Source organism: Psychrosphaera sp. F3M07 (assembly GCF_018860345.1).
Classification (GTDB): Bacteria; Pseudomonadota; Gammaproteobacteria; order Enterobacterales; family Alteromonadaceae; genus Psychrosphaera; species Psychrosphaera aquimarina.
Genome location: NZ_JAHKPJ010000001.1, coordinates 3,112 through 60,782, shown reverse-complemented (window position 1 = coordinate 60,782; position 57,671 = coordinate 3,112). Strand labels below are relative to the sequence as shown.

Sequence of the window (57,671 nt, the reverse complement as noted above, 5' to 3'; positions counted from 1 at the left end):
AAAAACCAGCAGCTAATGTAGAGTTTTCAGTGAGCTGTCCATCAACAACACCATATAGATAGGTTCTGTCGTCAGTTAACCCATCAAGATACGACTCTTTATCTTCTATAACAGCAACCACACGAGCTGCCCAACTGCCATTGTCAGTTAATAGTGCAGAATAGTCTGCTTGCAGTCTTTTTAAGTCAAACGAACCAAGCGTAATGCCAACTTCGCCTTGGTTTTCATTGGTTGGACGTTTACGTACATAATTTATAGTACCAGCTGCATTACCAACCCCCGTTAATAAACCATTGGCACCACGTATTACTTCAATTTCGTCATATCCATAGGATTCCATTGCACCTGTCACTATGCCCCAGTTATTTGGCATACCAACACCATCGACTTGGGTGCTTTTAATATCAAAACCACGAGAAGTATAGTTTGTACGGTTGGTTTCATATTCTTCTACAGTCACTCCTGTAGCTAACTTTAACGCGTCATTTAAACTATTTGCACCATAGTTTTTAAGAAGTTCAGATGTGATTACACTGATGGATTGTGGTGTTTCATTCAGCTCCATTGTCAGACCCGTAGCACCTTTACTTGCTTGTTCTGTTCGAGTGCCAACAACAATCACTTTTTCAACGGTGTCTTGATCAATCTTAGTTTCTGAGTTTGCTTCTTGTGCTTGAGCATGGAAGCCCATCGCTAAAACTACCGCAGAAAGTGCAAAATTATGACTCATTTTCATTTTTAGATATTACCTTTGTATATTTTAGGAAGAGTGACGATTTGGCGCAGTATACGTAAAGTTAAATGCTATGTAAATGATAATGATTATCATTTAGGTCTAATTTATTCCATCTTTACTCTAAATGGAAATGATTGTCATTTAGATTTATCTTGAAGTCTTAGCTATCGACAGGATAAGATAGCGCCCCTCATATTTTCTAACTCAATTAAATTAGGTAACAAATGGCAAAGGTAAGTAATCGTTTTTGGTTTCAACTTCATGGTTGGTTTTCATTGCCTATATGGTTAATTTTCTGTTTCATTTGTTTAACGGGCACTATTTCAGTTGTCAGTCATGAATTAACTTGGCTAACAAACCCAGCCGCACGAGCTTTAAATCCTGACGATTTACCAGAAAAACCAATGCCGGAATTAATTTCAATAGTTGAGCAGGCTTACCCAACGGCAAAAGTCAGTACCGCAATGAATTTTGAAGATTACTTAGTTAATGCGGTAATTTTTACTGACAGCGATAAACCCTTCGCAATTGCTTATGTCAATCAGTACACAGGTGAAATTCAAGAGATAAATCAAGGCATGACGTTTATTAATTTTATGCGCTCATTACATGGTTGGTTGTTATTCCCTTGGGAAAGTAATTACAGCATTGGTTATTACCTAGTGTGTTTAATGTCTTTTGTTATGTTGGGGGCGTTGATCACAGGTTTACTTATTTATAAGAAATTCTGGCGCTCGTTCACACAACCCAAAATTAGAACAAACCAAGGTAAAAAAACAGTACTTGCAGATATGCATAGGTTGGCCGGTGTTTGGTCTATTTGGTTTTTACTTGTTATGAGCGTGACTGGATTATGGTACTTAATTCAAGCTGTATTATGGCATGCAGATTACTCTCTGGAAGATCATCCACCATTGGTTTCGGTCGCCCAGTTACCTGCAGTAAAAGACACTCCGGTTCGCCCGCTAACCTTTATGGATGCGTTAGAGATAACTAAGAAAAAATTTCCTGAGTTCAAAAGTACGTATCTTATGCCACCAGAACATTTTAGAGATACTTATAAACTATATGGCGAAGGTGATTTCATCTTCCATGATAAATATGCGTATGGTGTAAGTGTTAATCCATGGAATGGTGATATAGAAAGTGTACGTGAACCTGATCAAATGACTAGTTTACAAACCTTGTCACATATTGCAGATCCTCTGCATTATGGGACGATTGGCGGTATTTGGACCAAGCTTATTTGGTTTCTATTTGGCATATTATTAACTGGTATGTCAATAACAGGCTTTCTAATGTGGGGTACTAGAACGGTGAAAGCCGCTAGAAAAGAAGATACACCTAAAGAACAGGAAACAATGTAATGAACAGTTCAATAACCCGTTTTTTATCTCGCCATAAATACAAACTTAACGGTTTAGTTTTAATCTTACCTTTTTACTTTTTGTATCAGTCGTTATATCCGGTATTTCCGCCAGTGTGGGAAAAACATAAGGTGGGGTCATTCGAAATTGCACCTATGCCTTACAACCTAGATCCGCCATATTTACATGATGGTCATTATACTAAAGATTTTTTTATCATCTTTAGTCAAGGTAGCGTTGAAGATATTCGGCAGGCTTACTTAAATATTGGCACACATGCTTTGTCTTTAGCAGAACTTCAGCAGCATGATGAAGGAATTTTACATGGCAGCCAACATGGTCAAGAAGTACATGGAATTGCCCCAAAAACATTAACTACAGAGCATAAAGTGTGGGTAACCATTGAAGATTGGCAAGGTGATGTGTGGGTAACAAACTGGGAATTACCAAAAGCTCTGATCACAGATTAACTTGAGTTTGTATTATTGAAACAGAAAAAGGCTTGGTGTTGACCAAGCCTTTTTGTTATCTGACTATATGAAATATAGGTAATAGTTTAACCTGTATTACGCATCCCAGTTGCAATACCCGTCATGCTTACCATAAGTAACTGCTCACAAACTGGGTGTTCAGGTTGTTTACGTAAACGTTTTAATGCTTCAATTTGCATTAAATGTAATGGCAGTAAATACGGTTTACGTAAGTTAAAGGACGTTAGGTTCCATTGATCCGTTTCCAACGTTTCAGTTTGTCCTAGTAATTGTAAGCTGAACGCTTTATCTTTTGTGAGCTGGGCTCTTAATGAGTCACCCATAGGTTGAAGCTCAGGATCAACTAAGGTTTGATCGTACAGTTTAGAGATGTCGGTATCTGATTTTAGATACACCATTTCTGTTAGCGAGATACGCGCTCTGAAATAAGCCCAATTATCCAACATGTCTTTAATTACATCCCCTTGAGTTTGGTTAAACTCAGAGATGGTTTGCCCAGATCCTAACCAACTTGGAACCACTAAACGGTTTTGACTCCAAGAAAATATCCATGGAATAGCACGTAATGATTCAATACCACCGTCTGACTTACGTTTACTCGGACGAGAACCTAACGGCAAAGACGAAAGCTCTTGTTCTGGAGTAGCTTGACGGAAATACTTAACAAAATCTTCTTGTTCACACACATAATCACGGTAAACCTCACAGCTACGTTTGGCCATTTTATCCATCAACTGACGCCACGAATCTTTTGGTGCTGGTTGTGGTTTAACTAAGTTAGCTAAAATTGCACTGGCGTATAAATGTAAACTACGAACGGCTAAATTTGGTAAGCCAAATTTAAAACGTATGGTCTCGCCTTGCTCTGTAACGCGTAAGCCACCTTCAAGTGTGCCTGGAGGTTGAGATGCAATCGCCGCATGTGCTGGGCCGCCTCCACGTCCAATTGTGCCACCACGGCCATGGAATAGTTTCAACGTGATCTTATGTTTGGTCGCAACCGCAACTAAGGCTTCTTGCGCTTGGTATTGCGCCCATGCAGCGGCTAATACACCAGCATCTTTGGCCGAGTCGCTATAACCTATCATCACGTGTTGAGCACCTTCAGTGCGTTTTACGTAATCTTTATTGTTTAATAATAAGTCCATTACTTTAGAGGCGTTGTTTAAATCGTCTAACGTTTCAAACAATGGCGCAATAGGCATATCCCAAGTGATGCCGGTGGCTTTCATTAATAAATTAACCGCCAATACATCACTTTGCTGACTGGCCATTGAAATAATATAAATGCCTAACACTTCTTTTGGTTGCTCGGCGATAAAACGATATGTATCTAAGACTTCTTGGGTTTGCGCTGTCCACTCCACCTTTGGTAATAAAGGTCTTGGGTTGTTAATTTCTTGTTGTAAAAACTGACAACGTTTTTCTTCATTCCAAGATAAGTAATCACCTAAACCAAGAGATTCAACGATTTCAGCAATGGTTTGATCGTGAAATTCGCTGTGCTGGCGTACATCCAGTTTAACTAATGAAATGCCAAAACAATGCACTTTACGAATAACATCTAACAACATTGAATTAGCAGCTCGGGTTAAACCAACTTCTAATAAACTTTCTCTACAAGCATACAAAGGTTGTAACAGTTCTTGAGGACTGGCAATAACTCCATCGGTTTGATCATTTTTTAGAAGCTCAATGCTGTGTTCTAGTTTACCAATGGTTTGTTTAATTAGATTTCTATAAGGACCAATACTGTTACTGTCAGCAGCAATAAGCGCATCATTGGCTTTATGCATTGATAGTTCTAGATATAAGTTCTGGAAATCAATTAAATACAACTCAGCAGCTAGTAAACGGGCGGTTAAAATCGCTTTTTTACTTAATTCTGCAGTTACAAATGGATTACCATCACGGTCTCCGGCCATCCAACTAGCCATTGTTATTGGCGTTGCATCAAGTGGCAGCGGTTGTCCGGTCACTTGTTGGCATAATTCATCTAATTCTCTGACGAACTTAGGTACGGCAAACCATAAACTGTCACGGATAGCGTTTAAGCCCCAACGTGATTCATCTAATGGAGTAGGGCGTTGTGGACGAATTTCATTGGTATTCCAAGCTTGCTCTATTAACTCTTCAATACGACCATTTAATTCTGGGCCCGATTGTTCCAACTGTTCTGCGATTTCATGATATTTATGAATGAATGTACGACGGTTCACTTCAGTTGGGTGTGCGGTTAATACTAATTCAATATGTAATTTTTTAATGGCAGCTAAAAACGCTTCTGGTTTTGTGTCACTTAGCTGTTCCTGCAGTGACTCTAGTGGGTGTGGCAAATCCAATTCGGCCAAACCTTGTTCGCTGGTGGTGTGTTGCTGCTCAGCGATATTTGCCAAATTTAAGAATTGGCTGAATGCACGGGCATAAATAAGCAAATCTTGTTCGTCACAAGATTGGAATAAGGTCTTTAATTCTTCAATGGCATACTCTTCTTGAGCTACGCCATCTTTTGCTAAAAGACGAACACGTTCAATGTTGTCTAACCAACGCTGGTCCTTGTCGTTAGCAATAGTTTTACCTAACACTGAACCGAGCGAACGTATATTTTGTGAAATTGTTTCTAACATACTTTTGTTCTCAATAAGATAAGTAACATCATCCTAGAATTAGTTTTAAATAGAGTCTAATATATAAAATTAATTTAATTCATAGATAAAAGTCTATATGCCGTTGAGTGGACAATCCAACAGACAGCCTACGATAAGGCAATTACAATTGGTTCAAGCGTTAGCTCGATACCAAAGCTTGTCTGTGGTGGCCGAAAAGTTACATATCTCGCAACCTTCCGTATCTATACAATTAAAGAACTTAAGTGACTTATTAGGTTTACCGGTTTATCAAATGTTAGGTAGGCAATTAACGTTAACCGACGCAGGTAAAGCGGTGTTAAATAGCGCTAATCAAATTTTTCAAACATTAGATAACTTAAAGACCGATATCGATAATTTACAAGGTGTTGTGACCGGCACTTTATCTATTTCCGTGGTAACCACAGCACAATATTTTCTGCCTTTATTATTGGCTGCCTTTGCCAAACATTACCCACATGTTGATGTTAAGTTAGAGATAGCAAATCGAGATAAAGTCCATGCACGCTTGGCAGACAAACTCGATGACTTTTATTTATTTGGGCAAATGCCACAAAATGTTGAGGTGGTGGAAACGCCGTTTTTGGACAATGAATTAGTCGTGGTAGCGCCAGAACGCCATGAGTTAACTTTGGTACCCAATATTTCATTGGCTCGTTTGAGCCATTACCCTTTTTTGTTAAGGGAAGAGGGCTCTGGAACTCGGGAAGCAACACTCGAACTGTTTAATAAACATGGTTTTGAGTTGCATGAAAAAATGACCATTGCCAGTGGTGAGGCTATAAAACAAGCGGTTGCGGCTGGATTAGGATTGTCTATTTTGAGTAAACATAGTTTGGATTTTGGTATTATGCCGGGTCTTAAAATATTAAAGGTTGAGCATTTTCCAATTCGTAGTAAGTGGCGTTTAGTGCAAAATGCATCCCGTCAACCAACATTGCTAGCCAAAGCGTTTCAGCAATTTATGTTAGACAACGGTGTGCATATTTTAGCCAGTGCCGTGCAAAATAACCCAGAATAATTATTCGTTAATCTGTTGGTTTATCTTGCGGTTTAACTTTAAACACTTTCCTTAAACGAAATGGCGTGGGTTGTTGTTTCCAATTGGTATATTTAGTGTGTACCCCTTTGGATAATGTTTGAAATGTGTTTTCCAAAAAGTCGACACCGACTAAAATAAATACCACGACCAAAGATAATAAAATTGAAGTAGAGTAGTTATTACTCGCAATTGAAACGCCGATGGCGGCTAACACCCAAATTGTTGCTGCCGACGTTACCCCAACCACAGCACCATCTTTGGCTAACATCACCCCAGCGCCTAAAAAACCAACTCCCGTGATGACCTGACCTATGATCCTAGAGGGATCGACGGTAGCAGAGTCAACCACAACATAATTGGCCGTAGCAACAAATACATAAGTACCTAACACGATTAGTGAAGAGGTTCTAATACCAACGGGTTTACCTCTAAATTGCCTCTCAAGGCCGATAATCGTGCCACATAACATTGAGGTGAAAATGCCCATCCAACTATAAGGCGTGATAGTTAATATCTGTTCCATATTGTCCTTGGTGTAATTGATCTAAATACAAATATACTTTGCTGAATATATGTAATGTGGGTTGATAAGTTAAGAGAATATTTTACATAAACCTATTTTATAGTAGTTTAATGACGTTATGAGTCATTACTTAGATATGTGGGTAAATTTATTGATTATATCCCCTGTACAGCTTGTCTCTATTTAAACTGAAATATAAAAAAGAGCGAAATATTAAATGCGGCTATCTCCATCAGTAAAATTACTATTGATAACTTTTATTATTTTTCACCCGTTAGCTTTATCAAATATTGCTGAACCAACATCGTTGTTCCCTTTTAGGCTAATTGGAAAGTGGTATCAAGTAGCACCACTTTTAGAATACGATGATAAGTCTAAACCTTATGAGTTATTTAAGCTTTTATGGACGTTTGGTCATTCAGAAGCTGATATTATTAACCGACTTGGCAAACCAACTGAGCGTTATGTGAGCAATAGAGATAATCGCCATGAACCAAACCAAAAACTACAGTATATAACTTTGCAGTACCCTAATTTAGTGATAGAAATATTAAAAACTCATCACCCAAAAACGTTTATAAATCGCCTATATATTAAAAACTGTGACCTAGACTCAGGCTTTAAGCTGTTTTTATGTCAACCACGCATAAAAATTGAGGAACAGCTTGGTAAACCGTCATATAAAGAATTTGATGAGTTAGTTTATGTAATAAAAATCGGTGATGTAGGGGAAGTGCCGCTTAGGCTAATTCTGAAAAATGATCACATTTCAGAGATTTATATTCGTAATCTTATCGACTGACAATATCGAGATATTAAGAGCGTCACTCGTTTGACCGAAGACGCTCCTTTATTGTGGCATTTAGTGTGATAAATGCGCGAGATTTATAATAAAACGTTTAAACTTTAGGTAGGATTTATTAGTTACCACTCGTCGTAGTAGTTGACCTCTTTATTCATACGTCGCATTTCTTTTAAATCTTCAATTCGCTTTTGCGTTTCATAACGTCTACGGCGATCGCCTCTGTCTGGTTTATCAGACATGTCTTCAAATTCATCAATTTCATAGATTTCGTCAAAGTAATCCATAAAAAAACCTCAATAAAGTAAAATTAGAGTTCCAAGTAATATTCACCGGACTCAAAGTTGTTTTGTGGTCGTCCCATACCGTATACATTTTCGTATTTTCTTGGTGAAGCTAACGAAATGTATTTCATCCACGTTTTTTCTGCGAATGACTGCGCCAGTTCTCTACCAGTACATACATCTGCAAATCTGACTTCTTCAGCATTTTCTGGCATCAGTGAGCCATTTGAAAGCTGTTGTAAGGAATACCCATAATCATTTAGAAAATTGGATTCCTGTATAGTAAATTCTCCACTGCGGCTAAAGCCTCTAGGGAAGTTAATATCATCGAAAAACGATTTAGCACCTTTTCTAATTTGTGTGTTCATTTTGATATCCTCAGCAATTTTGCTAAAAATAGTCTTAGTTTGACGATTTTAAAAACAAATAATTTTTATCGAACATCAAAAAAAGTTTGTTAAATAAATTTTTTTATTTATTCTTCCCTAATGGACGTAAAAGTATTTAAAACCTTCCTAGAGGTAGCAAACACTAGGCACTTCGGCAAAGCCGCAGAAACCCTTTATATAACTCAGGCCGCAGTGAGTGCCCGAATTAAACAATTAGAGGAATTTGTGGATGCCCCTTTATTTGAACGTATTAGAAATAATATTTGTTTAACGCCTGCAGGTGAGCGATTAATTCCTTATGCAACCACTATGGTTCGTGCGATGCAGCAGGTGAAAACAGATATCTCTCTGGCGGAATCTCAACTCATACAATTGTCAATTGGCGCAACCCCCAATGTTTGGGATGCTTATTTTCAAAACTATTTAACAGTGATAACCAAAGGTTTACCTGAACTGGCTTTTAAAACCGAGATGTTAGGCATTAGGCAATTACATTCCTCAATCTTAGATAACACCTTAAACCTAGCTCTGACGTTTGATCCTTTTTTATCTAATGAAGTTATAAGTGAACAAATCGCGAATGTTGCTTTGGTTATGGTAACGACTAAAGGCAACATAACGGCTGAACAAGCCATGGCAGAAAACTATGTTTATGTTGACTGGGGAACGCAATTTTCATCAGAGCATGACGCTAAATATGGCAAGAGTTATATACCTAAGTTAGTCACCTCTACCGGTCGCATTGCGTTGGACTTTATTTTGTCTGAAGGTGGTACCGCTTATCTACCTAATGCATTAGCAGAGCCGTTTATTGAAAGTGGTGAGTTGTTTAAAGTGAAAGGCAAACACGCGTTAACTCGTTCGATATATGCGGTTTATCAAAAACATAATCGATTAGTCGATACCATTGAAAAGGTGATTAACGTGATTGATCAATCATCACCTAAACGCTCAGCGGTAATCGACATGGCATCAACTAACGACTAAAAAATATTGTTAATTCGATAAAAAATATTAGTTTTCCAAATTGCTAAAACGCAACTAACTTAGCGACAGTTTTTTTGGAGAACGAAATGATGAAAAAAGTAATCGTATTGGCATTGTTATTTAGCAACCTTGTTTTTAGTAATTTAGCTTTTGGCAATGATGAAACTGAACAACCTGATGCTGAGTTTGTTAGAGATACATATGAATATTGTAAAAATGTTCAAGATCCTACCGCTCTAGACAACAAAGTATTGTTAGATTGTGTTAACAGTGAAATGGATTATTACGAATACACTAAATTTACCAGTGTAGAAAAGATAATTGAGTTCATTGCATCGGTCGTCGATGACTTAGGTTAAATGTAATACCTAAAATATTTATAAAAAAGTTAAGTTGTACATAAAACCAATAACATTTGTTATTGGTTTTTTATTTGTATAAAAAATAATACGTTAACGGTTTCAGTTATCTACTACGCTTAGTTAACAACACCTTTGTTAATCCATAAAAGGATTAAAGAAAACAAGTGTTTGAGTGAAAGTTACGATAAAACTTGCAGTTATATTAATGAACACACAAATCGTCCAACATTGATTGGCGTTATTAACAGGTATTAACAATGAAATGTATTAAATCAGTTATGTTATTGCTCACTTTACCCATTTTATTCATGGGTAAAGTGTATGCTGAAACAGTTGATGCTGTGGCAGATAAGCTATTTAAAAAAGTAGAGCTAGAGCTTATTTCTTTAAAACAAGCGAATAATTTAACGATTCAAGCCATCCAACAATTGGTAGAAAACGAAGTGTTAACTAGTGTTGATGAAAAGTTTTTTGCATATAAAGTGTTAGGCAAAAATTTAGCTAAGTTATCAGCGGAACAAAAAGCGGAGTTTGTTAAGGTATTAAAAGACACCTTGGTATTAAATTACGCTAATAGCTTAGTAAATTATAACAATGAAAAGATAGTTGTGGTGTCATCTTCATTGGCTAACTCGAATAAAAATGCCAGTGTATCGATGAAGTTGGTGGGAAAAAACAAAACCACGCAGTTGATCACGAAGTGGCGTTTTTCTGAAGACCAAGATAAATGGTTAATGTACGATTTTGTTATTGAAGGCATCAGTTTATTGCAGTCAAAACAAAAAGAATTGGCGCAAGTTTTAGCAAACTCAGGCCCTGAAGCCACGCTTGAATTACTCAAAAGTAAAAATAACAAATAGGTACATACTTGATCACTTTTATGCAAAGCCAATTGGCCATCACCATTATATTGATACTGACATCATGGTGTTTAAAATACTTTATATTTCAGATAATTAAAAAAAGAGCGGTCGAGAAGGGTAACGACAAACGTTATTTGATTAATTATTTGAAAAACTTAATCAACTTGTTAGTGGTTATTTTACTGTTTGCAATTTGGCATCAAGAGATCCAGCGTTTTGCTTTTTCTATTGCGGCTTTTGTTGTGGCCATTATTTTAGTGACTCGTGAGATCATTCAATGTTTCATAGGCTTTCTCTATATCTCGAGTTCGACACCATTTAGGGTTGGAGACTGGATTGTGGTTGGTGGACATGCTGGGGAAGTGACTTCAACGGATATGGCAAAAACAACCTTGTTGGAAGTCGATTTATCAACATACAGCTATACCGGTAAAAGTTTATTTATACCTAATTTGCAACTGATTACCTTGCCTATTACTAATTTGAATTACATGAAACGTTATGTAAATCACTCGTTTTTTTACATACGTGAAAGCCTGACTATCAATCCGTTTGTGATCAAGACGGCATTATTAAAACAAGCCAAAAAACATTGTGCTGAATTTAAAGATGTTGCTGAGCGTTACAATTCAATGATTGAAAATCGGTTGGATATTAAAATATCAGGGCCAGAGCCGAGTGTTTCGTTTGAATCCACAGAGCTAGGAAAAACCAAAGTGGTATTTAGTCTTTTTTGTCCAACGGAACAAGCTCAAGCTATTGAGCAAAAAATGTTAGAACAATGTATTAAGTTGTTCATATCGGAAGAGAAAAAACAGTTACAGTTAAATACTATTACACCAAGTAGCTAAAACGCAGTTAAACAATCACCTCATTGTTTTAAGGTAGTCACATGGAAAACCAAGCAACACCTACACTCGACTTTGTCAGTATTTTAGCTGCCGATATCATTGAACTTCCGGATGAAGTTGAAAATTACACACCGAGTAAATGGGCTTTGATATTAGAAGGGTTAACCAATGCGCAACGGCTAAAGCTGTGGCCTCTTATCGACCATTCATTGGAAGGGGCCATTTTAACAGCGATGCGTGAGGATGCGCGTCAACAACTGTTATCCGTATTAACGTCGAAAGAGCTGGAAAAAGCGGTTAAATCTGGCTCCAACAATGAAGTGGTTGAGATTTTAACGGCGCTACCGCAAAAGTTGGTGGCAAAGTTAATTAACAAATTGTCACCGCAGTCACAGTCAAATATAGAGTCTTCTCTTAGCTATGATGAAGAGCAAGTTGGTCGTTATGCGAATTCTGATGTGTATACCGTCAGTCATAAAACATCCGTTGAAGATGCATTAGACGAGATACGTCAAAGCGACTTAACGGATTATTCGGGTAATTATATTGTTCTGGATGACGCTTCAAATTATGTTGGTGAAGTATCGATAAATGATTTGTTAAACGCGGAAGAAGAAAGTTTAGTTGAAGCGATTGCAGAACAAAGTGACGACAATATTTTAGATACGCTTTCCTTAATGGAAGCGTCGAATATTATTAAAAACAGCAATCGTCACACTTTACCTATTTTAACTGAGAGCGGTAAATTTGTTGGTGAGTTCTCAATGGGTGATGCGTTATCTATTTTCCAGCACCATTATGAAGCGCAAGTCGCTCATATGGGTAAAGTAAGTGATGAGGATTTATTCTCTCCCATTTTTACCAGTGCCAGACGCAGAGCGTTGTGGTTGGGTATTAATTTACTCACAGCATTTTTAGCATCGGCGGTGATTGGTATTTTTGACAAAGTACTTATTGAAGTAGTGGCGCTTGCGGTGTTGATGCCTATTGTGGCAAGCATGGGGGGCATTACAGGGAGTCAAACCTTAACGCTTACTATCAGGGGGCTTGCAACTGGCCAGTTGAATACAGCGAACTTCAAGGCGTTACGGGATAAAGAATTAAGTGTGGCAGCGGTTAATGCCGTGGTGTGGGCCGCGATTGTGGCGGCGATGACTATTTTCTGGTTCGACAATTACTTATTGTCATTGATTTTAAGCGTCGCCTTAGTGGTTAACATGTTAGTGGCATCTTTGTCGGGGATTTTGATCCCTATTGTTTTGGATAAAAATGGCATTGACCCGGCGCTTGCAGGATCAGTCATATTAACAACCGTAACGGATGTGGTTGGATTTTTTGTCTTTTTAGGCAGTGCCACTATTATCTTTATGAACTAATAATCCGGCACCTTTAGAGGGGCCGTTTTCAGTGGTACGTGTTCATACTTAGCAAGTATGCACACGTACTAAATTTAATTATTTTAACCCCAAAACTCGTTGAGTCCTCGACAAAACGATAGACGATTCTAATGAAGGACAGTCTTAAACATGCTAAGTAACGAATTTATAGATCTATTAAAAATCCTGATACGCCATCCTAGTGTCGTTGGGGCAGAACATTCATTTTTTAGGGTATTACAACGTGAACTCGAAGAACGTGGTGCAAAGGTTACTTGGTATGAAGGATTATTGGTCGCACAGGGTAACAAACCACATAGTGCAATGTTTTCTGCCCACATAGACAGACATGGCCTTATTTGTACTGGACCAAATGAATTTCAGTATGCGGCTTTTATCTCAGCGAACAAAACTGATCTGTTAAATAATTCGGTATCAGAAGAGTTAATGTCCAAAGTAACAGAACGTTTTAAATCTGAAGCGGTATATGCTTACGAACCTTGGTCTGGCATTTACCGTGGTAGTGGTGTGATAAAAAATACCTACGTGTGTGAATACAGAAATAACCTTATTTTTGAAATTGAAGGCCTAGAAGATGTTGTTGCGGGGACGCCAATTGCCTTTAAAGATAAATTAACGATCAGCGATGGCCGATTATCAGGGCAATTGGATAATGTGTTATCTGCGGCAGCCTTAGTCGACTTGTTTAGTAATGGCTTTGAAGGCACTGCCTTTTTCACAGCCCAAGAAGAAGCAGGTAAAAGCTGGCGATATTTACTGGAGTGGTTCCGTCGATTCGGTGGCAATACCAATAAATTATTTGTTGTTGATACAAGTCCATTTCCAGATGTGGAGGCGGCCAACAAACAGTTATTAGTATTACGTGAGAAAGACGCTAATGCGGTTTTTAATAAAGAGTCGACCAAATTAATTGAAGCTCTATGTCAAAAAAATAATATTAGTTATTTGTTCAAAGACCGTTACGTTGAAGCGGACAATGAATGGTTAATCAGTCGTGGTGAAAAGCCTAGATCGTTAGGCAGTACTGAATTAGGTCGTATTATTGCAGCATCTAATGGGTTAGTTGATGGCACGACCATACAGGTACCAACCATTGGTTATCACACGATGGAAGAGTCGGCTTCAGTGGAATCTATTGAAGCGTTTTTACGTGCGTTAAGATTATTATCAAAAGAAGTGAGTCATTAAACACATTGGTTCATGAGTAAAACAAACTATTAGAAACCAGCCTTAGTGCTGGTTTCTCTGTAATAAAGAGGATAAGTTGGTAATTGATTGCTTTTTGTACGTATCACATCAATACTGGGGTGGCAAAAAGATAAAAACTCAAACGAATGTCAAAAGGAATGATAATGAAATACGTACTACTACTGTCTATTTTAGTGTTGTCAGCTTGCAGCTCAACCACAGAAGTTGCAAACGTTGAAACCGAAGCAACTCCAACCGATTTAAATCAACTTGTGGAAAAAGCGATTGTACGATATCCAGCAAGTGTAAATGGAACCTTTCAATTTTCAATCAAATCGACACATAGTAAAGATGGTGTCGTTTATTTAAACACTCACGTCAACGAGAAAGACCCTAAAAATATCGCGGTAGTACTTGCTCAATCAACAATTGATGATTTTGTTCAGGTTTATGGCTCTTCGCTTGAGTCATACTTCAAAGGGAAAACAATTGAAGTAGATGGTCACGTTAAACTTAAACAGTTGATCCCAGTTAAAGATGGTAAACATTATTACAAAACTGAAATTCAAGTCAGAAATACTGACAATTTAAAAGTTATGGACCAAGTATAAATCTATTTAATATTTAGAACCTTTTTTAAAGGTTCTAAATAAGATTCAAAATGCTGCCACTGTTCAGTGGCAGATTTATAAATAGGTTGACGTACTTGCTCAGAGCTTGGGGTTTTGATGTTTCGTTTGGTTTTATGAAAATCAATGCATGACTGCTCAAACTCTAACCCGCAAAAATCTAACATTCTGTGAACTTGTTTATCCAAATCTTCTACCACCTCTTCGTGTTTCACGGTTAAAACAAAATTTGGCAATACTTTTTCCCAATGTGCCATGAGTTTCAAATAGGCTTGATAATAACGACCAATATCTTCAAGGCTATAACTAAAATCTTGTCCTTCAGCAAATAACTGTTTAAATCCACTAAAACAGCAAGCCATAGGTGAACGTCGAGCATCTATGATTTTAGCGTTTGGCAGGATAAGTTTTATCAAGCCTATATGTAGAAAGTTATTTGGCATTTTATCGATAAATAAAGGTGCATCTTCTCGATAAACTCGGGTTTCATCAATAAACTGTTGACCAAAACGTCTAAAGTAATCTGAGTTAATTTCACTTAAGTTTTTTGGGTATTGATGGGATGCTGTGTTTGGGGTGCGCCCACGTAAACGCGATGCTAACCCCAAAATGTTGTGCAGTTCCATGGTGCCATCAATTTGGCTGTGAGAGGCCAGAATTTGTTCTAATAGAGTGGAGCCCGCTCTAGGCAATCCAACAATAAAGATAGGGTCGGGGGCTTCATAACCTAAGTGTCCGCGTTGCTCAAATAATTCAGCGGTGCAATATTTTATTTGCTCGTCGACTTGCTGCTCAAGTTTATTAATATCAAAGCCATTGTTCGCTTGTTGCAGTTGATTCCCTTGTTGATAAGCGTGGAAAGCTTGCGGGTAATCTTCTTTGTCTTCAAACGCTTTACCTGTGGCAAAATATAATTGTATTTTATCCGTTAATGCTAAGTCTACATTATCTTGTTGTGCTTGCATTTGCGCTATTTCGGCATCCGTAAAACGATAGGTTTTTGTGTTAGCTAAGCTCCAAAACGCATCACCGTAACTTGGATTTAATTGATATGCTTTTTGATAAACGTTGACGGCATTGTCAATATCACCTTTGGTTTTAAGTGCATGGCCTAATTGTAAATAAAAGCCGGGAATTGAATCTTCTTGCTGTATAGCTTGTTGGAATAAGGTGATGGCTTCATCAGTCTTTCCTAATCCATTGAGTACATTTGCTTTGGCGACCTTAAAGCTAAGATTTTCAGGTTGGCTATTAATTAACGTATCTACCTGATATTGAGCGGCTTTATATTTACCTAATCTGATGAGTAAGTTCAGATATTGTGCTCGGGCGTGAATGTGCTTAGGCTCTAACTCAAGCGCGCTGGCTAAAAGAAATTCAGCGTCATCATATATTTTCAGTTCAATGCCTATTTCAGCCAATAAACACATGCCATCAATGTGGCGTTTATTGTTTTGTAAAAAATGACGACAAATTTGTTCTGCCTTTAACCATTTACCTTCATGCATTAATTCTGTTACGGCCAGTAAGGCTGGAGGTAAGGTTTTGAGTTTAGCTAACTGATTGGCTGCTAGTTGAATTTTATCTTGTAGTTCACTCTTTTGAGTCGGGTTTGGTGTGATATTTGAACTTTGTGATAAACGATAAATTTCTATTAACTCTTGCCAGCTTCCCACTAAACAAGGGTTTAGTTTTACTGCATGTTCAAACGCTAACTTGGCCTTGTTTATTTCGTTTAATGCTAAATTTATATGGCCTAATTCCTGATGAGCTCGACTGTGTTTGTTATTTAATCTTAGTAATTGGTTGATGCTAGATAATGCCGTTAACGGACTTTTGTTATAACGCTGTGCTACCGCAAGCAGATACCATAACTCAATGAGATGAGGTTCATCTGTTGTTATTTTTATTAGGGTTTCGGTATGACTAATGGCGTCATTAAACTTTGCCTTTTGAATCAATTGTTGAATGGTTTTTAATTGTTCTTCAATAGCAGGAAGAGATGTGCTTTCCAATGACTTGGCTCCAATAAAATGAACGAATAGCATTTATATAAAAGCCGCTTGATACAAACATCAAGCGGCTTCTTTAATTAATAGCGATTAAGCTTATTAATTAGCGACTTAATAAAAATCGTATGAAAATCTAAAGCCAATAGAACGCGGTCTATTTGAAACGACTTTAGGGGTGAATTGTTGAGTATCAATATACAATATTGCACTTTCATTGGTTAAATTATCAATGAATATCTCAGCTTTCCACTCATCATTAGTCACACCAAAACTTAAATTAGCTAAGAAGTAGCTGTCTTGTATGTAACGTCCACCAGCAAATGTTTGACCATTCCTATCTTGGTAATTAACACCTGAGTATACATCGGCTTCTTTTTGAATGCTTAAACCCGAACCTGTGCCATAAACTAACTGGGTCGCATCTTCTAGGACATAAGCATCCATTGTCATGCTACCAAGTCTGTCGCCAGTGTAACTGACAGAGCCATTTACAAAACCTGTTAAGCCGTCAGACAGTTGGTAATAATATTGCGCTTGTAAATTACCAGAGAATTCAGCCGAGTATGGTAATTGGCTACCAACCGGTGGTGCAATCCCCATTAATTCATCATTAACCGATGTGAGTTCACTACTAATCACACTGAACGCACCAGAGATAATTAAATCTTCTGTTGCCACCCAGCTAAAATCACCATCAACGCCTGTTATTTCAGCATCACCAACATTATCAGTAAATACTAAGAAACTGATATTGGTTGGGTCAAATCGTGATGTTTGTAAATCTGTGATCTTAGAAAAATAAGCCGTTGCATTTAAACGTAGTTTTTGGTCTAACAATGTTGACTTAAAGCCCACTTCAACATTATCTAAACTGTCCGTTGTTGAATAAACAGGTATGCGGAAACCATCAAATGCGCCAGCTTGATTTTTCGCTAAACCCCCACCAACACGATTGGTAACCGGTGGTCTGAAACCTTCTGAATAAGAAGTGAATAACAATATTTCTTTAGATACTTTCCAGTCCAAAGACGCTTTAATAATGGTATCGCTTACCGTTAAGGTTCCATTATCATCCAATAAACTTGTATCTAACTGGCCACTGGCAATGGCCGCTTGAATGGCTGCGGCTTCACCGGCGCCAAAGAATTCAGTCAAAGCTGCATCGCTGCCATCACCAAATGCTTGTAGCCTGCCACTTACATCAACCGTTGATGTCGAACCTTTAAATGAGTCTTCTATCTCATACCAACGAGCCCCAAATGTAGCAGTAACCGTATCGGTAAGATCATACTCAAACTGACCAAATAGAGCGATTTGATCTATGACGTGGGTAATGTCGTTAATAAAGCTAATTTCTGAAGGGAAAGGGCCACCGTCAGTATTGATGCCATCCCTACCCACTAATGTCCGTTCTAAGTTAGTAAAGTCATACGCACCATCAAGTGTGGTATTAGCTATGTTAAATTGACCAACTGTTGCTAACTCTTGAGAGTCATAAAAAACACCTGCTGTTACACGCCAGCGATTTTCAGCCGAGGTATTAGCACGTAATTCGTGAGTGATACGTGAAGTGTTAGTATTTTCTTTATAAAATTTTGTTGGATCGGCACAAGATTGTTCAGCTTCAGGCACGCCAGCGTAATTACAAACATAATACGCAGAAAACGCGCCGCCATTGGTATAACCGGTATAATCAATGGTTGAGCTTATATCGCGGGCAAGATAACCACCGGTATAGACAACATCAAGTTGATTAAGACGACCTTCTAAAGTCCAAGTAGTTAATCCAAAATCATCATTATTGTTTTCAGGCATGAAACGGTTGGTTGATGTTTCACCTTCAAGATTAGGGTCATAGGCAAACACACCTTCGGTATCAAGAGATTGTTGAGTATGTTGTACTAACAATTCCCATTCATCATTGATCAAATAAGACAAACCAAAACGCGCACCTGCATAACTAGCAGTATTAAAATTATCTTCTACTAGTTCAGCATTATTTGGACTAGTAATCGCCGTGGTTGATGGATTGGCTAACGCACCACCAGACACTCGGCTGATCACTTCTGCGCTACCTATGTAACCACCATTTCCTGGATCATTTAAAATATTATCTATCCAACCACCTTGATGATCGTTGTAAGTGGCAACTCGGATAGCAACAGAGTCAGATACCGGCATATTAAAATAAGCTTGGACAGAATTACTTAAATCTCCACCTAGAGTGGAACTCGTACTCGTGTCAAAACCCGCTGTAAAGCCATCGTGGCTGGGTTTTTTAGTGATCAGACGTACTGTTCCAGACTGAGAGCTTGCACCAAATAGAGTGCCTTGAGGACCTGGTAAAACTTCTACGCGTTCCACGTCTGTGGCGTAAACATCTAAGTTACGTCCTTGCATAGAAACTGGTTGTTCATCTAAATAAAAGGCAACAGATGGTTGCAAAGCTTGTACAGATGAAACGGAAATATTTGTTTGAGTTGTTGCCGCACCACGAATGTATATTTCATTTTGACCAGGACCTGTGCCCTGAAAAACTACATTAGGTAAAAATTCTACGTATTCGTCAAAATTTGCCACACCAAGCTTTTCTAAACTAGCGCCTGTTAATGCCGTAACGGTTACGGGGACTTCTTGAATAGATGCAGATCGTTTTGTTGCGGTAACCTCTATAACCTCAATCTTTGCGTTTTCTTTCTTTTCGGCTTCCTCAGCATAGAGTGAGCCAGAGGCGGCTATTGCTGTAAGCACAGCGCAATGCAGCTTAGTGAGTTTCATATTGATTATCCCTTGGTGTGTTAGTTGCTGTTCTGTGGATTACCGTTAGAGTACTAACTATAATTACAGTAATGCTAGCTTAGCAATAAATACGTGTTTATTCAAAAAGATACATATTTGTCTTGTTGTAAGGTATATGTATAGTTTGATTAATACTATGTTGTTTACAGCATCCGTTAACTATATATACTATCAACACGAACTAAATTCAGGGGAATGACTTGTCTTCATCCGTTAAGAGTCAACTAAATAAAAAAGTGTTTGTTAGCGCTTCATCTTTGATCATTGCACTGCTGTTATATACGGCTTTCCTTCCCAAACAAGCACAAAACTTATTTAACCTTATTCAATCAAGCATTGTTGAAAATGGCAGTTGGTTTTATGTTCTCACTGTCGCCTTTATTTTCTTTTTTGTTATCTTCCTCGGGTTGTCACGATATGGCGACATACGCTTAGGCCCCGACCATGCCACGCCAGATTATTCAATTATGACTTGGTTATCTATGTTGTTTGCAGCAGGCATGGGCATAGGTTTAATGTTTTTTGGCGTTGCTGAACCTTTAATGCATTATTTATCGCCACCAACGGCAGAATCAGGAAGCGTTGAAGCGGTACAAGAAGCAATGAAAATGACCTTTTTCCATTGGGGCCTACATGCCTGGGCTATCTATGCTGTGGTCGCGTTAGTATTGGCTTATTTTAGTTACCGTCATAATTTACCTCTTACGTTACGCTCGGCGTTATATCCATTAATTGGTGAAAGGATATATCAATGGCCAGGCCATTTAGTTGATGTGTTTGCTGTTGTAAGCACGGTATTTGGTGTCGCCACATCGTTAGGATTAGGTGCTTCGCAGGTGAATGCCGGCTTTGGTTATTTATTTGGTATTGAAGTGTCTGTATTTAATCAAATTATCATCATGTGTGGCATTACTGCGTTGGCGGTGTTGTCAGTCACAGCCGGCTTAGATAAAGGCATAAGACGTTTATCTGAAGCAAACATGATCTTAGCCGTTTGTTTATTAGTGTTAATTTTTTTACTAGGTCCTACGGTCTTTTTATTAAAAGCCTATTTACAAAATATCGGTGTTTATCTATCTGACATTATCCATAACACGTTTAATTTATTTGCTTATAAAAAGACCAATTGGATTGGCGGTTGGACTATATTCTATTGGGGCTGGTGGCTTGCTTGGGCACCGTTTGTTGGTTTGTTTATCGCACGGATCTCTAGGGGCCGTACGATTAGAGAGTTCATCTTAGGGGTAATGTTAATACCCACAGTGTTCACGTTATTATGGATGACCATTTTTGGTAATAGTGCAATCGATCTTGTTTTTAACCAAGGGGTTGTCGGATTAGGTGATATGGTCAGCCAAGACTCTTCTGTTGCATTATTTGTTTTCCTTGAAAACTTTCCTTTTACAACTGTTTTGTCCTTTTTTAGCGTATTAATGATCGTGATATTTTTTGTTACCTCTTGTGATTCAGGGGCGATGGTTGTTGATATGTTGTGTTCGCATGGCAGTAATGAAACCCCAATGTGGCAGCGTGTTTATTGGGCGGTTGGCATTGGTGTGGTGGCAGCAATATTACTCATTGCAGGCGGATTGAATGCCCTGCAAACTATGACGATTGCCAGTGCTTTACCTTTTGCGGTTGTTTTATTGTTAGCTATCATTGGTTTAATAAAAGCTCTGCGGGTTGAAGCCTTTAAGCAAGATAGTCAACTGATTATGGCTCTGCCGCAATCTCATAGCGAAAATAGTGATAATTGGCAAACTCGACTGCAAAACATTGTCGATTTTCCTAACAAAACCAATGTTAATAAATTTATTAGCCAGACCGTCGCACCTGCATTTGAGTCTGTGGCTGCTGAGTTAAAGAAAAATCATATTACGGTATACGTTTCAGATGAAGAAGGCCTCAACTTAGTGGTCGATCATGGCGAAGAACAAGAATTTGTTTATCGTGTACTTGCTCAAAAATATTCACAACCTGACTTTGTTACTGAAGGGGATGATGATGAAAGTTATTATCGTGCTGAGGTGCATTTAAAAGAAGGTGGCCAAGATTACGATATTATGGGCTGGTCTAAAACGGCAGTGATCAATAATATAATTGATCAATACCATAAACATTTACATTTTCTACATTTGTTACGTTAATAGAAGTAACAACTTGAAAAGGAAGGACAATTGAGTCTATCGTTTCACATCGATTTTAATGGAAACTGCCAAGCTGCATTTGAGTATTATGCTCAACACTTAGATGCAAACATTGGCATGTTGCTGCCATATAAAGACTCTCCGGCTTCTTCGTCCGTTCCTGACAATTGGCAAGATAAAATAGTCCATGGCAATATTAAGTTAGCGGGAATAGAAATAGCGGGGGCGGATGTTCGACCTGAACATTACAATAAACCCAAAGGCTTTTACCTTTTGTTAACTCTTCAAACGCCTGAACAGGTAAAACAAGTGTTTGCTCATTTAAGTGTTAATGGTGAAGTACTTATGCCACCTCAAAAAACATTCTGGTCTTCATGTTACGGTATCTTAGTTGATCAATTTGCCGTGCCTTGGAAAATAAACTGTGGGGGATAATTATTTATTTCTTGCCAATAAACCGTCATTATAAAGTGTTGTAATTTAATAAACGTTGTCAGCAATAAGAGAATATATGAAAGCCGTAATGAGAAAAGTATTTGCACCAATTCTTAACCATTTTGAATCTGGCGAAGAAGAAATCAGTTATAAAAAATCCCATAGAACCATATTATTGGTGGTGGGTGTTTTATTTTTAGTTCTTTCAAGTCTTTCTGCCTTTGCTGCGGTTTATGCCATGCAAGGTGCTGCTGCGATTCCAATTATTGTGTTTTTTGCTATTGGCTTAGTATGTTTTGTTATTGGCTTTTTAGGCACAGATCGCGCCGTTGCAAAAATATGGGGTAACAAGTAGTTACCCATGTTTCGTTTTATTATGACTGCTCATACGTTTAATTATATTCACTATTTTTATCCATATAAGCGTTAAAAATAAAGGCACACCTATTAAGATGATTTCCTTAATAAAAGGCAATACATACATCAAGATAGGAGGAATATTGGGTTTGGTATCATTATCGCCATGTGAATAACCGGTTTGGTTTATATTTACAGCCCAATCTGTCAGCTCTAAACCCATCATTAAAATACTCATGGTAATTGAAACCAACAAAACAATGAGCAGACGTTGTTTCCATCGAAATTGTAAGTACTTCATAACTATTCTCCTCTCTGGCTCATACGTTTCGATAGCTTAACTATCCAACTCCAATTGAGTGCTAAGTGAATGCCTAACATGGGCATTAACAGAGTGGCAGAGTCATGGTGTACTTTTGACCAAAAATCTTGAATATTTATTTCTATATTTAACGCAGGAAACAGAGATATAGAAATCAAGAAACCACTGACAAAAGCTAATAACATCATCAGGTAAATTGCATAATCCCAAATTATATTAAATCGCTGTCTGGCGGAAATATTTGATATTAAATGTTTTGCACTATTTTTTATCCAATCCCAGTGTAATAATAAATGAATTGAAAATGGGATGATAAACAACAAACTCCCCCATTCGTGTACTGCTATTCCTGTCGCTTGAGGGGCAGAAACCAACATAAAACTAATCAGTAAAATGGCATCCATCACATATCGTGTTTTGTGAAGGTTTTGTTTCCAATTAGACATGAACTTACCCTTGTTCTGTTCGTTTAAATTATCTTTTTTTGTTCCAATATGCACTGGCATAGAGCTTAGACTTATCATATTGGCAATGGGTATTAAGGTGATCTTTTAACTGTTTTACCACACTGGCTTCTGCCGCTATAAATATTGCGGTATCGATTAAATTAGTCCCGCTCGAGACTAGGCCAGTTAAGAACTCATCGGTTAATTTATCCGCCGTTACAAGCCAATGAATTTCAACTAAGTTGGGGCTGAGTAAAGGCTGGATATCTTGTTCATCAGGAACCTGAATATAAACATGACCAACGGCCGTGGCGGGTAATTTTTCTAATGTTGTGGCGATGGCCGGTAATGCCGTGATATCACCAAAAAATAAATGTTTATCAGCCAATAAATCAGGGTGTTTAGGATCACCTGGACCTGCTATACCTAAGTAATCGCCTTGTTTAGCGTTTAATGCCCAGTCACTTGCTAACCCTTGATGATCATTGACGGCAAAGTCGATAGTCAATGTTAGGTTTTGTTTATTAAAAGCTCTAATTGTGTATGAGCGCATGAATTTTTTGAAACCTAAATAAAGCCCCAATTTAGGCTTTTTGTTATCGGAATTAGGATTAGGAAAAATAGCTTTAACATGAGCACTTTCTTTTCCTTCTGGAAAATCGGCAAGTGCGTCTCCGGTTAATATTATTCGTCTCATATGTGGTGATAAATCAATAACTGATAAAACCTCTGTCATACGCATAGTCGGACCCATACTAACTTGCTCCTGATTATTAAATTAGATTGCGGATTGGTTTGTTAACACTTTTTCGAGTTTGGGTTTAATGACTAACACCATTAAACACGAAAAAGTAAGACCAACGGGAAGGGCGTAAAGTAAACTGTTAAAAAATAAACTTGAGTATTGAGAGAGCGACTCGTAAGTATGGGTATTGAACATAGTTACGAGCGCCATAATAGACTCCATAACCAAAGCCATAAGTACTGCTTGTGTTACGTTTTTTTGTAAATTTGACCAAGAAACCAAAAAACGATTTATCAGTTTGCTGATGGTGGCGAATATAACCCCACCCAGTGGCAATAAAACTAAAAAAGCAAAAGTAAACGAACTTATCCAAGCATTAACAAAGCTTTGTGATGACGTGAGGTTGGCCAATGTCATAATAGCCGTTATAGTGCCGACCAAAGTAAACATGACTAAAAGCATAACAAGTAGATTTTTAATTTTAGGTTGCATAATAAAACTCAATTAAATATAGTTGACAAGGTCTACTATATTTAACTTGGTTGATATTGTCAACTAAATTAATGGTGAGTTTGTATAGAGGGTTTTATGGAGTTAAGTGAAGCGTTGTTTAGTTTAGTGCATTCCGTGCGCAATAATATTAAACATGAAATAAAGTTATTAGACTTAGATTTATCTCCAATGCATTTTAAGTCATTAAAAGTTATTTCTATGATTGAAGGTTGTACAGGCCAAAAGTTAGCTGATTTTATGGGCCGCGATAAAGCTCAAATAAACCGCTTAATTAAAGAGTTAGTCAGTCAGGAGTTAATCGTAAAAGAGGAAAATGAAAACGATAAACGCAGTCAATTTTTGGTCTTGTCTGCAACGGGCCGTGAGATAATGCAGATGTTTAAAACAATAGAAAAGCGGGTGTTTAGTCAAATGGTTGGTGATATTTCAGCAGAAAAAATAGACACCTTTATAGAAGTAACACAGAAACTAAAAAATAATTTAGCATAATCAAATAAGGCTGATCAGCACTTAATGTGTTAACTGAATCACAGATCTTGAGCGCTAGGTTTATATTGTCTACAATGGCGCACTTTTATTTTATTCAGATCAACAATATGAACGACACTAGCGCAAAACCAACTTTACCGGATCGCCTTTCTGTTAATCCACGTAGCCGATTCCATGTGGCTGAAATATTTGAGCATAACATTGGCATTCGTGTGAATGGCAAAGAGCGTAATGATGTTGAAGAATATTGCATCAGTGAAGGTTGGGTAAAAGTACCATCAGCTAAAGCGTTAGACCGTAGAGGCCAACCACTTTTACTTACGATTAAAGGCACGGTTGAAGCTTTTTATAACTAACTACCAATGTAAATGGATACGTTACACTCAGCAACGTATCCTCTTATTCCTTTCATGTCACCTTCATATTTAGAACATCAACTTAATACTGCTGAACTTGCTCTAAATGCCGATGGTGTCATTCCCGTCCAGCGTTTAAATGCTCGCCTAAAATTAGTCACATCATTAAATTGCAATCGATGCGCAATATATTCATTGTTATATTGGTGTTCCATCATGGCAAAAATAGCTTGTTGGCAGCGGATCTTATCCAATAATATCTGATAGCTGGTTTTGTGTTGAGCTAATTTCCTTTTTAGCGTTGCAGGACTCATTGCAAAGTACACAGCACAACGTTCAAGACTCACATCATAGTTTATCAATCTTGTACTGATAAATTGACTGACGGCTTGCACAAAGCCAATCATATATTTTTCTTTTCTAATGATACGTGCATCTTGCAGTGCAATCTTTTTAAGGGATTGACTGCAGTCTTGTAAGGCTTGTGTTAAGTATTTGTCCTCAATGGTCAGCATTGCCAATTGCTGATCAAAACTCACTTTATTACCAATGTGCACATGATATTGTTCAATATAATCAACTTGTTTGTAAGGCAGTTTAATCGTCATTGGGATTAATTCACCAAAACGATATTTTATCGCACCGATCATGGCCGATAATACAAATTCATATAAAAACGTTTGCTGACTAGTGGATATTTCTCCAATTGCTGAGTTGAAAAGTAAATGGGTTTTATTATCGGTTTTTGCGACTTCTATGTATAAAAATGGAAAGATTTGTAATTGAAATAACTGACATAACTTCAACATTTCAAGCAGGTTTTTACAGTTTAAAAACGCTTGGGATAATTGACCTAGCTGGCTTGGAAAATATTTACGACCAAGTATAAAACTTAAATCATCACGGTTGGTTAGGCGTAGAGTGTTGTCGATGATGGTTAAGTATTCTGCGGTAGATATGGTTAAGTTAGCTTGTTCTAAATCTTGATAGAAACATCGTGTACCTTTAAGAATTTTGTCTGGATGCACGCCACTCTGTTTCGCCAAATCAACAAGAACAACAACAAACTGTCTGCAAAGGACAATTTCATCTTGTCGTTCAAAGGTTTTCATTAGGCCACATCTTTACTGTTTAAATGATGTTTAGTTGCCAACATCCGATCATTTAACTTTTCTAAAATAGTTAAGTAATCGTCATTGCCATCAAACTGCATCACACAACTGGCGACATGTTGATATTTAGCGCTCGTAGACTTACCGACTTTAAAGGCCAAATTGGCAATAGAATGTTCTATTTGAGCCGCTAATGTTTCTGAATTTTGAATACTGGTATTTGGCATTAAAATGATAAATCGGTCACTGGCGTATCGACAGGCTAAATCTTCATCTCTTAAGTTCATCAAAATAACTTGTGCGGTTTCTCTTAATAAAATATCACCTTGCTGATCGCCATATTCACGATTAAAACGATCAAATTTACGAATGTCGATTAACATCACAGAAAACGATTCTTGGTGAATAGCCGCATTCGATATCTCACGCTGCAATTGATCTTTCATATATTTGGCGCTGTAAAGTCCGGTTATATAGTCCGTTAAACTATGGTCTCGGTAATAACGTTCGGTATTGCGCAGTTGTGTGTTTATGGTCATCTGCTCTTGGTGCCACAAATACAAAGCAAAAGACATGATCACCATCCCTACTGGCGCAGGTAAAGATTCAATGGTGGTTATCCAAGTATTGTTGTCAGGGTAAACATAAAACTCATCTATGAAATCCAGCAACATAGATACATGAGTTAAGGTTAACCCCATAAATAACAGCGTGGTCACTTTGCCAGCTGGACGGCTTATCAAGATAAAAAATATCCATACTAAGGTCATTAAGGTAATACCACCTTCACCAGCTGCATCAAATAGATCTAAATCCACAATCGGCTTTAGCTCACCAATATGTGCTGTGAAACCAACGATAGTCGTGATAACCACCAGTAAAATGAAAAACAAATGACGATGAAATTTTAAAAAGGATAAATTCATAAACTTTATATTTAGTTAACGGTTTTACAGCATCATAGTGAAACCGTTCTTTTAAAGTAGGGTCATATTAGCTCACGCTAATGACAGTTTTATGAAAACAAATCGTGGGATTAACTTTTATGTGTTGAATGTTAAGCCTATTTGTCGATATTCATCGACCTTGTATGAGGGTCAAATCAGCTCAATTGGCCCTTGAACTAGTTTTAAACTGGTTAAAAATAGCTAGTTTCTCCATCGTCAAAATCGACTGAAATATTTCTGTCACTTTCATTGTTTAGGTTAGCCGCGATTAACAACAACTCACATTAATACGCACTTAACTTCGAATAAAAACGAGAATAAAAATGAAAAATAAAAACGGAATATTTAAACTGTCGATTTTAAATACCGCTTTGATCAGCGCAATTGCGTTGACTTCTTCAGCAGCCCTAGCCAACACTGATTTGTCGGGACGTATTACCGACGCAAAAAACAGTGTTTATTTTGAAGGCGCAAAAATAACGATTGAAGAACTGAACTTAACTACAATTAGTAAACGTGATGGTTCATTTCATTTTGGCAAGTTACCCAAAGGTCAATATACATTGATCATTAGTTATGTTGGTGTGCCAGACGTTCGTAAAACCTTGATAGTGTCGGACGAAAATAAGTTAACTAAAAACTATGTAATTGGCTCAGATAAAAAAGGCGTTGAAAACTTAATCGTATATGGACAACGCGCTGGACAAGCTGGTGCGTTAAACCGTCAGAAAAATGCGAATCGATTAATATCAGTAGTCAGCGCAGATTCAATTGGTCAATTACCAGATCAAAACGCAGCAGAAGCGTTGCAACGCTTACCTGGCCTTTCAATTCAACGTGACCAAGGCGAAGGCCGTTTTGTGGCAATACGTGGCATAGACCCAAACTTAAACAACGTTACGATTAATGGGTTAAATGTACCTTCACCAGAAGCGGGCGTTCGTAGTGTTGCTATGGATGTTATTCCAAGTGAACTGATCTCAAGCCTTGAAGTCAGTAAAACCGTTACACCAGATATGGATGCTAACGCAGTTGGTGGTTCAATCGAAGTTAAAAGCTTAAGCGCCTTTGACCGCGAAGGTCAGTCTTATTCTGTCACCGCACAAGGTTCATATAATGAATTAGAAGAGGCGGCTAGTCCTAAATTGTCAGGCAGTTACTCAGACGTTTTTGTTCTTAATAACGGTTATGAATTAGGTGTTGCTGGTGCATTCTCTTGGCTTAAACGTGAGTTTGGTTCAGAAAATATGGAAACTGGTGGCGGCTGGATTGACGTGGAAGTTGAAGATGCTGCAACAGGTGATGACGTTGAGGTTTTTGGCACGGAAGAGATAGAACAACGCCAATATCAAATTGAACGTGAACGCACAGGTGTCGCTCTTAATTTAGATCTACGAACTTCAGTGACAGATAGCTTTTATTTACGCAGCTTTTTTAGTGAGTTTTCAGATGATGAATATCGTCTTAGAAATGTTTATAAGTTTGATAAAGGCGCAATTGACTTAAGCACTCATTCAGATACTTCGGCTATGTATAAAGATGCAGAAATGGAGCGTGATACTAAAGACAGATTTGAGACGCAAAAAATTACCTCTGTGGTTGTTGGTGGCGAACATCAACTAGATACTTTGTTTGTTGAATATCAAGTTGGCTATTCTAAATCAACTGAACAAGAGCCGACTCGTTTAGATGTTGTTTTTGCGGGTGAAGAGTTCGATTTAGGCTATTTAACGTCTGGTCAAATCCCTCAATTAACGCAATCGGCCAATGCCCATGATTTAGCCAATTATGAAATGGATGAAGTGGTTTATGAAAATAACTTAGCAGAAGATGAAGAAGTTAGTTTTCGTTTAGATATTACTAAAAGCTTTATTTGGAATAACAACCGCGGTGAATTTAAATTTGGTGGTAAATATCGTAGTCGTGAAAAACTAAATAGTGTTTCAGCAAGCATATATGATGGTGATTTTATTGATGCCACAGCAGAAGACTTTAATAGTGGCTTGGTTGATTACAGCTTAGGTGAGTTTGGTGATGGGTTATCACGTACTGGGATTCAACAGTTTGTAAATGCCAATAAGAGTAACTTCGACTTTAACCAATTGGAGTCAGACATTGAAACCTTGGGTAACTCTTATAACAGCAGTGAAGATGTATTAGCCGCTTATGCCATGGTGAGTTTAGATGTTGATAAGTGGCAGTTTATAACTGGACTTCGTTATGAAGGCAGTGAGTTTGAAACCCAAGGTAACAAAGTTGCTTTATTAGTTGATGAAATAAATGATGATGAAAGTGTGTCTATTGACCCTTGGAAAGTAGCTAAAGACTACAATTACTTTTTACCTAGCTTAAATGTTAAGTATGCCGCGAGTGATAAGTTAATTGCACGTTTTGCATATACACAAACCATTGCGCGTCCAACCTTTGAAGATTCAGCTGCATTCCAGTTAATTGAAACGGAAGTAACTGAAGACGATGGCGAGATAGAAACCGAACGTAAGGCGGAAGTGGGCAATCCAGATTTAGACCCTTATGAGTCACAAAATTTGGATTTGTCGCTACATTATTACCCTGGTTATATCGGCGTCTTGTCGGCAGGTATATTTTATAAAGACATAGATAATTATATTGTATTTAGTGAAGTACAAGACAATGGGCAATGGGATGGTTTTGATGAGGTTATCCAACCAATTAATGGTGGAGCAGCATCATTAACTGGCGTTGAGTTAGCGTGGAATAAAACCTTTGATTCTGGATTGTTGCTAGGTGCGAATAGCACGTTTGTAGATGCGGATGCCGGCTTACCTAATCAATCAGATACCATAGGCAACATCATGATTGGTTTTGAAAATAACAGCTTTAGTACTCGCTTAAGTGCAAGTTATAAGAGCAAGGTATACCAGTTTGATGAAAACGATGTAGGTGTATTTCAAGATGATCACACTCAGTTAGATTTTAGCAGTAAGTACCATTTCTCTGATTCAGTGCAAGTCTATTTTAATGCATCGAATCTGACTGACGAACCTATGTATTTATACCACGGTGTCGCTAAATATAATTATCAGTATGAGCAATACGGCCGTACGTTTGAATTTGGCATCACAATTAATTCTCTTTAGAACTTTACAAACTAACTAGCCTGAAAGTGCGCTTTCAGGCTGGTTATAAACATGGATAAAACCAATGAAAATAAATAAAGCATTTTGTATCAGTTTAGTGATGAGTTGTTTATTAGCGGCTTGTAATAACAAAATTGAACAACCAGCGGCCCAAATTGAGAGCAATAACATCTCTTTTTTAGCTTTTGGTGACGGTGGTTATCATCCCGATTACCCAAAGAAAAAACACATTGAAAATCCAAGAAATAAAGAACAATTTATAAAAAAAGAAATTGAAGACTGGTTAGAAGACTATCGACCGATTGAAGAATTTGATCACGCGCCTATCTATATTTACCCTAATACAGAGATAGCCACGGAAATGACCGGTGCGTCCGCTGTTGGAATTGCCATGGCTAAATTATGCCAGACTCGCGAGTGTGAATTTGCCTTACAGCTTGGTGATAATGTCTATCCAGATGGCGCGGATGCCAAAGACGGTAAAGACGATCAAAAACGCATGGACGATTTGATCTTAAAACCTTTATTACCATTGTTTGCTGAGAACCCAGATCTAGTGGTGTATTCAGCATTAGGTAACCATGATTGGAAAAGCTCACGCCGAGGTGTTGAGTTGCAAACCAATTGGATGGCAGAACAACCAAACTTTTACTTAGATGCCAAAGGTTATTACCAATACAAAATAGGCCAACCGGGCAATGATGTTGAGTTTTTTGTGTTAGATACCAATATGTTGTTATCGGCAAAACCTATCTATGAAATTCCATTAAATCCAGATGGCAGTGAAATGGAATTAGCGGAAGCAAAGCTTAAAGGTATTGGTGAACTTGAAGTGGCAGAGCCACATGAAAACCCAGTAAATGGTGAAGATATCGTACAAATTGAGTGGTTAACAAAAGGGTTGGCTAACTCTACCGCTAAATGGAAGATAGTTTATGGGCATCACATTTTATGGTCAATTGGTGGTACTAAATACAGTGAAGGACATGTATTGCGTGAGCGTCTAATGCCTATGTTATGTGAATATGCAGATGCTTATATTGCTGGGCACGAACATGACTTAGAGTTGTTAACCGATGATTGTTCGGTTTATTTACCGGGTAATACGCGTCCACCACTACCGCTTATTATTAGTGGAGCCGCGTCTAAAATGCGTGGTAAACATACACCTTTTGCAGAACAACAAGAAAAGCGTTACCCAGAGTATGATTTATTATGGTCTAAGAGTTTTGTTTGGGGATTTGCTCATATCAATTTAGATAATCAAGCTGATAAATTAGACGTTGAGTTTTTCACGACACCGAGAAATTTATCTAATGAACTCGTGCCAGAAGTGAAGTTTAGCTTCGATCGCAGATAGATGTTAACTCCTTAATTTTAGTAGAACTAAGCCAGCGACGTTATAAGCGTCACTGGCTTTTTATTATATGTTTATAAGAACCAAGCTATCTAAACTAGCCAAGGTGTATTTGTGGTCAAACATTTCTTCAAGCAATTGAGGATGTTTTGCAGTGACTCGGCTGAATTATCAGAACGATAAATAACATAAATAGGATAAGAGAATTCAGGAGAATTAGATATTTTTTCTAGTTTGCCTGATTGGATATGAGGTTCTACAACTCGAGTTCTAAAATAACCATTGCCACCTTGGTTAAGCATATACTTTAATGCTAAAGGTCCTAAACTAAAGCTTAAAGCAGCTTGTCTTGGTACAGGTAAAACCGAATCAAAGTTGTCTTTAAACTCACGACCCCAATCAACAAACAAGTTAGGTGTGGCAGATACAGTTGATTGAACATGGATAAGTTTTTCTTCGACAACTTGCTCTACAACTAAGCCCGAAAAATAATTTGGTTGATGTACCACGATAGCATCTAAGCTTCCTGCCTGTAATTGCTCAACTAACTTGTTGGTATGATCAACTTCGCTATGGATATTATAATCGGCGTGAGAGTTTGTGATCTCTTCTAACCAATGGGTCATAAGTGGATTCCACAAACTAATATCAGCGCCAATATGAATAGATTTACTTTGGTTAACTGGCAGTTGCAGTTGCGACTGTGCTGTTTCCCAAGTTTGCACTAAAGTCAGTGCATATTTGGCAAATACTTCCCCCTCACGGGTTAACTTAGCACCAGAACGGTTCCTGATAAATAATTTACAGTTTAATTGAGACTCTAAATTTTTAATCCGAGTCGTGATTGCTGTTTGGGTTAAGTTTAACTTTCTGGCAGCTTCAATAAAGGTGCCAGACGCCATGATCTCCAAAAATGTTTTCGCTAATCCAATATCCATTTAATATCATTATCTTTGAACTTAAGTATCGTTATTATTCATTATACATAAGTTATCCATTTGATTAACCTGCGCGTCTGATTAAAGTGTGAGAGGTTGGTTTTGTGAAATTTAAGCTTGGTCTTTTTGGAATGGTGTCATCATTTTGTGTGATCGTTCTTGCCATTTATGTTCTGTTTGTGTCCAATTTACAAATATCATTACCTTGGACCATATTTTGGCATTTCACATTAATGATCACTAGCGTCATGTTTAAACTTTCCTACGTTGTGATATTGGCATGCAGTAAAGATGGTGTTTATCGATGACTGAATTAAGCAAACCATTATCCAGTGAAATTACACTGAAAAACTTTTTTAAACTCATAGGCTGTGAAAGTTCAAACACGACATTCGTAGAAAAAGTCATTTCTGGAATTGGGGCTACGGTAGGGATATTTTTAAGTTACATCATTGCAAGCGAGGTATTAAATACCAATGAAGGTTATATTTTATTAACAGCGATGGGGGCTTCATCGGTTCTTGTTTTTGCTTTGCCCCATGGTTCGTTGTCTCAGCCTTGGAGCGTTTTTGGCGGTCATATCATATCTGCATTGATTGGATATTTTGTTTTTATTTTTGTGCCAGAAGTTGCAATAGCAAGTGCCATAGCGGTAGGTACTGCGGTTATTGCTATGTACTGTATTCGCTGCTTACATCCTCCGGGAGGTGCTACCGCGTTATTTATTGTATTGGCTGGACATAGCCCAAATGCTTTGAATATAAGCGCGTTAGCCGAAATATTAGTACTTAACGTAACCGCGTTACTAGTTACTGGACTAATTTTTAATAACTTATTTGAGTGGCGTCGTTACCCTGCTTATTTATATTTTAGAAATAAAAAAACGTCGAGTAATTTGGATGAATTAACGCACGAAGACTTTAGTTCGGCCTTATTACAATTAGACTCTTATGTTGACGTTAGCACTGAAGAATTAGCGTTAATATTTGATCTTGCTATAACCCATGCAAAAGCCGGAAATAACAACAGTTTAACTTTTTTAGAAAATCATTATTACAGTAACGCTCAGTTAGGTAGGCTGTGGAGTGTAAAAGAGATCATCTCATTAACAAGTAAAATGGTGATTTACAAAGTAGTAGCAGGGGACAATATATCGCTAATTGGTAAGTGCAGTTTAAAAGAGTTCGGCCGTTGGGCGAAACTAGAAGTAGAGTTAGAAAAAAAATCTTGGATTAAAAAAGCCGCTTAATATGCAGAAAAGCTAGTCATTAAAAGTCAATCGGTGAGCCATAGCCAGTTAAATATAATATTAGAAGATATGGATAACTGGCTTTAACTTGAGTGTTGGTTAATTAGAACGTTTAGGTTCGCGTTTTAATATCAATGATCCATCAAGATGCACATCGCGCTGAGGATACGAAATCACTATGTCGTTTTCGTTAAATAATTCGTCGATCGCAAAACGTATGTTACTTCTGACGGTACGTAACCCACCTTCAACGTTTGATTTTATCCATAAATTGACTTCAAAGGTCAATGCATTATCGCCAAAATCATCGAAGATAACGGTAGGACCTGGATCGGATAACACTTCAGGTTGAGAATTGGTGGCTTGTAGAAGCAATTCAGCTACTTTTTTGGTGGGTGAGCCGTATGCTACGCCAACTCGTACCGATGTTCTCATTAGTTTGTCGACTAACGTCCAGTTGATCACTGTATTTTCTAATAGTTTACTATTCGGTATTAACATATGAACTCCGTCGACCCGACGAAAACGAGTTGAACGAGTATTAATTTCTTCTACCACGCCTTTGGCATCTTCTACTTCTAAAAAGTCACCAATACGAATTGGACGTTCCCACATTAATATCCAACCACTAATAAAATTATTGATGATGTTTTGTGCACCAAAACCAAAACCAATCGCAATGGCACCAGATAAAAAAGCAAAAGCAGCGATAGGAATATTGATAAGATCTAACGTGGTTATCAGGATAATAACGATAGCTAAAACGTACATTAACCTTTGAGTTAAATGAATCAGGTTAGGATCTTTACTTTTACTGGTGAGCTTTTTGGTTACAAGTTTAACCAGTGCTTTGGTCAGCCAAAAACCAAGTAATAATACAATTGGGATCAATAATATATTGCCCAATGAAACGGGTTGTCCGGAAATGGTAACGAGGGTTTCACTAAGTAGTGTTCTAATGCTGTCTAAATTCATTTTATTATCTTTTATTATCTTTTATTATTTTTATAATAAAAAACCCCAATTGAGAGATTCAAATGGGGTTTTACTTTATTACTCTGATATACAAAATACTTCACTTGGGTCGACTAAAAAGCGAGTACCAATTGCTTCACATCCGAACAACATTAAATAACTCATGTCTGAACGGTCAGTTAATGTGATCTCTACTTTCCAAGTATCTCCACCAAGAGTAAGTGGGGTTTTAATCACATAACGCGTTTCTGCATTACCATTGGATGACTTAATATTCCTTATGTCATTTACGGCTGCGGTACATGAAACGATCTTATTGACATTATGGATGTCAGGGTGAAGGTCAAACTTTACGTGCGGCTTGCCTTTAACCTTAATCTTTTCAATATTATCAACATGTAACGAAGACGTTTTTGCACCGGTATCTACTTTAACTTGCATACTATCTATACCTAGTTCTGGTAACGATACCGACTCAAGTCTACCTATGATCTTTTTAGTTTCCGTCGTCATTTAATTAACCTCTTAACAGACCTTCATCTTCAGGAAGTAATAATTCATTTGCAGTTTCAATTTGCTCAGCAATATCTTCATGGTCTTCTTCAAAGCTGGCGATATGGAACATAGCTTCGCCTTCTTGTGCCAATGGAATGTTCTGTTGACCAATAATAATGCCACCTCGAGTTGCTTGTACTTCACCCAAGATGTCACCAAAAGGACCGCAAATTCGAGCTAACACCTGACCTTTTAAAACATGATCTCCAAGCGAAACCAAGTTTGAAACTATGCCACTCGCATTTGCACGAGTCCAACTGCTGTTATTCGCAATAAACGGTTCTACTTTACGTTTCTTAGCGGCCGGTTTACGTATCATTTTTAAATGTTGTAATACGTTTAATACACCTTTTAAGCCTGCACGGATTGATAATTCGTCAAAACGTAATGCTTCACCAGCTTCATATAACAGTACTTTTGTTCCTGCAGCAAAAGCAGATTCTCTTAATGAACCTTCCAATACTTCAGAATTAAGCACAACCGTAACGCCAAATACTTCAGCTAACTCTTTCACTTCTGGGTCAGATAAATCCGCTCTAATTTGAGGTAGATTTGATCTATGAATCGCGCCAGTGTGTAAATCAATACCAAAGTCACAATGTTTAATGATTTCAGTCATGAATATATGAGCAACACGACCCGCTAACGAACCTTTAGCTGAACCAGGAAAACTACGGTTTAAATCACGTCTGTCTGGCATGTAACGGCTTTGTGTTACAACGCCATACACATTAACCATAGGAACTACAATTAACGTACCTCGTGTTAATTTAAAGTTCTTTTGGCTAATTAAACGACGAGTGATCTCGATGCCATTTAGTTCATCGCCATGAACTGCAGCACTAACAAAGATCACCGGCCCTTCTTTTTTACTTCTAAATATATGAACCGGTAAAGATACTGGTGCATTGGTGTATAACTTTGAAACCGGTAATTCTAATTGGCGAGATTCGCCAGGGGCGATTTCAAACTCGCCAATTTTAATATTTTCCATCTCTTACCTTCTAACCTTGACCTTTAGTCTTATTTACGTTGGCTAATGGTGTTTCTGCAACTCTTTTTTCAATAAACTGGATAACCATTTTAGCTACATCTTTGTTTGTTGCGTTTTCAATGCCTTCTAAACCTGGAGAAGAGTTAACTTCCATCACCATAGGTCCATTTTGTGATTGTAATAAGTCAACACCACAAACACCAAGACCCATTACTTTAGCTGCATTTACAGCTGTTTCACGTTCTGCTTTACTTAATTTAACAACTTCAGCAGTACCACCACGATGTAGGTTGGAACGGAATTCGCCTTCAGCACCTTGACGTTTCATTGCGGCGACTACTTTACCACCAACAACCAAACAACGAATGTCTGCACCGCCAGCTTCTTTAACAAACTCTTGCACTAAGATGTTTGCTTTTAAGCCCATGAAAGCTTCGATAATCGCTTCAGCGGCTTTTGCTGTATCAGCTAGAACAACGCCAATACCCTGAGTACCCTCAAGCAATTTGATTACAACGGGTGCACCACCAACATTTTTAATTAAATCTTTTACTTTATCAGGTTTGCTCGCAAACCCAGTTCTTGGTAGACCAATACCTTTACGAGATAATAATTGCAATGAACGTAATTTGTCACGTGAACGACTGATCGCAACAGACTCATTTACATTAAAAGTGCCCATCATTTCGAATTGTCTTGCTACAGCCGTACCGTAAAATGTAACTGACGCGCCAATACGTGGAATGATTGCATCGTATTTTGGTAATTCTTTACCGTGATATCTAACCGTTGGACGGCTACTGGTAATATCCATATAACAATGCAAAGTGTCTATCACATCGACTTCATGGCCTAGCGCTTCGCCAGCTTCTTTTAATCTTCTGGTTGAATATAAGTTTTCGTTACGAGACAAAATTGCAATTTTCATAATATTTCCTAATGGAATTTTAAATAAGTATAGATTTGATAATTAAGGATAGCTTTAATTTTGTAATTAATATAATTTATTATTTCTATCGGTTTAACAAAAAATATTGATTAAATGGTGTTTGTAAAAAAATGAATAATCAGTTATTAAGAACTTTCCTAGAGGTGAGTGAAACACTGCATTTTAGAATTGCAGGTGAGAACTTATCGCTAACTCAGTCAGCGGTGAGTGCTAGGATCAAACAGTTAGAAGTGGAGTTGTCGGTTTCTTTGTTCGACCGAACACATAAACAATTAAAATTAACCGCCGAAGGCCACCGATTGATAAAACATGCCAACGATATGTTGGATATGTGGCAAAAAACCAAACAAGATATCAGCATGGCAAAACAGGACTCATCCCAACTAGTGATTGGTGCCATGATGTCTATTTGGGATATTGCATTGCATGCTTGGATGCAAAAAATACATAGAAATATTGAAGACGTAGGCTTGTATACGCGTATTTATAATCCATTAGAATTACGCAGTGATGTGTTAAATAGAAAGGTAGATATTGGTTTTTTATTTGAGCCTCCCATAGTTGATTTGTTAGTAAGTCGACGGGTCGCATCAATACCATTACATTTAGTGACCACATCAAAATTATCTTTAACCAGTCAGCGTTATCCCAACATTGTGAATGTTGACTATGGTGAATCCATTAACGAAGAGTATCGAAAGTTTTTTGGTGGAAAAAATTTAGCAAAACATCATATGAGTCAACCAAATATTACACTTGATTATATATTGGAAGCCGGGGGAAGTGCCTACTTGCCAAAGCCGATGACATTTCCTCTAATTCAACAAAAACAATTGTTTGAGGTTGAAAGTGCTCCCGTTTTTTATCGAGACATTTATGCAATTTATTTAGCTAAAGGACAAAAGCAGGAATTGATAGAGCAAACATTAGATTTGTTTCCTGTAATTAAAGCCGGGCAGGCATAACGTTAATGATGATCAATAAAACAATGCTAATTCAAACCCTGTTAATTGAGATTGAGCAGTCTTTGTCTGTGGCAACCCGTGCTGCAAATGACGCTAAAGATTTGGCAACACACGAACAAAGCAAACCGGAAACACAATACGATACAGTAGGATTGGAAGCATCTTATTTAGCCCATGGTCAATCCCAACGAGTGGCTGAATTAAAATTGGCGTTAATGCAATGGCGTGCGTTAAGTAACACGAGCCTTAAATCCGACGGTCCAATTGAATTAGGTTGTTTAATTCAATTGATAAACGAACAGGACGAACCTTCATGGTTTTTGTTGGGGCCAGCGATGGGAGGTGTGAAGTTAAACCAAGATGGCAAGTTAATCACAGTGATCACTGAGTCTGCGCCGTTGGGGATAAAACTGATGGGCAAATATAGAAATGATGAGATTGGTTTGACGTTACAAGGAACTAAACGATTTTACGAGATTGTTAGTATCACTTAATCGACCATCTAGCTCATGAACAATGAGCTAGATGTAATTTGATTGCTGTGTTTTAAGGAAGTTGACGGCCTCTTGCCGCTAACCATAGTTCATACCAATGGTTACGAGTTAAAGTTAAATTTTCAGCTTGCGCACAATTTTTAATTCGAGCTGGATTTGTGGTGCCAATAATCGGTTGGATTTTAGCTGGATGCCTCATTAACCAAGCAAGTACGATGGCTTCTTGGCTCACCTGATATTCAGCCGCTAACTTACTCACTAATTCAGCCGTATTTTTAACATGTTGCGGTTGATTAGAAACATCTTGCCCAGAGAATAACCCTTGGCACAAACTGCCCCAAGATTGCAATTGAATGTTATTTAATTGGCAGTACTCTAGCGTTCCCGCACCATAATTAACCTGTAACTCGCCTGAATTACCAGTAGTGACACCTTCTTCAATCCAATTTAAATGCGAAAGACTCAACTCAACTTGATTAACCACTAACGGTTCTGATAACGCCGATTGTAAAAAAGCCATTTGATGTTGTTGCATATTGGATACACCAAAATGTTTAACCTTGCCAGATTGCTGCAGAGAATTAAAAGCTTGGGCAATTAACTCAGGTTCCATCAGAGGGTCAGGGCGATGCAATAAGAAAACGTCAATCTGTTCTGTATTGAGTCGTTTAAGGCTGTTCTCAACGGATTGCAAAATCCACTCAGGAGAAAAGTCATACCGTTGCGGTGCTTGTTCGTCAGGAAAGCGGATAGCGCACTTAGTTTGCAGTGATATTTGACTGCGTAATTCAGGGCGTTGTTTTAATACTTCCCCAAAGACTTGTTCCGCTTTGCCGCGAGTATAAATATCCGCATGGTCAAAAAAGGTCATGCCTGCCTCTAAAGCGGCATCCACGGTTTGATGGGCATGTTTAATTTGTTCGGCATTGACCGGATCATTATCCCAACTTCCCCCTAACCCCATGCAGCCAAATGCGATAGTACTGTTGTTTGAAATCAACTTAGATAAAGGATAACGAGAATGATGCATGAACTATGTTCCTTAATTAAAACTTACACGTGTTTACAGGTTAGTATTTTCAAACATATTTGGTGTAATTAAAATATTACAAAACAAAATTAATTGTTTAGTATAAAAAACAATATAAATCGGATTAACAAACAAGAGTCACCTTTTGAATAAAGAGCATAAAAAATTAGAACGTTTAATGTTGTTCAGTGAAGTAGCACAACATTTAAGTTTTACGGTTGCTGCATCACATTTAGGTATCTCTCGTGGTCATTTGTCAGCTCAAATTCGCCGGCTAGAGCAAGACATGGGATTGCCTCTTTTGATCCGGTCAACCAGAAGCGTGCGATTAACGGCAGAAGGCGAACGTGTTTTATCAGGCATGAATCAAATTAGATACGATCTATTGCAGCTTGAACGGAATGCCAAAAATGAAGGAACAGCTATAGAAGGAGTGATCAAGGTAACGTCGCCAAGGATTTTTACCGAAAGGTACTTAATAGACATTTTTACTAAATTTAAAAAGTTACACCCAAAAATAGAATTTTCGGTGGACAGCAGTTACACCAATTATGATTTAAATCGCAGTGATTATGATTTGGCGTTTAGGGCAACAAATACGCCGCCACAAAATATGATCGCTAAACCTGTCCTCACTTATCAGCACTGTGTGTGTGCTGCTCCACAGTATTTAGCCAAACACGGAACCCCAGAATATCCAAACGACCTGGATAATCACCAATGTTTACGTGGACAAGATCAACCAACATGGACCTTTGTTGGATGTGAAGTTAAAGCTAATGGATGGCTACAAATAAATGACAATCATTTATTAAAAGATTTAGCTTTATCAGGGCAGGGGATTATACGTGTTGCTGAATATTTAGTTGATAGAGAAATCGAACAAGGAAAGTTAATTCAACTATTTAAAGAAGAAATGCCTATGGGGCTTTCTATTTATATGATCCATCCACAGTTGCTCTATCAATCCAACCGTCTGTCTGCTTTTATTAAGTTTACACAGGACTATTTTAATTAAAATCTTATACCGGGTTACGTAACTAATGGGCTATTATATTGATAACATGTATGTTTTGCTGGGCTTTAATGAATGATGGATAAAAGTAACAACGATTATAGTTATTGGGTGCGTTTTGCTAGCTCCGCAGCCATAGTTGCCGCTTTTAGTATGATATTAGTGAAGGGGTATGCTTGGTTAAATACCGATTCTGCCAGTGTTTTAGCGTCATTAACGGACTCTGTATTTGATGTTGCAGCATCGATTGTTAACTTTTTTGCGGTACGTTATGCATTAACACCAGCGGATGACGATCATCGTTTCGGTCATGGTAAAGCTGAGTCATTAGCGGGATTGTTTCAATCGGCCTTTATCACAGGTTCGGCGCTTCTATTAATTTTTCACTCGGTCGGGCGCATATCTCACCCACAAAACATTGATAATATTTCTTTAGGTTTGGCGGCTATATATTTCAGTATTTTCATTACGTTATTGTTAGTTGTGATCCAAACTTTTGCCTTGAAAAAAACAGGGTCAATTGCGATTAAAGCCGATAGTTTGCATTATAAAGGCGATTTATTAATGAATGTTGGGGTACTGTTTGCGCTTTACCTAACTCAATTTGGTTATTCATTTTTAGATTCATGGATTGCGATTGGGATTGCGCTATATTTATTTTATGGGGCTTATGAAGTGGGCTCTGAGTCGGTACAGTCATTAATGGATAAAGAGTTGTCCAATGATGATCAACAAACCATTATGTCCATTGCCCAAAATATTCCTTTGGTCAAAGGTATTCACGGAGTGAGAACCAGACAGTCTGGCGGCACCGTGTTTATTCAATTACATCTTGAGCTCGAAGATGACATGTCTTTATTGGATGCTCATGATGTGAGTGAGAAGGTTGAAGCTGCATTAGAGAATGCCTATCCTTTCTCGGATATCCTGATTCACTTAGACCCTGTGTCGATAGTGAGGAAATAATCAAACTGATAATGTTAATCTGATAAGTTACTATTTTACCCAAAGTCTAAGTTGTTGAGTTATCGGTTTAATTTCATGTTAAGTGAAAATTAAGGGAATTCCCTATGGTTGATTTTTAGCCAAGGCAATAGAATGCGCGCATCAAAATTAGCCCCCCAAATTTTTTAATAGGATTTAACATGAAAACAGTAATGACAGCGTTAACTTTAGTGATTGGTTTTGCTTCAGCTTCATTTAGTCAAACGGCTCAAGCTGCAGGTGTTGAAGCTTTAAATGGCATTTGTGAAAATGTAGCTGCAAATGATAAGTCTCGTTTTCGCAAAAAATTAAAAGAATCAGGTTTGAAATTACGTGACGTATATCAAGGTATTACGTGTGGTGGTGAAAACTTAGTTCGTTATGCAATGTCTAACAATGCAGAAGACGTAGGTAGCTTTATCGTTAAACGTATGCCAGCTTCTCACTTTGCATCATCTGGCGATTTAGATTGGGCTAACACTAGTGGCCACGCTGCATCTCCAATAGCGTCATCTATCGCTGCTCGATAAGATAAATTAATTAAATAGAAAAAGGATGCCAATGGCATCCTTTTTTGTTTTTACGGCGATAAACATGATGTTTATTTTATCAATTGATATCGCTCTGCTAATACGTCAATAACCTCTTGTTTTGGATTATCGGATAATACAATTTTACTGCCTGTGATTTTCTCGGCAATATTCAAGTAGGTAGATGAGATATCCATAATTACAGATTCAGGTAAAGCGTTATCACGAGCTAATGCTTCACGTTCCGGCATTCTATTTTTATTTAGCAATATGTCTGGATCAGGGAAGTGGTTAAGTAACATTTGTCTAAACCCTTCTTTAGAGTTTTCCACAACTTTTCCGTTTCTAAAATTAGGGCCATCCCATATTCTAGATGAATCTGGTGTACCCACTTCATCCATATAAATAAGCTTGTCGTTACCAGCCGCATCTTTTACATAGCCAAATTCAAATTTAGTATCGACAAAGATTTGGTCTAATTTAGCTAATGCCCCACTGATTAAGTTGAAGCCTTGTTTTAATAATACTTCATACTTATCAACATCGGTTTTGTCTAAGAAATTAAAGGCTTGATAGTTTTCGATGATATCTTGGCGACGAATATTAACATCGTCCGCTTCTGGCACATTTGGTATGCCTTTTAAAATACCTTTAGTTGAAGGGGTAATTAATATGTCGTCTAACTTCTGGTCTTTAGTTAGTCCTTCAGGTAATTGAATACCACAAAATTCACGTTCGCCTTTTTCGTAACTGCGCCACATTGAGCCAGTTATATATTGACGAGCGATCGCTTCGATCATTACTGGTTTGGCTTTTTGCACAATCCAAACAAAAGGATGCGGGATGTCTAAAATATGGCTATCCGCTAAATCGTTATCTTTAAACATTTTAAACCAGTGATTTGACACTGCATTTAATGCTGCACCTTTGCCAGGAACGCCTTTAATACCACCTTCACCGTGCCAGATGCAATCAAATGCAGAGATACGGTCACTGATGACCATAATCGCTAGCGGGGCGTCAGATTGAACGTTGTAGCCATTTTGTTCAATCAGTCGTTTACTGTCTTTAGCCGTTAACCAATACACAGAACGGACTTTTCCACTGTGAACTTTTTGATCTGTAATAATAGGTAGGTCGTTGTTTACGGCCAAAACCGAGTTAGCTAAGCTCATTGGGCTTCCTAAAGTAAGAAATATGCGGGATGTTTAATGCTGAGGATTCTAGCAAATTCCTTTAGTGGGCATCAAACGTTTAATTCAATACTTATCCTCCAACCTTAAATATATTTTTCAGACATAAAAAAAGACCACATCAAGTGATCTTCTTTTTGTCCATTTTCATGTTTTATAATTTAAATTTAGAAGCCGCTTCTAACAAGTCGTCTGACAATGTATGTAAGTTACTTGATACATCTCGGATACCGCTAAGCGCTTCTAATGTTGAACTAATGGATTCGTTCATATCATTCACGTTTTCAACAACAGTAGTAGTTACAGCTGTTTGCTGTTCAGTGGCCGTTGCAACCTGAGAGTTTATGCCATTGATAGTGTTGATGTGTTCTGCAATTTTCTTAACCGAGTCACCGGTTTGTGCTGCATACTCTTCATTACGTTCTGCTTGAGCACTGGCACTTTCCATTGAGTCAACCGATGCGCTTGCCGCTTCAGTTAGTGCATTTAATAACTCACGAATTTCAGTAGTTGATTTTGATGTTCTTGATGCCAATTCCCTAACTTCATCTGCAACAACTGCAAACCCTCGGCCTTGTTCACCAGCTCGCGCGGCTTCAATAGCTGCATTTAACGCTAATAAATTGGTTTGTTCCGCAATCGAGGTGATTACATCTAATATTTTATTCACATTTTGAGTATCTTGAGCCAATTGATGAACAACCGCAGATGCCCCTTTAATTTCATTATTAAGCGCTTGAGAGACGGCCATTGACTGGCTCAATATTTCTAAACTTTGTTTGGCTTCTAAATCAGCATCGCTAGTTGCTTGAGAGGCTAAAGCTGCAGAATTTGATATCTCATTAACGCTATGATGCATTTCTTGCATTGATTGATTAACAAGTTCCGAATCTTCACTTTGTTTGTGCATTGCAGATTCAGCCGTTTCCATGCGTTGTATAAGACGAGTAGAGTTATCTAACAGCGGTTGTACAACCGACATTACATCACTGATAGCACCGCGTAACACTTCCATAAACTTATTAAAGTTAATGGCTAACTGACCAATTTCATCTTCACTGTCGACGTTTAACCGAGATTTTAAATCGCCTTCACCTTCCGCTAATTCACTTAATGTTGCAGCAGCATCTGATGCGGCTTTACGAATATTGGTACCGATTATATAACCCAATAAGATGATTAATATGGTCAGAACAATCGAGATAATAATACTTTGGGTAATTGCATCTTCAGATCGTGCTTTAGCATCATCAGCCATTTTTGAGTATAAGTCGTCTGATTGTTTTTTGTATTCGTCTAAGGCTTTGTTGATATTTTCGTATAGGTCAGCTTTAACTTTGGATTTCTGCTGAATTACGGAGAAGTCTAATGACTCATTAATAAACCCTTTTACGATGTCTTTCGCAATTACGTTATAGCTTTGTAAGTCGGATTTAAACTTTTCTAATAAACGTGAATTAGATGGGTTATCTAATGATTCTATTTTTTCAATGTTTTCAATTAATAGGTTGTACTGTTCACCGGCGGAGGTAATTAAATCTTCATCCCCAAAAGTCACGGCTTGGGTGTAACGTTCATCAATTCTATTGATGATAAATGAGTTAGCCGTAGAATATTGAGCAATAAGGTAGCGTTTGTCTTTTAGCTCATCAAGGCTCTTATTATTTTCACTGATAGCAAGTGCGTTTAAGATTAAGACCGTGATCAACGCAAGCATAGCAATGACGGTGATGACATTTACTTTTATAAATACACTTAAATTCTTTAAATTGGTCACACGATTACCTCAAAATTACAAAAAATACCTGTTGCGCAATACTAATATCGGCACAGATCAAAGATCCTTTATTCAAATCTTATGAAAATTGATTTGGGCAATAATTATAAGATTCAATAACTGCATCAAACATTTAAAACTTTAATAGCAACATGCAGTTAACTACAAATAATTAAAGCACATATTTTATAAATAGTGTGAGGAAACGTAATTAATTTAGATTAATTACGTTTCCAAATTGAGGGGGATTATGAACGGATGCCAATGCCTTTATTAATAAGATATAAAGCAAGGCTAAAGAAGATGACGGTGAAACCAAAAATCATCGCAACGGCAAAAGTTAAGTTAACGTCAGAAACACCTAAGAAACCGTAACGGAACGCATTAACCATATAAACGATTGGGTTTATTTTGGAGATGTCTTGCCAAATTTCAGGCAATAAAGTCAAGCTATAAAATACACCACCAAGGTAAGTCAGAGGCGTTAAAATAAACGTTGGGATAATTGAAATATCATCAAAACTATTGGCAAAAATAGCATTGATTAAGCCGGCTAATGAAAACACCATAGACGTCATTAATACGGTAAATATTAATATGGTGTAACTGTGTATTTGAATATCAACAAATAACATAGAGACACACGTCACAATAAGTCCAACCAATAAACCACGTAACATGCCGCCGCCAATATAACCCAAAACTATGATGTAATTAGGTACAGGGGCAACGAGCAGCTCTTCTATGTTACGTTGAAACTTAGCGCTGTAAAAAGAGCTGGCCACGTTGGAATAAGAGTTGGTAATGACTGACATCATGATCAAACCCGGGACGATGAATGACATATAATCAAAGCCGCCCATTTCACCAATACGTGAACCGACAAGATTACCAAAAATGACAAAATATAATGTCATAGTGATCGCAGGAGGTACTAAGGTTTGCACCCAAATTCTAAGAAAACGTGTGCATTCTTTAGTAAGAATCGATTTTAATGCAACTGAATATGACAACATATTATTTAGCTTCCTTTGTTTGACCAGACTTGCCTTCTTCAACCATACGAACAAACAGTTCTTCTAGTCGATTGGCTTTATTACGCATACTTAATACTTGAATATTTTGTTCAGATAACTGAGCGAATACGTCGTTTAAACCTTGAGATTTTTGTACTTCTATTTCAATAGTATGGTCATCGATAACCTGATGACGGTAATCGTTTAACACTGGCGGTTGTTCAAAAGGCTTGGTATCTAATACAAAGGTTTCAACATTCAGCGTTGCCAATAATGATTTCATATTGGTATTTTGGCCAATCTTACCTTGGTCAATAATCGCTATGTTACGGCACAACATTTCAGCTTCTTCAAGGTAATGAGTGGTCAAGATGATAGTAATGCCTTGCGCATTTAAGTCTTTCAAAAATTCCCACATGCCACGACGGATCTCAATATCAACACCCGCAGTTGGTTCATCTAAAATTAAGATTTTTGGTTCATGCATTAACGCTCTGGCAATCATTAAACGACGTTTCATGCCACCTGATAATTCACGACCACGGGCGTTTCTTTTTTCCCATAAGTCGGTTTGTTTTAAATACTTTTCGGCACGTGTTAACGCTTCAGAACGCTCTACACCATAATAGCCCGCTTGGTTGACTACCACTTGTAATACCGTTTCAAACATATTGAAGTTGAATTCTTGCGGGACTAATCCAATTTGTGCTTTAGCGACTTCTAACTCGGTATCTATGTCATGACCAAACACTTTAACTGTGCCAGACGTTTTATTGACTAATGAACTTATGATACCGATTGTGGTCGATTTACCCGCACCATTTGGGCCTAACAAAGCAAAAAAGTCGCCTTGTTTAACATTTAGCGATATCCCTTTTAGTGCTTCAACCGTTCTGGATTTTGATTGGTATGTTTTAGTCAGGTCTGTAATTTCTAAAGCATTCATAGTTGGCTCTAACGTTTTCATAATAGCTTCTTAAGATTTTGTATAGCCCCAACGAGGCACTATTTGTTGATTAATTTTTAAATGATCCAATACCCGCGCGACCATAAACTGCACTAAGTCATCGATTGATTTTGGCTGGTGATAAAAGCCGGGAGCTGCTGGCATTATAGTGACGCCTAAGTTAGAAAGTTTTAACATGTTCTCCAAATGAATCGAGGAAAAAGGGGTTTCCCTAGGCACAATAATGAGTTGCCCTCGTTCTTTGATCACAACGTCTGCCGCTCGCTCTAATAAATTATCAGATGCGCCCACCGCGATGGAAGATAAGGTTCCAGTCGAACAAGGGATTATCACCATTTGTTTTGGTGCTGCAGAACCTGAAGCAACAGGAGAAAACCATTCATCTTTACCAAATACGGTAATTTGATTGGGTTTAGCATTAAAAAACTCAGTGAAAAATTCAGTGGCTTTTTGAGGATGCCCCGGTACATCAATGTCGGCTTCGGTCTTAAATACAACACGTGCTGCAGCTGAAATAATGACAAAAACTTGAATATCACTACTTACTAATTGTTTAATTAATTCAACCGCATAGGGAGTGCCAGACGCACCAGTGATGCCAATCGTAATTTGGCCGGAATATTGGTTGTTACTGTCAATGACAGACATGACATTAGCCTTTAACTTAGAATGTTACGAGATATTGGTAAATTTGTTGTTGATAGCATTGGTTAATTTAACATGGATGCCACCAAACCCACCATTGCTCATTATAACTATATGGTCATTAGGGCACACAAAATCAACAACTTGGCTGACAATTAATTCGATATCATCACAAACCGTTAAATTTAAACCAGAAGGTAACTGCCAAGATTGTTGTTGGTCTTGATAAACAAATGTTTTATCTGCTTGTTGCCAAGATTCCACCAAGGTATTTTTATGAACACCCATTTTCATGGTGTTGGAACGTGGCTCTAAAATAGCAATAATGCGAGCATCACCAACCTTGTTACGTAAACCTTGTAAAGTCGTGGTTATGGCTGTTGGATGGTGAGCAAAATCGTCGTAAACATGGATGTCATGTTGAGCATAAATTTGTTCCATACGACGCTTTGGCGTTTTAAATTGGTTTAATGCTTGGATAGCAACTTGAACATCAATACCAGCATGTCTTGCCGCTGCAATTGCCATCAGGCCATTATAAACATTATGTAAACCTGTCATGTCCCAATTAACAGTCCCTAAATTTTGTTGGTTTAATATAACTTCAAATGCAGACCCGTCTTGGTTACCTAGTTTGTTATCAAGTAAGTTCACTTGCCAATCACCTTGCTGACCAACACTTTGTGTCTTCGTCCAACAACCGAGTTCAAGTGTTTTAGTGATATTCACATCGTCGGCGTTATTAAGTATCAAACCATTGTTAGGCACGGTTCTGATCATATGATGAAATTGTCGTTTTATTGCATCTAAATCATCAAAAATATCAGCATGATCAAATTCTAAATTGTTCAATACCAATGTATTTGGTAAGTAATGCACAAACTTAGAACGTTTATCAAAAAAGGCGGTGTCGTATTCATCAGCTTCTATAACAAAAAACGGATCTATTCCTGCGGTTGCCGACAAGTCTAAGTTACCCGGTACACCACCAATTAAATAACCTGGGTTAAAGCCAGCATCGGACAATATCCAAGTTAACATGCTGGTTGTTGTGGTTTTACCATGGGTACCTGCGACCGCTAATACCCATCTATTTTGCAATAAATTGTTTTTCAGCCATTCAGGGCCTGAGGTGTAAGGGAGCTTGCGCGACAATACGTATTCAACTGCTTCATTTCCACGGGACATTGCATTCCCAATGATCACTATATCTGGCACGGGGTTAAATTGCTCCGGACTCCAACCTTGGGTTAAGGTGATCCCTAACTTTTCTAGTTGAGTTGACATAGGTGGATATACGTTTTGATCTGAACCTGTCACTTTATGTCCAAGTTCTTTGGCAATGGCAGCGATGCCACCCATAAACGTACCGCAAATACCTAATATATGAATATGCATGAAAGTGAAAAATTCCTTTGATCTCATTTGTTGATTAATTGTGTCGCACAATTTAAAGAGATGATGTTTAGTGATTGGAATAATAACGCAGGGCAAGGGAGACGCAAAGTGTCATCCCTGCCAAATTAACATTTAATTACTTGAATCAGATAATAATTAAATAGGTGAACCCGGTGGCATTGCTGTCGGTTTAATTAATGGCAACCACTTTCTATGCTCAAAATACCAAGCTAAATGATAGCTAAGTAAGTTATTAAAGCTGTTTTTTCTAGAGTATGAGGACAACCAAGTATTTAACTCATGTAAAGATTCAAAGATTTCAGCTTTCACTTCTATCGATGTCTGTTCGTTTAATAAGGTCTTCATTAACGATTCTATGGTTAAGGCCGCGACTCTTTTATGTAATAGGTGGTTAACTCCAGCGTCTGAATCTGCTTTGACGGTTGCGTTAATAATTTGAGTTAAATACAAAGGTAAAGACCAAGTAGGTGTCTCTGAATGCAATGCTACTTGTTGAGAAATTCGATTTAACCTAGCCGGATTTAACAACGCATTTAACGAATGTTGGGCGGAGGCAGACGCCAGTTCAATCGGGTCGAACACCAATCCAGTTTTACTTGGCGCACTTTCTCTGTTGCGATAAGAACCGTATGATTTTGGCGGAATAAGCTCAACAATATGTTTTGGAATAACCAGTTCCTGAGGGGTTAATGTGCGTAAAATAGCATTTAGTGCTTGTTGCTGCTGGTCAAAATTGACTGCTTTTGCACCTAGTTCATTATCCGATTTAACTTGATAACTATAATCAACACCTGCAATAACTTTTGCCGCAGCTGTGGTTTGAAAGCGATGAAATAAGTAGATAGGAATTAAGATCTCTTGCAAGTCAGATACATCTCTACCACTAGCTAAATTATCAAGTCCAAAGTTATTAAGTGCTAACTTACGTACGTCTAACATTCGTTCCAATTCAACGGCTGGATTGTCACCGTTATCCCATAAGTGCCCCTCTGGATTCGCACCACTTAATGGGCGCGCGTCCGGATCAGACATATATAAGAAACCTTGTTGTTTGGTACTGGCCACTAATGACGCGAGCTGTTGTTGCTCGGTGTTGTTATCTGAAAATTGGCTGTAACCATATTTAATTACATATTCATCCCACACACCTATTTTGTCGTCATAGGCATTAGATAAATCAATTTTGCCGTCTTTAATTGTCACTAATGGGTGAGGGTAATCCATGACCGAAGCGCGGTTATTCACTGAAGCTGAGAAGTTATGAGCGATACCTAAAGTGTGGCCTACTTCGTGAGCCGATAACTGGCGAATACGTGCCAACGCCATTTCTTTGATTGCACTGGTATCAGCATTATCCGAAGTAAACGGTGCCGTTAACCCTTGAGCAATCAAATAATCTTGGCGAACGCGCAATGAACCTAAGGTAACATGACCTTTAAGAATCTCACCGGTTCTTGGGTCAATAACCGACGAGCCATAACTCCAACCGCGAGTGGCTCTGTGTACCCACTGAATTGTGTTGTAACGCACATCCATAGGGTCAGCATCTTCAGGTAACATTTTCACTTGAAAGGCATTGATAAAACCAGCTTTCTCAAATGCGCTACTCCACCACCTTGCACCATCTAATAATGCTGAACGCACAGGCTCAGGCGCACCAGGGTCGAGATAATAAATAATAGGGTCTATCGCTTCACTTCTTTCTGCCGTAGGATTTTTTTTGTGTAAACGATGGCGTGGAATATATTTAACAGCCATATCTTCATCTAGACTCACTGCGTAATCTTTGGTTTCTACACTCCAAAATCCTGAATAAGGGTGGAACGCTCTTGGTTGATAATTATCATCTGGAAGTTCAATCAGCGAGTGGTGTAAATGCACGGTAATATTATATGGATCAGGCGCAACACTTTTGACATGTTTACCTGGTGAACTGCCTTTAAAGCTGACGACGGACTCCAACTCTGTATTTTTTGGGAATGCTTTGCTGCGAGGCATGAAGACAGCGCTACGTGAACTGTCTAACGAAAAGTTACCTTGTTTACCGGCCGCTAAACTACGACTAATACCGTGTATGTCACTTAATAGAAATGACGTGTAATCAATTAGTACCGAATCGTCATCTTGGCTAACAATGGTAAAACCTTGAATTACCGACTCTGCAAAGGCTTCTTTAACACTTTGCCTTTCTGCCGCATTTTGGGATTTAGCTTGGTAATAGGTATTTAGTTGATTTAATAACACCTTATTGCCATAACGCTCAAATTGCACAATACGAGTATCGCCCAATTGGCCTCTATCAAGTCCAATGTCATTGGAACCTATCCCTTGAGGCATAGAGCTTTGGAATAAAAATGGTTGTGATAATTTATCTACGTCTAAGTAAACTTTATCCTTGTTTTCATCATAATAAAAAGTAAAAAATCCTTTTCCTTCTTTCATGCCTTTAGTAAAGCTAGTGATATCTTTTGCCATTAATTGGCCTGATACTAAAAGCAAAATGAATCCGAAAAACTTAATCGCAGTCACCATCTTGGTACTCCATTTTTTGCAATGTGCGGTAAATTGTTAATTACCTTTAATCGTATTTTAAGTGTGCCTGATTAGCCGGTTTATGGGAATAGTGATTTATGGTTGTTCATACCGCAAAATTAGTATTTCATCAAAGTAAACAGTGACTAACTGTAAACAATTTATTATGTAATTCACTATGAAAGTTTTCAGTTTGTTCAACTTATGCACATGCAAAAGCATCTTGAATACTGTAAAGTAAGCGCCTAAACATTATTTATAATTATTCTCCAATTAATAAAAAAGGTGACGTTAAGTTATGCGTAGATTAGCTCCGGTATTACGTGAAGATGGTGTAGAACTCGATTTAATTTCGTTAATTCGTACAATTTTGGCTGCATGTAAAGATATTTCATTCCGGGTAGGCCAAGCTGATCTAGCGGGTGTTTTAGGCTCAACGTTAGATGAGAATATTCAAGGTGAGACCCAGAAAAAACTCGATGTATTATCCAATCAATTATTAAAAGACATGTTACTTGAGTCTGGTTTTGTCAGAGCAATCGCATCAGAAGAAGAAGACTTTATTGTAGAAGGTGTGCACGGGGGACGTTTCTTAGTTGCGTTTGATCCATTGGATGGCAGCTCAAATATAGACGTAAACAGTTTAACTGGTACTATCTTCTCTATCTTACCCGTGCCGGATGAAAAATTAGCCGGTGATGCCATCACCGAATCTGACTTTTTACAGCCGGGACGTAATCAAGTTGCGTCTGGGTATGTAATGTATGGCCCATCGACTATCTTGGCGTTAACCACCGGGAAAGGTGTGAAGTTTTATACACTAGATAAAACCCATGGATCGTTCTTGTTAACACAAGAACGCATTGAAGTACCTGAAGAAACGCAAGAGTTTGCGATTAACGCCTCTAATCAGCACAAGTGGCAAATCCCAATGCAACGTTATATTCGCGATATTTTGGATGGCAAAGGCGGGATTAGAGGTAAAAACTTTAATATGCGCTGGGTGGCTTGCATGGTAGGTGATGTACACAGAATTTTATGTCGAGGTGGTTTATTTACTTATCCAGCTCACACCGACGACTTAAGCAAACCAAATAAACTAAGATTGTTATATGAAGCGAATCCTATGGGTTTATTGATTGAACAAGCTGGTGGCTTAGTATCGACCGGTGAACAAAATATATTAGATATTCAACCAACAGAATTGCATCAACGAGTCCCTGTTATTTTAGGCTCTAAACAAGAAGTTAAAATTTGCCTAGACTACCATAATCAATAAGGTGTTTTAGGTCGTAAATAAAGCGCTCATATAGGTTGTCTATTTGAGCGTTTTTTTATGTTTTAAGCTAAATTGAATAACAAGGATAAACCGTTTGAGTTTGTCTGGTCGGATGTGTTAATTTGGTGGCATAAATAAAAGAGCGATATTAAACAGGGTACCCGCGCATGAGCCAAAACTACGTTTTAAAATTATATAACAAATTAACCAAGTTACCTTTGGGTAATAAAATGTTTTCAATGTTTGCCGCTCGTAAAGCTCCTTACTTTAAAACGGTGTCTCCGGTTATTAGTAAATTAGTACCAGGTGAATGTCATTGTTTGATTAAGAAGAAACGTGCAGTGGAAAATCACATTGGTACTGTGCACGTAATCGCTATTTGTAATGGTTTAGAAATGGCGATGGGTTTTATGGCCGAAGCATCAATTCCGAAACACTTACGTTGGATCCCAAAGGGCATGCAAGTTGATTACACTGCTAAGGCTGATTCTAACATTCGTTGTGTTGCGGTATTACCAGACAATCATTGGCAAGAAGGGGACGTGTTCGTTGAGATAAATGCCTATGACGATAACGATGTTGTGGTCGTTAAAGGTCATATCAAACTTTGGGTTTCAGCTAAAAAAGCTAAATAAGTCAAATCGATAGTGTTAGAGATTAACGGGTAAACAAGGTTTACCCGTTTTTTATTGATGGCTAGAAAATGAATATGGACTAATCCACAAGATCTAACCAATACAAGATCTAATCAATACATGGTTAATCAGCGAAGATCACCGTCTTGTTGCCTTGTACCATCACTCGGTGCTCAAGATGGTATCTTAACCCTCTGGCAAGTGCCGACTTCTCACATTCTTTACCTTTTCGCACCATGTCTTGCACTGAATCACTGTGGCTAATTCGCGAGATCTCTTGCTCAATAATAGGCCCTGCATCTAAGTCTGCTGTGACGTAGTGGCAGGTAGCGCCAATTAGTTTTACACCGCGCTCATAGGCTTGATGGTAGGGTTTTGCACCAACAAATGAAGGTAAAAAACTATGGTGTATATTGATTACTTGGTGTTTGAATTTTTGACATAGAGCGTCAGGGAATATCTGCATAAAACGCGCTAACACTATGGTGTCGGTGTTATATTGTTCTATTACTTGTTCAAGTTGTGTAAAAGCCGCAGATTTGTCGGTTTTAAAATCAATATGATGAAACGGTAATTGATACCAGTTTGCGTACTTTTCCATTTCTTTATGATTTGCAATTACCGCTACAATTTCACAATCTAACTCTTGTTCATGCCACCGGTGCAAAATGTCAGTTAAACAGTGAGACTCTTTACTGGCTAATAACACCACTTTGTTTTTTATTTTTTTAGGTGTGATTGCCCACTTCATTTGGAAGTGGTCTGCGATAAAAGCAAATTCTTTATTTAGATCTTCAAAGCTGATCACTTCTGGATCAAATAACATTTCGTGGCGCATAAAAAACCACTGGGTTTCGCTGTCGGTGTGATGATTGGCATCTAAGATAGAAACATTATTTTTTGCTAAAAATTGGCTCACTGCAGCAACAAGACCAACGCGGTCTGGGCAGGAAATAGTCAGGGTTAATTTATTGTCGAGATTCATGTTGTGCCAAATGGATATAATTCTAGGGTGTTAACTTAATGATTAAAACAGAAAAAATAAAGCCGATATTGGCATAAGTTAAACTTTGTTTGTAATTAAATTACACAATAGCGGAATTGATTAGGTTATTACTTCCATTCAAGGCTCGAATTTTGATAAAAATTGTTTATAATTCGCGCCATTAGTTTATTGGCACTAGTTTCTGGTGCAACGTTTAATTTTAAGGGTGTGAAATGCCAAATTATGTAGTGGGTCATAAGATCCCAGATTCAGATTCAATTTGCTCAGCAATTGCCTTGTCTTATTTAAAAACAACTTTAGGTGAGCCTACTGTTCCTGCTCGTTTGGGTGAGTTATCGCCAGAGACGTTATTTATCTTAGATAAGTTTGGTTTTGAGCAGCCAGAATTAAAAACCAGCTATGCTGGCGAAAACCTTTATATTGTTGACCATTCAGATCGCGTTCAAGGGCCGGATGACATTGATGACGCAACTATTTTGGGCATTATCGACCATCATAAACTTGGCGATATTACGACATCTACTCCGTTAGAAATTTGGGTACGTCCGGTTGGTTGTACAAATACCATCATCAAAATGATGTATGACTTTCATGATGTTGAAATTCCAAAAGACATCGCTGGTGCCATGATGTGTGCCATCTTAAGTGACACGGTTCTTTATAAGTCACCAACGTGTACTACCGCTGATATCAAGTGTGTTGAAGCATTAGCTGAAATCGCTGGTATTTCTGACCCATTAGAGTTGGGTATGGACATGTTTAAAGTTAAATCGGCCGTTGAAGGCACGCCAGCTCGTGACTTAGTACTACGTGACTTTAAAGACTTTAATATGAACGGTAACTTAGTTGGTATTGGTCAGCTTGAAGTTATCGACCTAGCTATTTTTGACGAAATGAAAGCGGATTTAGAAGCGGATATTATTAAGTTGAAACAAGAAGGCAACCGTCACAGTGTTATCTTATTGTTAACGGACATAATGAAAGAAGGTTCTGAGTTTTTAGTTGTTAGTGATGACGCTTCTATCATTGAGAAAGCATATGACGTTAAACTGGCTGACAATAAAGTTTGGGTAGACGGTGTATTAAGTCGCAAAAAACAAGTTGTTCCACCACTACAAGATGCGTTTGCATAAACCTTAAACAATACATCTTTTGTGAACTAAGCCGCCTAGCTCTATGTAATAGCTAAGCGGCTTTTTTGTTGATGATTATCTCAGTGTTTTCACCAAATGTGTGTCACACTCTGTTGCTACTGTTTACCAAGCTGTAAATTACTTAGAAGACTCAATTTCACCATGAATAAAATTCAGCAAGTGTTAAAAAACACAACCCAACCTCAACTGTTTTTATTAGTAATGGCGTTTATTATGCCGTTTGTTTTTCAGGTTTGGATGACTTTACTCAATAACTTTGTGGTAGAAAAAGCGGCCTTTACCGGTGCTGAAATTGGCATGTTGCAGTCCATTCGTGAGATCCCTGGCTTTTTGGCTTTTACCGCTATTTACATATTGATTGTGATCAAAGAGCAAAAGTTTGCGATTTTATCACTTGGCTTATTAAGCATAGGTGTTGCGCTTACGGGGTATTTCCCCTCGGTATACGGCTTATTTATTACGACGTTCATTATGTCTGTGGGTTTCCATTATTACGAAACCATACAACAGAGTTTAACCTTACAGTGGCTAGATAAAAAACAAACCGCGCATTTTATGGGGAAACAACTGGCAGTGAAATCCTTTGCCTCAATATTAGCGTTTGCGGGGATTTGGATATTAATGGAGCAGTTTACCGTAAGTTATAAAACCACGTATTTAATTGCCGGCGTATTAGGTTTTATCGTGGTATTATGGATGGCGTGGCACTTTCCACAGTTTGAACAACCTCATGTGCAACATAAAAAATTCTTGTTAAGAAAACGTTATTGGCTGTACTACTTATTAACCTTTTTGAGCGGAGCACGTAGACAAATATTTGTGGTGTTTGCCGGATTTATGATGGTGGAGCAGTTTGGTTATAGTGTAGGCGAAATTAGCATCTTGTTTGGTGTTAACTACATTTTTAATCTGTTATTTGCTGCCCAAATAGGCAAGTGGGTTGGAAAAATTGGGGAGCGTAAAGCGTTAACCTTTGAATACGTAGGTTTGATATTTGTTTTTACCGGTTATGCGTTTGTTGAAAATGCGGAAATAGCCGCAGGGTTATACATTATTGACCATATGTTTTTTGCTTTAGCCATTGCGATTAAAACTTATTTTCAAAAGATTGCCGATCATAAAGACATCGCTGCTACTGCATCGGTGAGTTTTACTATTAACCACATTGCTGCGGTTATTATTCCAGTATTGTTAGGTTTTGTTTGGTTGTATTCACATACATTAGTCTTCTTTGTGGGCACTGGCTTTGCGGTATTAAGTTTGATTGGCAGTCGGTTAATTCCTGATAATCCGAGTCAGGAGGAGTACATTCGGGGGAGGGGGTGAGTTTTGGTCTCTTTTTTCCTAAAAGGCTGGTAGCCTTTTAAGGGCTGATTTGTTTTACACACTCGTTTTGATTAGTCTTTTTTAACCCAGTAACTTCTATAACAAAGGTTTCGCCCCTCGGCGAGTGACCTTTTTGCAACAGCCCAAAAACGTAACCCAAAAAGGCCGCTTCCAAACAAAATCTAATACTTCATTAAATAGTTATTTTTGTTTATAAAAACGGGCTTAACTTTCGTCCATGAAAAAGCCCTTGCTCAGCATCCATGCTTCGTATTTTATAAAAATTAATATTTAACTAAGTGATTTTGTGATGGAGACTTAAAAGCAAA

General features: G+C 37.9%; 56 protein-coding genes (1 of these 56 running past the window's edge). 29 read left to right on the top strand and 27 right to left on the bottom strand.

Annotated elements, in window-relative coordinates; translation table 11 throughout:
• A protein-coding gene (locus KO505_RS00290; RefSeq protein ID WP_216053432.1) for a TonB-dependent siderophore receptor crosses the window boundary here: on the bottom strand, positions 1–736 show its 5' end (the start). Its footprint begins 1,346 nt before the window's first position; 736 of the gene's 2,082 nt are visible here — the first part of the coding sequence; its start codon is at positions 734–736; its stop codon lies off the left edge, out of view.
• A gap of 224 nt (positions 737–960) precedes the next feature.
• Between KO505_RS00290 and KO505_RS00285 the strand changes: the two genes are divergently transcribed.
• Positions 961–2,103, top strand: a complete 1,143-nt coding sequence (locus KO505_RS00285) for a PepSY domain-containing protein (RefSeq protein WP_216053431.1) — start codon at positions 961–963, stop codon at positions 2,101–2,103.
• A complete protein-coding gene (locus KO505_RS00280; protein ID WP_216053430.1) occupies positions 2,103–2,573 on the top strand; it encodes a hypothetical protein in 471 nt (156 codons plus the stop codon). Before KO505_RS00285 ends, KO505_RS00280 begins: the two co-directional genes overlap by 1 nt.
• An 86-nt stretch (positions 2,574–2,659) precedes the next feature.
• On the opposite strand, the gene ppc is transcribed toward KO505_RS00280, so the two are convergent.
• Complete coding sequence (gene ppc, locus KO505_RS00275; protein WP_216053429.1) at positions 2,660–5,221, bottom strand: phosphoenolpyruvate carboxylase; 2,562 nt, start codon at positions 5,219–5,221, stop codon at positions 2,660–2,662.
• 97 nt (positions 5,222–5,318) lie between these two features.
• On the opposite strand from ppc, the gene KO505_RS00270 reads away from it, so the two are divergent.
• Positions 5,319–6,263 (top strand): LysR family transcriptional regulator, encoded by a 945-nt coding sequence (locus KO505_RS00270; RefSeq protein WP_256447626.1) that lies wholly within the window; start codon positions 5,319–5,321, stop codon positions 6,261–6,263.
• Positions 6,264–6,270: 7 nt separating this feature from the next.
• On the opposite strand, the gene KO505_RS00265 is transcribed toward KO505_RS00270, so the two are convergent.
• Entirely contained in the window at positions 6,271–6,807 is a 537-nt protein-coding gene (locus KO505_RS00265) for an MgtC/SapB family protein (protein ID WP_216053427.1), read from the bottom strand.
• Positions 6,808–7,024: 217 nt separating this feature from the next.
• Here KO505_RS00265 and KO505_RS00260 point away from each other — a divergent pair, with 217 nt between their 5' ends.
• On the top strand, positions 7,025–7,609 hold the full coding sequence (locus KO505_RS00260) for a hypothetical protein (RefSeq protein ID WP_216053426.1): 585 nt from the start codon (positions 7,025–7,027) through the stop codon (positions 7,607–7,609).
• A 122-nt stretch (positions 7,610–7,731) separates the two neighbouring features.
• Here the strand turns inward: KO505_RS00260 and KO505_RS00255 are convergent, their stop codons facing one another.
• Both KO505_RS00255 and maoP read right to left on the bottom strand, forming a co-directional pair.
• Positions 7,732–7,896 (bottom strand): PA3496 family putative envelope integrity protein, encoded by a 165-nt coding sequence (locus KO505_RS00255; RefSeq protein WP_216053425.1) that lies wholly within the window; start codon positions 7,894–7,896, stop codon positions 7,732–7,734.
• A gap of 23 nt (positions 7,897–7,919) precedes the next feature.
• Positions 7,920–8,261: a DUF413 domain-containing protein gene (maoP, locus tag KO505_RS00250; protein WP_216053424.1), complete on the bottom strand. Its 342-nt coding sequence runs from the start codon at positions 8,259–8,261 to the stop codon at positions 7,920–7,922.
• A gap of 120 nt (positions 8,262–8,381) precedes the next feature.
• On the opposite strand from maoP, the gene KO505_RS00245 reads away from it, so the two are divergent.
• The 7 genes from KO505_RS00245 (at position 8,382) to KO505_RS00215 (ending at position 14,541) form a co-directional block, all read left to right on the top strand.
• The gene (locus KO505_RS00245) at positions 8,382–9,269 is read left to right on the top strand and encodes a LysR family transcriptional regulator (RefSeq protein WP_216053423.1); all 888 of its coding nucleotides are present in this window, start codon (positions 8,382–8,384) and stop codon (positions 9,267–9,269) included.
• 86 nt (positions 9,270–9,355) lie between these two features.
• On the top strand, positions 9,356–9,628 hold the full coding sequence (locus KO505_RS00240) for a hypothetical protein (protein ID WP_216053422.1): 273 nt from the start codon (positions 9,356–9,358) through the stop codon (positions 9,626–9,628).
• Between the two features lie 260 nt (positions 9,629–9,888).
• Positions 9,889–10,491, top strand: coding sequence for a phospholipid-binding protein MlaC (locus KO505_RS00235; protein ID WP_216053421.1), 603 nt, complete (start codon positions 9,889–9,891; stop codon positions 10,489–10,491).
• A gap of 149 nt (positions 10,492–10,640) precedes the next feature.
• Positions 10,641–11,345 (top strand): mechanosensitive ion channel domain-containing protein, encoded by a 705-nt coding sequence (locus KO505_RS00230; RefSeq protein ID WP_252731572.1) that lies wholly within the window; start codon positions 10,641–10,643, stop codon positions 11,343–11,345.
• A 41-nt stretch (positions 11,346–11,386) separates the two neighbouring features.
• Positions 11,387–12,721, top strand: a complete 1,335-nt coding sequence (locus KO505_RS00225) for a magnesium transporter (protein WP_216053420.1) — start codon at positions 11,387–11,389, stop codon at positions 12,719–12,721.
• Positions 12,722–12,871: 150 nt separating this feature from the next.
• Entirely contained in the window at positions 12,872–13,930 is a 1,059-nt protein-coding gene (locus tag KO505_RS00220) for a peptidase M42 (protein WP_216053419.1), read from the top strand.
• A 164-nt stretch (positions 13,931–14,094) separates the two neighbouring features.
• Positions 14,095–14,541 carry a hypothetical protein gene (locus KO505_RS00215; RefSeq protein WP_216053418.1) on the top strand — a complete coding sequence of 149 codons (447 nt, stop codon included), beginning with the start codon at positions 14,095–14,097 and terminating at the stop codon, positions 14,539–14,541.
• Positions 14,542–14,543: 2 nt separating this feature from the next.
• Here KO505_RS00215 and KO505_RS00210 read toward each other — a convergent pair whose 3' ends face one another.
• Both KO505_RS00210 and KO505_RS00205 read right to left on the bottom strand, forming a co-directional pair.
• The gene (locus tag KO505_RS00210; protein WP_252731571.1) at positions 14,544–16,574 is read right to left on the bottom strand and encodes a tetratricopeptide repeat-containing sulfotransferase family protein; all 2,031 of its coding nucleotides are present in this window, start codon (positions 16,572–16,574) and stop codon (positions 14,544–14,546) included.
• Between the two features lie 108 nt (positions 16,575–16,682).
• Positions 16,683–19,349: a TonB-dependent receptor gene (locus tag KO505_RS00205; protein ID WP_216053416.1), complete on the bottom strand. Its 2,667-nt coding sequence runs from the start codon at positions 19,347–19,349 to the stop codon at positions 16,683–16,685.
• A gap of 221 nt (positions 19,350–19,570) precedes the next feature.
• Here KO505_RS00205 and KO505_RS00200 point away from each other — a divergent pair, with 221 nt between their 5' ends.
• The 3 genes from KO505_RS00200 to KO505_RS00190 all read left to right on the top strand — a co-directional run bounded on the left by KO505_RS00200 (position 19,571) and on the right by KO505_RS00190 (position 22,307).
• Positions 19,571–21,517 (top strand): choline BCCT transporter BetT, encoded by a 1,947-nt coding sequence (locus KO505_RS00200; RefSeq protein WP_252731570.1) that lies wholly within the window; start codon positions 19,571–19,573, stop codon positions 21,515–21,517.
• A 30-nt stretch (positions 21,518–21,547) separates the two neighbouring features.
• Complete coding sequence (locus KO505_RS00195) at positions 21,548–21,952, top strand: VOC family protein (protein WP_216053415.1); 405 nt, start codon at positions 21,548–21,550, stop codon at positions 21,950–21,952.
• A 76-nt stretch (positions 21,953–22,028) separates the two neighbouring features.
• Positions 22,029–22,307, top strand: a complete 279-nt coding sequence (locus tag KO505_RS00190) for a hypothetical protein (protein WP_216053414.1) — start codon at positions 22,029–22,031, stop codon at positions 22,305–22,307.
• Here the strand turns inward: KO505_RS00190 and KO505_RS00185 are convergent, their stop codons facing one another.
• The 4 genes from KO505_RS00185 to KO505_RS00170 are packed head-to-tail and all read right to left on the bottom strand — an operon-like array spanning position 22,308 to position 24,314.
• Positions 22,308–22,610 (bottom strand): hypothetical protein, encoded by a 303-nt coding sequence (locus KO505_RS00185; RefSeq protein WP_216053413.1) that lies wholly within the window; start codon positions 22,608–22,610, stop codon positions 22,308–22,310. It lies immediately after the preceding gene.
• A gap of 2 nt (positions 22,611–22,612) precedes the next feature.
• Positions 22,613–23,077: a DUF4405 domain-containing protein gene (locus KO505_RS00180; RefSeq protein WP_216053412.1), complete on the bottom strand. Its 465-nt coding sequence runs from the start codon at positions 23,075–23,077 to the stop codon at positions 22,613–22,615.
• A 28-nt stretch (positions 23,078–23,105) separates the two neighbouring features.
• Positions 23,106–23,831: a siderophore-interacting protein gene (locus KO505_RS00175; protein WP_216053411.1), complete on the bottom strand. Its 726-nt coding sequence runs from the start codon at positions 23,829–23,831 to the stop codon at positions 23,106–23,108.
• 24 nt (positions 23,832–23,855) lie between these two features.
• Entirely contained in the window at positions 23,856–24,314 is a 459-nt protein-coding gene (locus KO505_RS00170) for a DUF2798 domain-containing protein (protein WP_216053410.1), read from the bottom strand.
• Positions 24,315–24,410: 96 nt separating this feature from the next.
• On the opposite strand from KO505_RS00170, the gene KO505_RS00165 reads away from it, so the two are divergent.
• Complete coding sequence (locus KO505_RS00165) at positions 24,411–24,824, top strand: MarR family winged helix-turn-helix transcriptional regulator (RefSeq protein WP_216053409.1); 414 nt, start codon at positions 24,411–24,413, stop codon at positions 24,822–24,824.
• A 107-nt stretch (positions 24,825–24,931) separates the two neighbouring features.
• On the top strand, positions 24,932–25,180 hold the full coding sequence (locus tag KO505_RS00160; RefSeq protein WP_216053408.1) for a DUF3297 family protein: 249 nt from the start codon (positions 24,932–24,934) through the stop codon (positions 25,178–25,180).
• 77 nt (positions 25,181–25,257) lie between these two features.
• Here KO505_RS00160 and KO505_RS00155 read toward each other — a convergent pair whose 3' ends face one another.
• Positions 25,258–26,292 carry an AraC family transcriptional regulator gene (locus KO505_RS00155; protein ID WP_216053407.1) on the bottom strand — a complete coding sequence of 345 codons (1,035 nt, stop codon included), beginning with the start codon at positions 26,290–26,292 and terminating at the stop codon, positions 25,258–25,260.
• Complete coding sequence (locus tag KO505_RS00150; RefSeq protein WP_216053406.1) at positions 26,292–27,218, bottom strand: diguanylate cyclase domain-containing protein; 927 nt, start codon at positions 27,216–27,218, stop codon at positions 26,292–26,294. The genes KO505_RS00155 and KO505_RS00150 overlap by 1 nt, the downstream gene beginning before the upstream one ends.
• 344 nt (positions 27,219–27,562) lie before the next feature.
• Between KO505_RS00150 and KO505_RS00145 the strand changes: the two genes are divergently transcribed.
• A complete protein-coding gene (locus KO505_RS00145) occupies positions 27,563–30,358 on the top strand; it encodes a TonB-dependent receptor (RefSeq protein ID WP_216053405.1) in 2,796 nt (931 codons plus the stop codon).
• Between the two features lie 100 nt (positions 30,359–30,458).
• Positions 30,459–31,718, top strand: coding sequence for a metallophosphoesterase (locus tag KO505_RS00140; RefSeq protein WP_216053439.1), 1,260 nt, complete (start codon positions 30,459–30,461; stop codon positions 31,716–31,718).
• An 89-nt stretch (positions 31,719–31,807) separates the two neighbouring features.
• Here the strand turns inward: KO505_RS00140 and KO505_RS00135 are convergent, their stop codons facing one another.
• Complete coding sequence (locus KO505_RS00135; RefSeq protein WP_216053404.1) at positions 31,808–32,653, bottom strand: LysR family transcriptional regulator; 846 nt, start codon at positions 32,651–32,653, stop codon at positions 31,808–31,810.
• A 104-nt stretch (positions 32,654–32,757) separates the two neighbouring features.
• Between KO505_RS00135 and KO505_RS00130 the strand changes: the two genes are divergently transcribed.
• Positions 32,758–32,961: a hypothetical protein gene (locus tag KO505_RS00130; RefSeq protein WP_216053403.1), complete on the top strand. Its 204-nt coding sequence runs from the start codon at positions 32,758–32,760 to the stop codon at positions 32,959–32,961.
• Positions 32,958–33,902, top strand: coding sequence for an HPP family protein (locus KO505_RS00125; RefSeq protein WP_216053402.1), 945 nt, complete (start codon positions 32,958–32,960; stop codon positions 33,900–33,902). The genes KO505_RS00130 and KO505_RS00125 overlap by 4 nt, the downstream gene beginning before the upstream one ends.
• Positions 33,903–34,001: 99 nt before the next feature.
• Here the strand turns inward: KO505_RS00125 and KO505_RS00120 are convergent, their stop codons facing one another.
• The 4 genes from KO505_RS00120 to rimK all read right to left on the bottom strand — a co-directional run bounded on the left by KO505_RS00120 (position 34,002) and on the right by rimK (position 37,354).
• Positions 34,002–34,877 (bottom strand): mechanosensitive ion channel family protein, encoded by an 876-nt coding sequence (locus tag KO505_RS00120; protein ID WP_216053401.1) that lies wholly within the window; start codon positions 34,875–34,877, stop codon positions 34,002–34,004.
• Positions 34,878–34,955: 78 nt separating this feature from the next.
• Positions 34,956–35,390: a RimK/LysX family protein gene (locus tag KO505_RS00115; RefSeq protein WP_216053400.1), complete on the bottom strand. Its 435-nt coding sequence runs from the start codon at positions 35,388–35,390 to the stop codon at positions 34,956–34,958.
• Between the two features lie 4 nt (positions 35,391–35,394).
• Positions 35,395–36,426: a succinylglutamate desuccinylase/aspartoacylase family protein gene (locus KO505_RS00110; protein WP_216053399.1), complete on the bottom strand. Its 1,032-nt coding sequence runs from the start codon at positions 36,424–36,426 to the stop codon at positions 35,395–35,397.
• A gap of 10 nt (positions 36,427–36,436) precedes the next feature.
• Positions 36,437–37,354 carry a 30S ribosomal protein S6--L-glutamate ligase gene (rimK, locus tag KO505_RS00105; RefSeq protein WP_216053398.1) on the bottom strand — a complete coding sequence of 306 codons (918 nt, stop codon included), beginning with the start codon at positions 37,352–37,354 and terminating at the stop codon, positions 36,437–36,439.
• 131 nt (positions 37,355–37,485) lie between these two features.
• Between rimK and KO505_RS00100 the strand changes: the two genes are divergently transcribed.
• Positions 37,486–38,340: a LysR family transcriptional regulator gene (locus KO505_RS00100; protein ID WP_216053397.1), complete on the top strand. Its 855-nt coding sequence runs from the start codon at positions 37,486–37,488 to the stop codon at positions 38,338–38,340.
• 5 nt (positions 38,341–38,345) lie between these two features.
• Positions 38,346–38,834, top strand: coding sequence for a GreA/GreB family elongation factor (locus KO505_RS00095; RefSeq protein ID WP_216053396.1), 489 nt, complete (start codon positions 38,346–38,348; stop codon positions 38,832–38,834).
• A 52-nt stretch (positions 38,835–38,886) separates the two neighbouring features.
• Here the strand turns inward: KO505_RS00095 and KO505_RS00090 are convergent, their stop codons facing one another.
• The gene (locus KO505_RS00090; protein ID WP_216053395.1) at positions 38,887–39,864 is read right to left on the bottom strand and encodes an aldo/keto reductase family oxidoreductase; all 978 of its coding nucleotides are present in this window, start codon (positions 39,862–39,864) and stop codon (positions 38,887–38,889) included.
• Between the two features lie 145 nt (positions 39,865–40,009).
• On the opposite strand from KO505_RS00090, the gene KO505_RS00085 reads away from it, so the two are divergent.
• The 3 genes from KO505_RS00085 to KO505_RS00075 all read left to right on the top strand — a co-directional run bounded on the left by KO505_RS00085 (position 40,010) and on the right by KO505_RS00075 (position 42,393).
• A complete protein-coding gene (locus KO505_RS00085; RefSeq protein ID WP_216053394.1) occupies positions 40,010–40,882 on the top strand; it encodes a LysR family transcriptional regulator in 873 nt (290 codons plus the stop codon).
• Between the two features lie 72 nt (positions 40,883–40,954).
• On the top strand, positions 40,955–41,845 hold the full coding sequence (locus KO505_RS00080; protein WP_216053393.1) for a cation diffusion facilitator family transporter: 891 nt from the start codon (positions 40,955–40,957) through the stop codon (positions 41,843–41,845).
• A gap of 179 nt (positions 41,846–42,024) precedes the next feature.
• Positions 42,025–42,393 (top strand): DUF3718 domain-containing protein, encoded by a 369-nt coding sequence (locus KO505_RS00075; RefSeq protein WP_216053392.1) that lies wholly within the window; start codon positions 42,025–42,027, stop codon positions 42,391–42,393.
• A gap of 71 nt (positions 42,394–42,464) precedes the next feature.
• On the opposite strand, the gene KO505_RS00070 is transcribed toward KO505_RS00075, so the two are convergent.
• The 7 genes from KO505_RS00070 to KO505_RS00040 form a co-directional block, all read right to left on the bottom strand.
• Positions 42,465–43,568 carry a phosphoribosylaminoimidazolesuccinocarboxamide synthase gene (locus KO505_RS00070; RefSeq protein WP_216053391.1) on the bottom strand — a complete coding sequence of 368 codons (1,104 nt, stop codon included), beginning with the start codon at positions 43,566–43,568 and terminating at the stop codon, positions 42,465–42,467.
• Between the two features lie 172 nt (positions 43,569–43,740).
• A complete protein-coding gene (locus KO505_RS00065) occupies positions 43,741–45,363 on the bottom strand; it encodes a HAMP domain-containing methyl-accepting chemotaxis protein (protein ID WP_315947718.1) in 1,623 nt (540 codons plus the stop codon).
• Between the two features lie 248 nt (positions 45,364–45,611).
• Entirely contained in the window at positions 45,612–46,379 is a 768-nt protein-coding gene (locus KO505_RS00060; protein ID WP_216053390.1) for an ABC transporter permease, read from the bottom strand.
• Position 46,380: 1 nt separating this feature from the next.
• Positions 46,381–47,325, bottom strand: coding sequence for an ABC transporter ATP-binding protein (locus tag KO505_RS00055; protein ID WP_216053437.1), 945 nt, complete (start codon positions 47,323–47,325; stop codon positions 46,381–46,383).
• Positions 47,326–47,355: 30 nt separating this feature from the next.
• Positions 47,356–47,994: a flavin prenyltransferase UbiX gene (locus KO505_RS00050; protein ID WP_216053389.1), complete on the bottom strand. Its 639-nt coding sequence runs from the start codon at positions 47,992–47,994 to the stop codon at positions 47,356–47,358.
• 24 nt (positions 47,995–48,018) lie between these two features.
• Entirely contained in the window at positions 48,019–49,389 is a 1,371-nt protein-coding gene (mpl, locus tag KO505_RS00045) for a UDP-N-acetylmuramate:L-alanyl-gamma-D-glutamyl-meso-diaminopimelate ligase (protein ID WP_216053388.1), read from the bottom strand.
• 156 nt (positions 49,390–49,545) lie between these two features.
• Positions 49,546–51,885, bottom strand: coding sequence for a zinc-dependent metalloprotease (locus tag KO505_RS00040; RefSeq protein ID WP_252731569.1), 2,340 nt, complete (start codon positions 51,883–51,885; stop codon positions 49,546–49,548).
• A 355-nt stretch (positions 51,886–52,240) separates the two neighbouring features.
• Between KO505_RS00040 and KO505_RS00035 the strand changes: the two genes are divergently transcribed.
• The gene (locus KO505_RS00035; protein ID WP_216053386.1) at positions 52,241–53,221 is read left to right on the top strand and encodes a class 1 fructose-bisphosphatase; all 981 of its coding nucleotides are present in this window, start codon (positions 52,241–52,243) and stop codon (positions 53,219–53,221) included.
• Between the two features lie 167 nt (positions 53,222–53,388).
• Complete coding sequence (locus KO505_RS00030; protein ID WP_216053385.1) at positions 53,389–53,856, top strand: hotdog fold domain-containing protein; 468 nt, start codon at positions 53,389–53,391, stop codon at positions 53,854–53,856.
• Between the two features lie 124 nt (positions 53,857–53,980).
• Here KO505_RS00030 and purU read toward each other — a convergent pair whose 3' ends face one another.
• Complete coding sequence (gene purU / locus KO505_RS00025; RefSeq protein WP_216053384.1) at positions 53,981–54,841, bottom strand: formyltetrahydrofolate deformylase; 861 nt, start codon at positions 54,839–54,841, stop codon at positions 53,981–53,983.
• Positions 54,842–55,074: 233 nt separating this feature from the next.
• Between purU and KO505_RS00020 the strand changes: the two genes are divergently transcribed.
• Positions 55,075–55,995, top strand: coding sequence for a manganese-dependent inorganic pyrophosphatase (locus KO505_RS00020; protein WP_216053383.1), 921 nt, complete (start codon positions 55,075–55,077; stop codon positions 55,993–55,995).
• Between the two features lie 162 nt (positions 55,996–56,157).
• Positions 56,158–57,342: an MFS transporter gene (locus KO505_RS00015; RefSeq protein ID WP_216053382.1), complete on the top strand. Its 1,185-nt coding sequence runs from the start codon at positions 56,158–56,160 to the stop codon at positions 57,340–57,342.
• Positions 57,343–57,671: the final 329 nt, after the last annotated feature.

What these genes read in the sequence shown, in the direction of transcription:
- KO505_RS00100 (WP_216053397.1), top strand. Translation starts at nt 37,486, where the DNA reads ATGAATAATCAGTTATTAAGAACTTTCCTAGAGGTGAGTGAAACACTG.
- ppc (WP_216053429.1), bottom strand. Translation starts at nt 5,221, where the DNA reads ATGTTAGAAACAATTTCACAAAATATACGTTCGCTCGGTTCAGTGTTA.
- KO505_RS00075 (WP_216053392.1), top strand. Translation starts at nt 42,025, where the DNA reads ATGAAAACAGTAATGACAGCGTTAACTTTAGTGATTGGTTTTGCTTCA.
- KO505_RS00040 (WP_252731569.1), bottom strand. Translation starts at nt 51,885, where the DNA reads ATGGCAAAAGATATCACTAGCTTTACTAAAGGCATGAAAGAAGGAAAA.
- KO505_RS00260 (WP_216053426.1), top strand. Translation starts at nt 7,025, where the DNA reads ATGCGGCTATCTCCATCAGTAAAATTACTATTGATAACTTTTATTATT.
- mpl (WP_216053388.1), bottom strand. Translation starts at nt 49,389, where the DNA reads ATGCATATTCATATATTAGGTATTTGCGGTACGTTTATGGGTGGCATC.
- KO505_RS00150 (WP_216053406.1), bottom strand. Translation starts at nt 27,218, where the DNA reads ATGAATTTATCCTTTTTAAAATTTCATCGTCATTTGTTTTTCATTTTA.
- KO505_RS00205 (WP_216053416.1), bottom strand. Translation starts at nt 19,349, where the DNA reads ATGAAACTCACTAAGCTGCATTGCGCTGTGCTTACAGCAATAGCCGCC.
- KO505_RS00125 (WP_216053402.1), top strand. Translation starts at nt 32,958, where the DNA reads ATGACTGAATTAAGCAAACCATTATCCAGTGAAATTACACTGAAAAAC.
- KO505_RS00285 (WP_216053431.1), top strand. Translation starts at nt 961, where the DNA reads ATGGCAAAGGTAAGTAATCGTTTTTGGTTTCAACTTCATGGTTGGTTT.
- KO505_RS00090 (WP_216053395.1), bottom strand. Translation starts at nt 39,864, where the DNA reads ATGCATCATTCTCGTTATCCTTTATCTAAGTTGATTTCAAACAACAGT.
- KO505_RS00055 (WP_216053437.1), bottom strand. Translation starts at nt 47,325, where the DNA reads ATGAATGCTTTAGAAATTACAGACCTGACTAAAACATACCAATCAAAA.
- KO505_RS00095 (WP_216053396.1), top strand. Translation starts at nt 38,346, where the DNA reads ATGATGATCAATAAAACAATGCTAATTCAAACCCTGTTAATTGAGATT.
- KO505_RS00225 (WP_216053420.1), top strand. Translation starts at nt 11,387, where the DNA reads ATGGAAAACCAAGCAACACCTACACTCGACTTTGTCAGTATTTTAGCT.
- KO505_RS00140 (WP_216053439.1), top strand. Translation starts at nt 30,459, where the DNA reads ATGAGTTGTTTATTAGCGGCTTGTAATAACAAAATTGAACAACCAGCG.
- KO505_RS00160 (WP_216053408.1), top strand. Translation starts at nt 24,932, where the DNA reads ATGAACGACACTAGCGCAAAACCAACTTTACCGGATCGCCTTTCTGTT.
- KO505_RS00220 (WP_216053419.1), top strand. Translation starts at nt 12,872, where the DNA reads ATGCTAAGTAACGAATTTATAGATCTATTAAAAATCCTGATACGCCAT.
- KO505_RS00265 (WP_216053427.1), bottom strand. Translation starts at nt 6,807, where the DNA reads ATGGAACAGATATTAACTATCACGCCTTATAGTTGGATGGGCATTTTC.
- KO505_RS00110 (WP_216053399.1), bottom strand. Translation starts at nt 36,426, where the DNA reads ATGGAAAATATTAAAATTGGCGAGTTTGAAATCGCCCCTGGCGAATCT.
- KO505_RS00245 (WP_216053423.1), top strand. Translation starts at nt 8,382, where the DNA reads ATGGACGTAAAAGTATTTAAAACCTTCCTAGAGGTAGCAAACACTAGG.
- KO505_RS00175 (WP_216053411.1), bottom strand. Translation starts at nt 23,831, where the DNA reads ATGGGTCCGACTATGCGTATGACAGAGGTTTTATCAGTTATTGATTTA.
- KO505_RS00135 (WP_216053404.1), bottom strand. Translation starts at nt 32,653, where the DNA reads ATGGATATTGGATTAGCGAAAACATTTTTGGAGATCATGGCGTCTGGC.
- maoP (WP_216053424.1), bottom strand. Translation starts at nt 8,261, where the DNA reads ATGAACACACAAATTAGAAAAGGTGCTAAATCGTTTTTCGATGATATT.
- KO505_RS00060 (WP_216053390.1), bottom strand. Translation starts at nt 46,379, where the DNA reads ATGTTGTCATATTCAGTTGCATTAAAATCGATTCTTACTAAAGAATGC.
- KO505_RS00120 (WP_216053401.1), bottom strand. Translation starts at nt 34,877, where the DNA reads ATGAATTTAGACAGCATTAGAACACTACTTAGTGAAACCCTCGTTACC.
- KO505_RS00215 (WP_216053418.1), top strand. Translation starts at nt 14,095, where the DNA reads ATGAAATACGTACTACTACTGTCTATTTTAGTGTTGTCAGCTTGCAGC.
- KO505_RS00165 (WP_216053409.1), top strand. Translation starts at nt 24,411, where the DNA reads ATGGAGTTAAGTGAAGCGTTGTTTAGTTTAGTGCATTCCGTGCGCAAT.
- KO505_RS00115 (WP_216053400.1), bottom strand. Translation starts at nt 35,390, where the DNA reads ATGACGACGGAAACTAAAAAGATCATAGGTAGACTTGAGTCGGTATCG.
- KO505_RS00270 (WP_256447626.1), top strand. Translation starts at nt 5,319, where the DNA reads ATGCCGTTGAGTGGACAATCCAACAGACAGCCTACGATAAGGCAATTA.
- rimK (WP_216053398.1), bottom strand. Translation starts at nt 37,354, where the DNA reads ATGAAAATTGCAATTTTGTCTCGTAACGAAAACTTATATTCAACCAGA.
- KO505_RS00235 (WP_216053421.1), top strand. Translation starts at nt 9,889, where the DNA reads ATGAAATGTATTAAATCAGTTATGTTATTGCTCACTTTACCCATTTTA.
- KO505_RS00170 (WP_216053410.1), bottom strand. Translation starts at nt 24,314, where the DNA reads ATGCAACCTAAAATTAAAAATCTACTTGTTATGCTTTTAGTCATGTTT.
- KO505_RS00240 (WP_216053422.1), top strand. Translation starts at nt 9,356, where the DNA reads ATGATGAAAAAAGTAATCGTATTGGCATTGTTATTTAGCAACCTTGTT.
- KO505_RS00015 (WP_216053382.1), top strand. Translation starts at nt 56,158, where the DNA reads ATGAATAAAATTCAGCAAGTGTTAAAAAACACAACCCAACCTCAACTG.
- KO505_RS00155 (WP_216053407.1), bottom strand. Translation starts at nt 26,292, where the DNA reads ATGAAAACCTTTGAACGACAAGATGAAATTGTCCTTTGCAGACAGTTT.
- KO505_RS00190 (WP_216053414.1), top strand. Translation starts at nt 22,029, where the DNA reads ATGAAAGCCGTAATGAGAAAAGTATTTGCACCAATTCTTAACCATTTT.
- KO505_RS00070 (WP_216053391.1), bottom strand. Translation starts at nt 43,568, where the DNA reads ATGAGCTTAGCTAACTCGGTTTTGGCCGTAAACAACGACCTACCTATT.
- purU (WP_216053384.1), bottom strand. Translation starts at nt 54,841, where the DNA reads ATGAATCTCGACAATAAATTAACCCTGACTATTTCCTGCCCAGACCGC.
- KO505_RS00035 (WP_216053386.1), top strand. Translation starts at nt 52,241, where the DNA reads ATGCGTAGATTAGCTCCGGTATTACGTGAAGATGGTGTAGAACTCGAT.
- KO505_RS00145 (WP_216053405.1), top strand. Translation starts at nt 27,563, where the DNA reads ATGAAAAATAAAAACGGAATATTTAAACTGTCGATTTTAAATACCGCT.
- KO505_RS00080 (WP_216053393.1), top strand. Translation starts at nt 40,955, where the DNA reads ATGATGGATAAAAGTAACAACGATTATAGTTATTGGGTGCGTTTTGCT.
- KO505_RS00185 (WP_216053413.1), bottom strand. Translation starts at nt 22,610, where the DNA reads ATGAAGTACTTACAATTTCGATGGAAACAACGTCTGCTCATTGTTTTG.
- KO505_RS00020 (WP_216053383.1), top strand. Translation starts at nt 55,075, where the DNA reads ATGCCAAATTATGTAGTGGGTCATAAGATCCCAGATTCAGATTCAATT.
- KO505_RS00030 (WP_216053385.1), top strand. Translation starts at nt 53,389, where the DNA reads ATGAGCCAAAACTACGTTTTAAAATTATATAACAAATTAACCAAGTTA.
- KO505_RS00180 (WP_216053412.1), bottom strand. Translation starts at nt 23,077, where the DNA reads ATGTCTAATTGGAAACAAAACCTTCACAAAACACGATATGTGATGGAT.
- KO505_RS00050 (WP_216053389.1), bottom strand. Translation starts at nt 47,994, where the DNA reads ATGTCTGTCATTGACAGTAACAACCAATATTCCGGCCAAATTACGATT.
- KO505_RS00280 (WP_216053430.1), top strand. Translation starts at nt 2,103, where the DNA reads ATGAACAGTTCAATAACCCGTTTTTTATCTCGCCATAAATACAAACTT.
- KO505_RS00255 (WP_216053425.1), bottom strand. Translation starts at nt 7,896, where the DNA reads ATGGATTACTTTGACGAAATCTATGAAATTGATGAATTTGAAGACATG.